This is a genomic window from Kitasatospora sp. NPDC048722 (assembly GCF_040650235.1).
Classification (GTDB): domain Bacteria; phylum Actinomycetota; class Actinomycetes; order Streptomycetales; family Streptomycetaceae; genus Kitasatospora.
The window spans coordinates 1-50,879 of sequence record NZ_JBEZGX010000063.1 but is presented as its reverse complement, the minus strand read 5'-3'; the positions used below and the strand labels follow the sequence as shown (position 1 = coordinate 50,879).

At 74.4% G+C, this 50,879-nt stretch carries 44 protein-coding genes and 3 pseudogenes; 29 read left to right on the top strand and 18 right to left on the bottom strand.

The annotated features are described in order from the left end of the window. Positions 1–101 precede the first annotated feature (101 nt). Together AB0C76_RS33910 and AB0C76_RS33905 are read right to left on the bottom strand one after the other, a co-directional pair. Positions 102–1,203: pseudogene (locus AB0C76_RS33910) on the bottom strand (serine hydrolase domain-containing protein). A gap of 506 nt (positions 1,204–1,709) precedes the next feature. Beyond that, positions 1,710–2,036, bottom strand: a complete 327-nt coding sequence (locus tag AB0C76_RS33905; RefSeq protein ID WP_359973023.1) for a hypothetical protein — start codon at positions 2,034–2,036, stop codon at positions 1,710–1,712. Between the two features lie 197 nt (positions 2,037–2,233). Between AB0C76_RS33905 and AB0C76_RS33900 the strand changes: the two genes are divergently transcribed. From AB0C76_RS33900 to AB0C76_RS33865, 8 genes are all read left to right on the top strand, one after another. Continuing rightward, entirely contained in the window at positions 2,234–3,448 is a 1,215-nt protein-coding gene (locus tag AB0C76_RS33900; RefSeq protein WP_359973021.1) for an RNA-binding protein, read from the top strand. A 160-nt stretch (positions 3,449–3,608) separates the two neighbouring features. Further along, complete coding sequence (locus AB0C76_RS33895) at positions 3,609–4,991, top strand: cytochrome P450 (protein ID WP_359973019.1); 1,383 nt, start codon at positions 3,609–3,611, stop codon at positions 4,989–4,991. A gap of 40 nt (positions 4,992–5,031) precedes the next feature. After that, positions 5,032–6,135, top strand: coding sequence for a hypothetical protein (locus tag AB0C76_RS33890; RefSeq protein WP_359973017.1), 1,104 nt, complete (start codon positions 5,032–5,034; stop codon positions 6,133–6,135). Between the two features lie 288 nt (positions 6,136–6,423). After that, entirely contained in the window at positions 6,424–7,269 is an 846-nt protein-coding gene (locus tag AB0C76_RS33885; RefSeq protein ID WP_359973015.1) for a 2,3,4,5-tetrahydropyridine-2,6-dicarboxylate N-succinyltransferase, read from the top strand. A gap of 65 nt (positions 7,270–7,334) precedes the next feature. Then, the gene (locus tag AB0C76_RS33880) at positions 7,335–8,552 is read left to right on the top strand and encodes an acyl-CoA dehydrogenase (protein WP_359973013.1); all 1,218 of its coding nucleotides are present in this window, start codon (positions 7,335–7,337) and stop codon (positions 8,550–8,552) included. A 17-nt stretch (positions 8,553–8,569) separates the two neighbouring features. Next, positions 8,570–10,111, top strand: coding sequence for an AMP-binding protein (locus tag AB0C76_RS33875; protein WP_359973011.1), 1,542 nt, complete (start codon positions 8,570–8,572; stop codon positions 10,109–10,111). A 187-nt stretch (positions 10,112–10,298) separates the two neighbouring features. Next, the gene (locus AB0C76_RS33870; protein ID WP_359973009.1) at positions 10,299–10,865 is read left to right on the top strand and encodes a hypothetical protein; all 567 of its coding nucleotides are present in this window, start codon (positions 10,299–10,301) and stop codon (positions 10,863–10,865) included. A 43-nt stretch (positions 10,866–10,908) separates the two neighbouring features. Further along, positions 10,909–11,808: an endonuclease/exonuclease/phosphatase family protein gene (locus AB0C76_RS33865; RefSeq protein WP_359973007.1), complete on the top strand. Its 900-nt coding sequence runs from the start codon at positions 10,909–10,911 to the stop codon at positions 11,806–11,808. A gap of 368 nt (positions 11,809–12,176) precedes the next feature. Here the strand turns inward: AB0C76_RS33865 and AB0C76_RS33860 are convergent, their stop codons facing one another. After that, complete coding sequence (locus AB0C76_RS33860; RefSeq protein ID WP_359973005.1) at positions 12,177–14,963, bottom strand: AAA family ATPase; 2,787 nt, start codon at positions 14,961–14,963, stop codon at positions 12,177–12,179. Between the two features lie 312 nt (positions 14,964–15,275). Here AB0C76_RS33860 and AB0C76_RS33855 point away from each other — a divergent pair. The 5 genes and pseudogenes from AB0C76_RS33855 to AB0C76_RS33835 form a co-directional block, all read left to right on the top strand. Beyond that, positions 15,276–16,445, top strand: a pseudogene (locus AB0C76_RS33855) (glycoside hydrolase family 27 protein); the annotation flags it as partial. A gap of 177 nt (positions 16,446–16,622) precedes the next feature. Next, on the top strand, positions 16,623–17,936 hold the full coding sequence (locus AB0C76_RS33850; RefSeq protein ID WP_359973003.1) for a diaminopimelate decarboxylase: 1,314 nt from the start codon (positions 16,623–16,625) through the stop codon (positions 17,934–17,936). 150 nt (positions 17,937–18,086) lie between these two features. Next, positions 18,087–18,224: a hypothetical protein gene (locus AB0C76_RS33845; protein ID WP_359973001.1), complete on the top strand. Its 138-nt coding sequence runs from the start codon at positions 18,087–18,089 to the stop codon at positions 18,222–18,224. A 167-nt stretch (positions 18,225–18,391) separates the two neighbouring features. Next, positions 18,392–19,048 (top strand): sigma-70 family RNA polymerase sigma factor, encoded by a 657-nt coding sequence (locus AB0C76_RS33840; protein ID WP_359972999.1) that lies wholly within the window; start codon positions 18,392–18,394, stop codon positions 19,046–19,048. Next, positions 19,045–20,088, top strand: a complete 1,044-nt coding sequence (locus AB0C76_RS33835; protein WP_359972996.1) for a CU044_5270 family protein — start codon at positions 19,045–19,047, stop codon at positions 20,086–20,088. The genes AB0C76_RS33840 and AB0C76_RS33835 overlap by 4 nt, the downstream gene beginning before the upstream one ends. A gap of 9 nt (positions 20,089–20,097) precedes the next feature. Here the strand turns inward: AB0C76_RS33835 and AB0C76_RS33830 are convergent, their stop codons facing one another. Continuing rightward, entirely contained in the window at positions 20,098–20,364 is a 267-nt protein-coding gene (locus tag AB0C76_RS33830; RefSeq protein ID WP_359972994.1) for a barstar family protein, read from the bottom strand. A gap of 156 nt (positions 20,365–20,520) precedes the next feature. Then, positions 20,521–21,390: a DUF1906 domain-containing protein gene (locus AB0C76_RS33825; protein ID WP_359972992.1), complete on the bottom strand. Its 870-nt coding sequence runs from the start codon at positions 21,388–21,390 to the stop codon at positions 20,521–20,523. A gap of 137 nt (positions 21,391–21,527) precedes the next feature. On the opposite strand from AB0C76_RS33825, the gene AB0C76_RS33820 reads away from it, so the two are divergent. Further along, entirely contained in the window at positions 21,528–22,358 is an 831-nt protein-coding gene (locus AB0C76_RS33820; RefSeq protein WP_359972990.1) for an SAM-dependent methyltransferase, read from the top strand. A 211-nt stretch (positions 22,359–22,569) separates the two neighbouring features. Beyond that, complete coding sequence (locus AB0C76_RS33815) at positions 22,570–23,055, top strand: hypothetical protein (RefSeq protein ID WP_359973029.1); 486 nt, start codon at positions 22,570–22,572, stop codon at positions 23,053–23,055. A gap of 7 nt (positions 23,056–23,062) precedes the next feature. Here AB0C76_RS33815 and AB0C76_RS33810 read toward each other — a convergent pair whose 3' ends face one another. From AB0C76_RS33810 to AB0C76_RS33760, 11 genes are all read right to left on the bottom strand, one after another. Continuing rightward, on the bottom strand, positions 23,063–23,725 hold the full coding sequence (locus AB0C76_RS33810) for a hypothetical protein (RefSeq protein WP_359972988.1): 663 nt from the start codon (positions 23,723–23,725) through the stop codon (positions 23,063–23,065). Positions 23,726–24,263: 538 nt separating this feature from the next. Further along, on the bottom strand, positions 24,264–24,947 hold the full coding sequence (locus AB0C76_RS33805; protein ID WP_359972986.1) for a formyltransferase family protein: 684 nt from the start codon (positions 24,945–24,947) through the stop codon (positions 24,264–24,266). After that, positions 24,944–28,015, bottom strand: coding sequence for a non-ribosomal peptide synthetase (locus tag AB0C76_RS33800; RefSeq protein ID WP_359972984.1), 3,072 nt, complete (start codon positions 28,013–28,015; stop codon positions 24,944–24,946). The genes AB0C76_RS33805 and AB0C76_RS33800 overlap by 4 nt, the downstream gene beginning before the upstream one ends. Beyond that, on the bottom strand, positions 28,012–29,049 hold the full coding sequence (locus AB0C76_RS33795) for an NAD-dependent epimerase/dehydratase family protein (RefSeq protein ID WP_359972982.1): 1,038 nt from the start codon (positions 29,047–29,049) through the stop codon (positions 28,012–28,014). The genes AB0C76_RS33800 and AB0C76_RS33795 overlap by 4 nt, the downstream gene beginning before the upstream one ends. After that, positions 29,046–31,028, bottom strand: coding sequence for a fatty acid CoA ligase family protein (locus AB0C76_RS33790; protein ID WP_359972980.1), 1,983 nt, complete (start codon positions 31,026–31,028; stop codon positions 29,046–29,048). The genes AB0C76_RS33795 and AB0C76_RS33790 overlap by 4 nt, the downstream gene beginning before the upstream one ends. Further along, a complete protein-coding gene (locus tag AB0C76_RS33785; RefSeq protein WP_359972978.1) occupies positions 31,025–32,023 on the bottom strand; it encodes a hypothetical protein in 999 nt (332 codons plus the stop codon). The genes AB0C76_RS33790 and AB0C76_RS33785 overlap by 4 nt, the downstream gene beginning before the upstream one ends. A gap of 3 nt (positions 32,024–32,026) precedes the next feature. Further along, positions 32,027–33,076: a 3-oxoacyl-[acyl-carrier-protein] synthase III C-terminal domain-containing protein gene (locus tag AB0C76_RS33780; protein WP_359972976.1), complete on the bottom strand. Its 1,050-nt coding sequence runs from the start codon at positions 33,074–33,076 to the stop codon at positions 32,027–32,029. Between the two features lie 388 nt (positions 33,077–33,464). Next, complete coding sequence (locus tag AB0C76_RS33775) at positions 33,465–33,821, bottom strand: hypothetical protein (protein ID WP_359972974.1); 357 nt, start codon at positions 33,819–33,821, stop codon at positions 33,465–33,467. Positions 33,822–33,834: 13 nt separating this feature from the next. Beyond that, on the bottom strand, positions 33,835–34,755 hold the full coding sequence (locus AB0C76_RS33770; protein ID WP_359972972.1) for a hypothetical protein: 921 nt from the start codon (positions 34,753–34,755) through the stop codon (positions 33,835–33,837). A gap of 216 nt (positions 34,756–34,971) precedes the next feature. Then, complete coding sequence (locus tag AB0C76_RS33765) at positions 34,972–35,430, bottom strand: SRPBCC family protein (RefSeq protein WP_359972970.1); 459 nt, start codon at positions 35,428–35,430, stop codon at positions 34,972–34,974. 34 nt (positions 35,431–35,464) lie between these two features. Further along, a complete protein-coding gene (locus tag AB0C76_RS33760) occupies positions 35,465–36,046 on the bottom strand; it encodes a TetR/AcrR family transcriptional regulator (protein ID WP_359972968.1) in 582 nt (193 codons plus the stop codon). 117 nt (positions 36,047–36,163) lie between these two features. Between AB0C76_RS33760 and AB0C76_RS33755 the strand changes: the two genes are divergently transcribed. The 6 genes from AB0C76_RS33755 to AB0C76_RS33730 all read left to right on the top strand — a co-directional run bounded on the left by AB0C76_RS33755 (position 36,164) and on the right by AB0C76_RS33730 (position 42,807). Beyond that, entirely contained in the window at positions 36,164–36,994 is an 831-nt protein-coding gene (locus AB0C76_RS33755; protein ID WP_359972965.1) for a carboxymuconolactone decarboxylase family protein, read from the top strand. A 22-nt stretch (positions 36,995–37,016) separates the two neighbouring features. Beyond that, positions 37,017–37,598 (top strand): hypothetical protein, encoded by a 582-nt coding sequence (locus AB0C76_RS33750; protein ID WP_359972963.1) that lies wholly within the window; start codon positions 37,017–37,019, stop codon positions 37,596–37,598. A gap of 122 nt (positions 37,599–37,720) precedes the next feature. Next, the gene (locus tag AB0C76_RS33745) at positions 37,721–38,239 is read left to right on the top strand and encodes a universal stress protein (RefSeq protein ID WP_359972961.1); all 519 of its coding nucleotides are present in this window, start codon (positions 37,721–37,723) and stop codon (positions 38,237–38,239) included. 150 nt (positions 38,240–38,389) lie between these two features. Next, entirely contained in the window at positions 38,390–39,064 is a 675-nt protein-coding gene (locus tag AB0C76_RS33740) for a cutinase family protein (RefSeq protein ID WP_359972959.1), read from the top strand. Between the two features lie 145 nt (positions 39,065–39,209). Continuing rightward, positions 39,210–41,672 (top strand): penicillin acylase family protein, encoded by a 2,463-nt coding sequence (locus tag AB0C76_RS33735; protein WP_359972957.1) that lies wholly within the window; start codon positions 39,210–39,212, stop codon positions 41,670–41,672. A 79-nt stretch (positions 41,673–41,751) separates the two neighbouring features. Beyond that, on the top strand, positions 41,752–42,807 hold the full coding sequence (locus tag AB0C76_RS33730; protein ID WP_359973027.1) for an alpha/beta hydrolase-fold protein: 1,056 nt from the start codon (positions 41,752–41,754) through the stop codon (positions 42,805–42,807). Positions 42,808–42,834: 27 nt separating this feature from the next. On the opposite strand, the gene AB0C76_RS33725 is transcribed toward AB0C76_RS33730, so the two are convergent. Beyond that, entirely contained in the window at positions 42,835–43,959 is a 1,125-nt protein-coding gene (locus AB0C76_RS33725; protein WP_359972955.1) for a BTAD domain-containing putative transcriptional regulator, read from the bottom strand. A 183-nt stretch (positions 43,960–44,142) separates the two neighbouring features. On the opposite strand from AB0C76_RS33725, the gene AB0C76_RS33720 reads away from it, so the two are divergent. Then, a complete protein-coding gene (locus AB0C76_RS33720) occupies positions 44,143–45,174 on the top strand; it encodes an NAD-dependent epimerase/dehydratase family protein (protein WP_359972953.1) in 1,032 nt (343 codons plus the stop codon). A gap of 83 nt (positions 45,175–45,257) precedes the next feature. After that, the gene (locus tag AB0C76_RS33715; protein ID WP_359972951.1) at positions 45,258–45,638 is read left to right on the top strand and encodes a hypothetical protein; all 381 of its coding nucleotides are present in this window, start codon (positions 45,258–45,260) and stop codon (positions 45,636–45,638) included. A gap of 26 nt (positions 45,639–45,664) precedes the next feature. On the opposite strand, the gene AB0C76_RS33710 is transcribed toward AB0C76_RS33715, so the two are convergent. Next, the gene (locus AB0C76_RS33710; protein ID WP_359972948.1) at positions 45,665–46,219 is read right to left on the bottom strand and encodes a MarR family transcriptional regulator; all 555 of its coding nucleotides are present in this window, start codon (positions 46,217–46,219) and stop codon (positions 45,665–45,667) included. 261 nt (positions 46,220–46,480) lie between these two features. Here AB0C76_RS33710 and AB0C76_RS33705 point away from each other — a divergent pair, with 261 nt between their 5' ends. The 6 genes and pseudogenes from AB0C76_RS33705 to AB0C76_RS33680 all read left to right on the top strand — a co-directional run. Continuing rightward, entirely contained in the window at positions 46,481–47,680 is a 1,200-nt protein-coding gene (locus AB0C76_RS33705; RefSeq protein ID WP_359972946.1) for a cytochrome P450, read from the top strand. A 46-nt stretch (positions 47,681–47,726) separates the two neighbouring features. Next, positions 47,727–47,924 (top strand): ferredoxin, encoded by a 198-nt coding sequence (locus AB0C76_RS33700; protein ID WP_359972943.1) that lies wholly within the window; start codon positions 47,727–47,729, stop codon positions 47,922–47,924. Next, positions 47,921–49,129, top strand: a complete 1,209-nt coding sequence (locus AB0C76_RS33695; protein WP_359972941.1) for an FAD-dependent oxidoreductase — start codon at positions 47,921–47,923, stop codon at positions 49,127–49,129. The genes AB0C76_RS33700 and AB0C76_RS33695 overlap by 4 nt, the downstream gene beginning before the upstream one ends. A 57-nt stretch (positions 49,130–49,186) precedes the next feature. Continuing rightward, positions 49,187–49,564, top strand: a complete 378-nt coding sequence (locus AB0C76_RS33690) for a peptidoglycan-binding domain-containing protein (protein WP_359972938.1) — start codon at positions 49,187–49,189, stop codon at positions 49,562–49,564. A 335-nt stretch (positions 49,565–49,899) separates the two neighbouring features. Further along, positions 49,900–50,670, top strand: a complete 771-nt coding sequence (locus AB0C76_RS33685; protein WP_359973025.1) for an ATP-grasp domain-containing protein — start codon at positions 49,900–49,902, stop codon at positions 50,668–50,670. Between the two features lie 62 nt (positions 50,671–50,732). Continuing rightward, positions 50,733–50,879, top strand: a pseudogene (locus AB0C76_RS33680) (IS30 family transposase); the annotation flags it as partial.

Genomic DNA, 50,879 nt, shown 5'->3' with positions numbered 1-50,879 from the left:
GGACACCACCAGGTCACCGCCCGTCGCAGCCACTACCGACGACGACTCGACAGTCCTTCAACCGGATAGATCACGAAGTCATACTGGAGTACTAGCCGGCCCTACCCCTCCAGCAGCGCACAGACGAAGTCCTCCTCGACGGCGCGCAGCCGCTCCAGCGGTTCCGGGCTGTTCCGCTGGTTGACCTGCTCGGTGACGGACACGGTGACGCTGCGCCGCCCGTCCGGGGTGCCCGCGCCGAACTGGGTGTAGCCGGCGGTGTTGCCCGTGTGCCCGTACACGACGCCGCACCGGGTGGTGTACTCGAAGATCGCCAGCCCGGCCCGGTTGGCCCCCGGGCCGGCCGGCTCGGAGGCCCCGGCGACGAAGGCGCGCTGCTCCAGGCGGGTGGCGTCGCTGATCAGCGGCCCGCCCGCGTAGGCGGCGGCGAACGTGTTGAAGTCCTGAGGGGTGGAGACCAGCCCGCCCGAGGCCCAGGCGCCCGAGGCGCCGAACCGGGTGCTGACGTCCTCCACCCGGTGGGGCGGCTGGACGGCGTAGCCGTGCAGGTAGGGCCCGGGCAGCTCGAAACCGGAGGGCAGGCTGGTCCCCTCGAGCCCGAGCGGAGCGTAGACCTGGGAGCCGAGCAGGTCCTCGTAGCGCTGCCCGGTGGCGGCCTCGGCCATCAGGGCGACGGCGATGTTGTCGGAGTTGGAGTACTGGTAACGCGTGCCGGGGGCGAACTCCAGGGGGTCACCGGCGACGAAGTCCAGCAGGTGCCGGGAGTCGAACACGTGGTGCGGATCGGCGAGGATGACGTCGACGAAGCCCGGCGCCATGCTGTAGTCCGGCAGACCGCTGGTGTGGTTGAGCAACTGGCGCAGCGTCACCGCGCCCCAGTCGGCGGGCAGCGTGGGCAGCCGCTCGGCGATGGTGTCGTCCAGGCCGAGCAGCCCGCAGTCGACGAGCCGCAGTGCGACCGCGCCGCTGAACGCCTTCGCGGCGCTGGCGAGCCGCATGTGGTCGGTGGGCTCCGGCGGGCGGCGGGTGCCGACCTTCGACACCCCGGCCCGCACCACCCGCACGCGGTCGCCGTCGCGCAGCACCGCGATCGCCCCGGGCGGCCCGTCCGGACGGTCGACCAGCTCCTGCAGCCGGGCCCCGCAGCGCCCGGCCGTCGTCCCCGTGACCGCCCCCGGCCGAGGCGGGAACGGCGGGCACCAGCACCACCGAGGCGGTGGCGAGCAGGACGGCGAGTGCGCCCCCGGGGCGGCGGCGAGAGCGAAGCGGCACGGCGGGTCCTCCGAACGACGATCCGGTGAGGGGACGGGAACGCCCCGGCGGCAAGGACTCACCCGCCGACGCCCCGGGGAAACGGCCCGCCCGCCACCTTGACCCGCCCAGCCGAGCCGCTTCCGGCCACCGAACACCCGGCACCACCGCGCTCGGCGAGTCGATCATGGGGCCCGGTCGCCTCCGCGATGCACTTCGCAGAGGCAGTGTTCCCCGGCCTTCAGGCCGGGGAGGGGAAGTCAATCGGCTTCCAGGACTACCTTCCCCGCGAGCACCTGGCCATCGCCGTCTCGACCACCAACGGCCCGAACGCCCCGGCCGACCACAGCGCCCACACCATCGCCCAGCGCATCGCGGCGGCCCTCGCCCCGGGCCACCCCGTCCCCGACTTCGGCTGGGCCGGTGTGCCTCGCGGCGGAGGGCGCCTCAGCGAGCGCTCAACGGACGGTCCGGCCGCCGGCGGTGGCTTTCGACCGGCGCGAGCGCACGGCCCGGTGCAGCAGGAGGACTTCGGCGAGCGCGACGACGATGACGAGGGCATCGAACACCGGGGCGCTCACCCTGGCGCCGATGCCGCTCGCAACGAGGGGGAGGACCGCTCCCGGGGCGGCCAGGGCGAAGGCGAGAGCCGGCAGCGCGGCCGAGCCGTCGAGCGGGTCGCTCCAGGGGTGGAACGAGTGCCACGCGGCCAGGGCCACGAGCACGACGGCGTAGAGCGCGAAGAGCGCACGAGCGGTGGAGGGGCGCGGACGGGGATTGATCACGGACCGGATGATGCCACGTGCGGACCCGGGTCCGGGGCCGTGGTCCCTGTCCGGGCCGTTCCCGACCGGGCGGGGCCGTGTTCGGCTTCAGCCCGAGAGGACACGGGCGCAGGGCATATCGCTGCGACGCACGCCGGTGCTGTCCCGTGACGGGCCCCGGCCGCCCTCGGCCGGTCCGGTTCCGGCAGGATGACCCGGTGAGCTCTCCCCGCCGGCACGTCCACCGGATCACCAAGTACGACCCCGCCGACCGCAACGAGTGGGGCCACTACACCGGGACGCTGGACTCGGCCAGTGACCACGGGCCGGTCGAGGCGGCCTACCTCGCCGCGGTCGCCGCCTTCGCGGAGGACGCCGGCGTGCGGCACCTGGACATCCGAGAGCCCCAACTCGCGCCCGGCTTCACGCACTTCGGTCTGGAACCGGCGATCGAGGGCCACGGCCTCGCCGGGCTGTTCCCGCCCGACCTCACCGGCTACCACGACGGCGCCATGGTGGTACTGCCCGTCGCCCTGGAACTGGTGCGGGCGATGCTGCGCGACAACGGCGCCTGGTGCTGCCTGGAGACCGACGACGGCTTCACCGTCCACGTCGGATACGACCAGTACCTGTACGTGGGTACGGCCGGGCCCTGCGAGCGGGCCGTGGCCCGCACCCGGGCGATGGGGCTGTTCCCGGAGCCCGTGGACGCCTCCCCGTACGACGACGACCCCGACGAGCCCGGTGAACAGCGACCGGCCGACGAGGTCTTCTGGGCCAGGGTGCGCTGGTGCGTGGCGAAGGGACGGGCGGGGCTCCTGGAGGAGATGCCCGTCGGCAACGTCTCCCGCTGGCACCGGCTCACCGACGACGACGCGATCGAGGCGGTGCGCGCGCGGCTTGCCCCGCGCGCACAACTGGCCGTGTGGCCCGGCCTTTCCCCCGACGTCGCCGCCGTCCTGGCCGGCCTCCCGGACGAGGGCCGGATCGAGTTCGTCTGGGAGGACGACGACGGCCGGATCACCAGCACGGTCGCCGACGAGGAGGAGTTCGCCGCCGTGGCCGCCCGCATCGCGGGCGCCCGCGCCGCCGCGGCCCTGTCGATGTACCTCGACGAACGCACCCCCGTGCTCACCGCCGTGCTCCCCGACCCCGACGGCGTCCTGCGCGCCCGCTGGCGCACCGACCCGGCCCCCGGCGACCGCGACTGGGCCCTGCTGAAAACCCTGACCCCCGGCCAGGAGGTGACCGGCACCGTCACCGGAGCCACCGCCTCGGGCGCCGCCCTCGTCGACATCGGCGGCTTCACCGCGGCCATCACCGACGCCACCATCCCGGTCGGCTGCAGGGTCACGGTGCAGGTCCTCGACGTCGACATGGTCAGGGAGCAGGTGTCTCTGACCCTTGCCCCGCAGCAGCCGGACGAATGGTGACAGGGTGTGACGCACCGGCTGGAAAGCGTCCTAGGACAGATATTCGGGGGTGTCCCGGGCTTCTCAACTCCCCTCGGGCGGTGCCAGATTGACTGCCTTCCGGCGGCCGGGGGTCCCGTCCCGGCCGGCCGGGGTGCTGGCCGTCGTCGAATGGGGAGACATGACTGCACCTGCCGTGACCGCCGCTCCCGTCCACCGTGCCGGGCGGGCGCCCGGGGCGGTTCCGTTGCTCGGGCACGTTCCGGCGCTGTTCCGTGATCCGCTGCCGTTCCTGCGCTCGCTGCCCGCGCACGGGGACCTCGTCGAGCTGCGGCTCGGGCCGCAGCGGGCGGTGATGGTGTGCACGCCGGAGCTGTTCCAGCACGTCCTCACCGACAACCGGCACTTCGACAAGGGCGGGCCGCTCTTCGACAAGCTGCGGCCCTTCCTCGGGGACGGGCTGGGCTCCACGCCGCACGACGTGCACCGGCGCCAGCGCCGTCAACTCCAGCCCGCCTTCCGGGCGGAGGCCTTCGGGCGGTACCTGGGGGTGATGCTGGAGGAGGCCCTCGCCACGGCGGGCGGCTGGTCGGACGGGGCCGTGATCGACGTCGAGCGGCACGCCTACCCGCTGATCGCCCGCATCATCACCCGCACGATGTTCTCCGCGGACGGCTCCTCCGCCGCGGTGGCCCGCATCGCCGCCGTCTACCCGGACTTCCACGCGGGCATCGGCCGGCAGATGCGCTACCCGTTCGCCCTGCTCGACCGGCTGCCGACGCCGGGCAACCGCCGCTTCCGTCACGCCTGCCGCACCGTGAGCCGGGAGGTCGACGGCGCGATCTCCGCCCGTCGGGGCACCAGCGGCGAAAGCAGCGACGCCACGCAGGACGACCTCCTCGCCCTCATGATCGGCGAGGGGCTGACCGACCGCGAGATGCGCGACCAGGTCGTCACCATGCTCACCGGCGGCATCGGCACCTCCGCCTCCGCGCTCGGCTGGGCCCTGCACTTCCTGTCCCGGGACGAGGAGTTGGCCGACGCTGTCGCCCGTGAGGCCCGCGCCGTCCTGCCCGCGCCCGCCGACACCCGCGCGCTCACCCCCGCCGACCTCGCCCGCCTCGACCTCGCCCACCGCGTGGTGGCCGAGACGCTGCGCTACTACCCGTCCGCCTGGTTCTACAGCCGCACCGTCACCGCACCCGTCGAACTCGCCGGCGAGCACCTCACCCCCGGCACCCCCGTCCTCCTCTCCCCGTACCTCCTCCACCACCGCCCCGACCTCTACCCCGACCCCGAACGCTTCGACCCCGGCCGCTGGTCGCCCGAGCGCCGCGCCGAACTCCCGCGCCAGGCCTACGTCCCCTTCGGCTACGGCGCCCGCAAGTGCATCGGCGACGTCTACGCCCTGACCGAGATCACCCTGGCCCTCGCCGTCATCGCCTCCCGCTGGCACCTGCGGCCCAGGCCCGGGCCCGTCCTGCCGCACCTGGTCGAACCCCGCCCCTGGACCGTGATCCACCCGGCCCCGCTGCGCCTGCGCCTGAGCGCCAGACGCCCCTGAACCACGCCGCAGCGGACCGCCAGAAGGAGCCGAACACGGCATGACACCCCTCCCGCCCCTCCCGCCCGTCCCGTGCGACCTGCGCCTCCTGCCCGACCCCGGCCACGTCCTGTACCGCCTGCCGCCCCGCATGTCCCCCCACCGCCAGGAGCTGGAGCGCCTCATCCTGGAGTGGGCCGACCGCTACGGCCTGGTCGACGGCCCGCGCGCCCGCCAGCGCCTCGCCGACACCCACCTCGGCGAACTCATCGCCCGCTGCTACCCGCACCTGCGCGCCGAGCGGCTCGCCCCCCTCGCCGGCTGGTTCACCTGGGCCTTCGTCATCGACGACCTCTACGACGGCCGCGAGTGCGCCAAGGCCGCACGGGCCGCCGGCCACACCCGCACCACCCTGCGGATGCTCGCCGCCCTCCCGATGATCTCCGATGGACCGTCAGCACGGGGAAACCGGCGGGCCGCCCGCGCCCACGGCATGCCGCCGCTCGCCGTCGAACTCGCCGAGGTGTGGCGCCGCATGGCCGGCCGCCAGAGCCTCCAGTGGCAGCTGCGGTTCATCGGCCACATGGGCCAGTTCCTCGACGCCTTCCGCTACGAGGCGGCCAACCGCGAGCGCCGGCACGTCCCCGCCCTCAGCGGCTACACCCAGCTGCGCCGCGCCTCCGGCGGCATCACCCCCTCGCTGGACCTGCTGGAGTACGCGGCCGGCCAGGAGGTCCCGGCGCTGCTCCACGAGTCCGAACAGCTGCGCACGATGGTCAACAAGGCGGCCGACGTGGTCGTCTGGGTGAACGACGTCCTGTCGCTGCGGAAGGAGCTCGCCGTCGGGGAGGTCACCAACGGCGTGCTGGCGGTGGGCCGGGAGCTGGGCTGCGGGATGCAGGACGCCATCGACCACGTGTACCGCAAGGTCGCCCGGGACGTCGGGGTCTTCCTGCGCGCCGAGGAGTCGCTCACCGCGCTGTGCGGCAGCTGGCACGGGCTGGGGGAGGCCGACCGGGCCGCCGTCGGCACGTTCACCGACGGCCTGAAGGCGTGGATGCGCGGCAACCTGGAGTGGGGGTGCAACTCCCGCCGGTACCTGGAGGCCGACACCCTGCGCCTGACGGGACGCCCGGCTCTGCCGGATCGGCAGACCCCGGCCTGAGCCCGGTCCGCCGAACTCCAAGCAGCCCTATGATCAGGGCAAAAATTTACTTTTCAACCTTAACATCTATGCCTACATGCGCGATTTGATCTACGAATCGCAGGTATGTCAGGGTGACTTCGGCGCGCCGTTACCAGCAGGTAACTCGGCGTGCCGTTGTCGCGTGCGGACGCCCCGGGGAAATGACGGGTGCCACGCGACGCAGCCGGAGGCCGCACCCGGGGGAATCTCGTGCGGGCCGGCTCCCGACCTGGAAAACCTGGAAAATCTGTTGAGCGGGGAATGGCAATGGGTGATCGCGGCATCGATGTGACGAGCCTGCAGAGCGAACTCGAAGAGCTGTGGCTGCGCCGCGACGAGGTGTCGCTGCAGTCCGCCGAGGCGGTGGCGGCCGTCGACGCCGCGATCGGCCTGCTCGACAGCGGCCGCGCGCGGGTGGCCGAGCCGGTGGGCGGCGAGTTCGTCGTGCACGAGTGGCTGAAGAACGCGATCCTGCTGCTCTACAAGCAGGCCTCGCCGCAGCCCTCGCAGTTCGGCCCGTTCCACTGCGCCGACAAGATCCCGCTGAAGAGCACGATCGACGGGGTCCAGGTGTCGCCGGGCGCGGTGATCCGGCGCGGCAGCTTCCAGGAGCCCGGCGTGGTGGTGATGCCCAGCCACATCGGCATCGGCTCCTACGTCGGCGAGGGCACCCTGGTCGACTCCTGGGTCGGCATCGGCTCCTGCGCCCAGATCGGCCGCAACGTCCACCTGTCCGGGGGCGTCGGGCTCGGCGGCATGATCGAACCCCCGATGGCCAAGCCCGTCGTGATCGAGGACGACGCCTTCATCGGCGCCCGCTCCATGGTCTACAGCGGCGCCCGGGTCGGCGAGGGCGCCCTGCTGGGCGCCGGTGCCCTGCTGACCGACACGATCCCCGTCATCGACGCCGCCACCGGCGAGGAACTGAGCCGCGGCGAGGTGCCGCCGTGGACGGTCGCCGTCCCGGGCAGCCGCCCGCGCGAGTTCGCCGGCGGCACCTTCGGACTGCCCTGCCTGCTGGTGATCAAGCACCTGAAGAAGGGCGAGCGCCACGACAAGGCCAAGCTCAACGACGCCGTGCGCACCCAGCCGCCCGCCGCACTCAGCCTCTGACAGCCCCCGGCCGCCCGCCGCGCTCGCCCCCCAGCCGACCCACTCCGCAAGGACGAAGCCCACCCATGCCCGCCACCGGCATCAGCCCGCTCCTGCTCCGTCGCCCCGAACTCCTCGAACTCGAAGCCAGGTTGACCGCCTTCCTGGACACCCACCTGCCCTCACCCGTCCGCGAGGGCGACCCCCGCCCCGACTGGCTCGCCCTGCGCGCCCGGGCCGCCGCCGCCGGACTCACCGGCATCGACATCGAAGCCCCGGACGGACCGGACGAACCGGGCACGACCGGACGCGTCGCCCAGGGCATGGCCATGTTCCTCGCCGGCCAGCGCGACTGCGACGCCCGCGAGATCTTCAGCACCGGCCACGCCGCGATGCCGCTGCGCCACGGCTCGCCCGCGCTCGTCCGCGACACCCGCGAACAGGTCGTCGGCGCGGGCAAGCTGGCCGGCATCGCCTCCAGCGAACCGCACTCGGGCTCGGACCTGCGGGGCTTTCGCACCGTCCTGGTCGACCACGGCGACCACTACACGCTCTCCGGCTCCAAGGGCCTGATCAGCCGGGTCGAGGAGGCGTACGGCTTCGTCGTCTTCGCCAAACTCGTCGACAGCGCGGACCTGGAGAGCACCGACCTGCGCGAGGTGCCGCTGTCCGCCGTCTGGGTCCCGACGGACGCCGCCGGCGTGCTCACCGACACCACCGACCCGATGGGCATGCGCGGCTGGAGCTTCGGCCACCTGCACTTCGTCGACGTCCGCCTGGACAAGGACCACCTGCTCGGCGCCCCCGGCGACGGCCGCCGGATGTTCGACGCGCACTTCTCCGCCTGGCGCCTGATGATGTCCCTGGTCTGCCTGGGCGCAGCCGCCGCCGCGATCCAGGAGTCCGCGGCCCGCACCCGCGCGCGCACCGTCGCCCGGATGCCGCTCGCCGCGATCCCCTCCGTCGCCGCCCGCCTGGGCACCGTCGCCGCCCAGGTCGAAGCCGCCACCGCGTGGTGCTTCGCCCTGCTGGAGCGCATCGACCGGGGCGAGACCGACGTCGCCGCCTGCTCCGCCGCCAAGGCCCTGGCCACCGACACCGCCTACCGCGCCGTCGACCTCGCCCTCCAGCTGCACGGCAGCGAGGGCTACACCAAGCAGACCCCCCAGGAGAAGCGCCTGCGCGACATCCGCGGGCTGCGCATCGCCGACGGACCCAACGACACGCTCTACAGCGTGCTCGCCCACTCCCTGCTCACCGAAGAGCACCCCACCGTCGACGCGCGCCCCCTCGCCCACCACTGACCCGAGGCGCAGAACACATGCCGACCATCCCGCCCTTCCGCACCGAAGTCGTCGACATCCTCGACGAGTTGGCCACCGACCCCGCCCGCCCGGTCCTGCTCCACCGCGGACGCGTCACCACCGCCGGGCAGCTGCGCGACCTCACCCACCGGCTCGCCCGCGCCCTGCGCGCCCGCGGCGTCGACCGCCACCACACCCTCACCCTGCTGACCGGCAACCGGCCCGAGGCGATCGCCGCGCGCTACGCCGCCAACCTCGTCGGCTGCCGCGCCAACCAGCTCTACACCCGGCTGCCGGCCGACACCCAGGCCGCCATGGTCCGCGACGTCGAGACCCACACGCTGATCGTCGACCCCGACCACGCCCAGCGCGCCGCCGCGATCACCGCGCAGACCCCCGTCGAGGACGTCCTCGTCCTCGGCCCCGGAGAGAGCACGGCCGGAACCGACCTGCTGGCCCTCGCCGCCGCCCAGAGCGGCGAACCCTTCACCAGCCGCGCCCGCCCCCAGGACGTCCGCACCATCCGCCACTCCGGCGGCACCACCGGCCACTCCAAGGGCATCTGCATCACCTACGGACAGGTCCGCCGCTTCGGCCCCGACCTGCCCGCCGACGACCCGGCCGGCCCGCCGCGCCTGCTGGTGTGCACCACCATCGCCCACGCCGCCGGCCAGCTGACCGACAAGGTGCTGCGCGCCGGCGGCAGCGCGGTGCTTCTCGACGGGTTCGAGCCGGCCGCCGTCCTCGCCGCCATCGAGCACGAGCGCATCACCGACGTCTTCCTGATGCCCCCGCTGCTCTACCAGCTGCTGGACCACCCGGACTCCGCGCACACCGACACCGCCAGCCTGCGCCGCCTCACCTACGGCGGCTGCCAGGCCTCACCGGCCCGCCTGACCGACGCGCTGCGCCGCTTCGGCCCGGTCCTCGTCCAGCTGTACGGGCAGCACGAGGCGGGCATCGTCAGCGTCCTGGACACCGGCGACCACGACCCGGCCCGCCCGCACCTGCTGCACTCGGTGGGCCGGATCGCCCCCGGCCACCGGGTCGCGATCCGCGACGAGCAGGGCCGCGACCTGCCCGCCGGCCGGCACGGCGAGGTGTGCATCGCCTCCGACAGCCTGATGCAGGGGTACTGGAAGCAGCCCGACCTGACCGCCGCCACCGTCAGGGACGGCTGGCTGCACAGCGGCGACGTCGGGTACCTGGACGACGAGGGCTACCTCTACATCGTCGACCGCCTGAAGGACCTCATCAACACCGGCGCCGGCCACGTCTACACCTCCGAGGTCGAGGACATCCTCAACTCCCACCCCCAGGTGCACCAGAGCGCGGTCTTCGGCGCCCCCGACGCCAACCGGATCGAACGTGTCCACGCCGTCGTCGTCCCCGTCCCCGGCAGCCGCCCCGACCCGCAGGAGCTGCGCGCCCTGGTGCGCACCCGGCGCGGCCCGCTGCACGAGCCGGCCCACGTCTCGTTCCTGTCCGAGCTGCCGCTCACCGACGCGGGCAAGCCCGACAAGAAGCTCCTGCGCGCGCGGGCCGCCGCCGCCCGGTGACGCGGCACCGCCCAGGATCCGATGATCCGCGGGCTGCCGTTCAATCGACGTTGAGCGCGCGTGAAGGCGCTGCTAGTGTCCGCCTGCGCGCGGCCGTTCGGCCCCGAAGCGCTCCATGGGGGGAACCATGAGCACCCGGCCGGCGAAGCGTGCGCACGACCCGCTGACACTCAGGAGGAATCGACCCATGGCCGTGGCCTGCCCCCAGTGTGCCGCACCGGACGAGTGCGTCCCCGTGCCGCAAGCCCTGGCGGACGTCCGCCTCGACGGGGGAGTGAGGGCGCTGCTGGCCCCGCCGCCCGAGCCGGGGCCGGTCCGCATCCGCATGCACACCGCCTCGATCGTGCTCCTCTCCATCGCCGGGGCCCTCCTCATGCTCGGCATCGTCTCCCTGCTGAACTCCACCGGGGACCTGGACGGTTACAGCGCCGCCTACCGGGCGGGCCGCATCTTCGGCGTGTTCCTCCTGCCCGGGATCCTGGCGGCCGTCGGCCTCGTCGTGCACGCCAAGAGCCGCGAGAAGCGCACCCGGGCCGCCGAACAGGGCCTGCCGGAGCGGCAGGCGCTCTGGCAGCGCCACATCCGGGTGTGGCAGGCCGGCTGGCTGTGCCGGCGTTGCTGGGTGGCGTTCTTCCCGGCCGGATCGGTGCGCCCGGACGCGCCCGCCTCGGCCGCGATCCCCCTCGCCCACTTCCCGTCCTGGGTCATGGCCGGCGTCGGGCCCCTCACCGTCCCCGGTCAGGCGCAGGGCTGACGCGGCGTCCGGTCCCGGCACGGGAGGCGGTAGCGTCCCGGGCATGACGACGACTGCGCGGGTGCGCCTCGCGACGTTCAACGTGTTGCACGGCAGGCCGGTCGGGGCGGACGGGCGGCCGGCGTCCATGCGGGACATGCCCGCTCCCGAGCGGCCGCTGTGCGAGGCCGTCGCCGCGCTGGACGCCGACGTCGTGGCGCTGCAGGAGGTCGACCGGCTCCAGGAGCGCTCGGGCGGCGTCGACCAGGCCGGCGCGGTCGCCCGCGCGGTGGCGGCCGGCCACTGGCGCTACGCCTCCGCGCTGCACGGCCACGCCGTCCTCGGGCGGGGCTGGCTCCTCGACCCGTCCCGTCCGGGGCTGCGGGTGTACGGGCCCGACGACGCGGACCCGGACGACGGCGGCCCCTCGCACGGCGTCGCGCTGCTCTCGCGCCTGCCGGTGCGCGCGTGGCGGGCCGCGCGCCTCGCGCCGGCCCCGATCGCGGTGCCGCTGCGGATACCCGGCAAGCAAGGCCTCGTCTGGTCCCGCGACCGGCCGCGCGCGGCGCTGGCCGCGGTCGTCGAGGGACGGCGGGGGCCGTTCACGGTGGGGGCCGCGCACCTGTCGACCGTCCCCGGGCAGAACGTGCGCCAGCTGCTGTTCCTGCGCCGCTGGATCGCCGACCTGCCGCGCCCGCACGTCCTGCTCGGCGACCTCAACCTGGTCGGCGCCATCCCGCGCACCGTCCTGAGCGCCGCCGAACTGCTCGCCGCGCCGCACGACTCCGGGGAGCGGAACGGTGCCTGGCGCGATGCGGTCCGCGCCCGGACGTATCCCTCGCACCGCCCGCTGGTGCAGTTCGACCACATCCTGGTGAGCGGCATGGCCCTCACCCCGTACGGCCGCGCCCGGCGCAGCGCGGTGTCCGACCACCGGCCCCTGACGGTCGAACTCCCCTTTTGATCCTTGGCCCGGAGCCGCGAAGCGGCGACGGTCGCCGGGTTGTCAGTGACGTGCACTCTGTTGAACGCGGCAAACCGGGCGGGGGTGTTCCCGTGCTGTCCGGCCGTCGGTACCGGCTTGAACTCGACGTGGCGCAGGACGAGTTGTGTGAGATGTTTGGTGACCTGCGCCGGTCGGTGCGGAACACTGCCCTTGAGCAGCGGCGGGAGTACCGGCGGCGTGGGACGTGGATGAACTACGTGCCGCAGACCGCCGGCACTGGCCGGTCCGTGAAACGCCAACCACCGGCCACGCGCACACGCACGGGGCCAAGCCCCCGCGGCACGCGCGGCCGGAATCCCCGTGCCTTGGCGCGGGGAGGAAGTCGATCAGCCCAACAGGGCCCGCGCCCGGTCGGCCAGGCCGTCGGCGTCGCACCGGGTGGCCAGCTCCAGCCCGCGCGCGAGCGCGTCGCGCGCGCCCGACCCGGTGCCCAGCGCCTCGCCCAGGTCGACCAGCGCCACCGCGTGCTCGTAGCGGGCGGGGGAGCGCTCCAGGTGCCGCACGGCCTGCTCCAGCAGCTCGGCGGCGTACGGCCGTTCGTGCACCGAGGCACTGAGCCGCAGCGCGCTGCCGATCGCCGAGTCCGTGCCCGACTCCCTGGCCCGGCGCACCGCCTCCCCGGCCAGCGCGCGGGCCCGCTCCGGCTGGTCGCCCGCCACCGCGCGGGCCAGGTGGCCGAGCCACGGCGCCCACACCGTGTTGCGCCACCCGCGCGCGTCCAGGGCCGCGCCGGCGGCGGCCAGCGCCTCGGCCGCCCCCGACGCGTCTCCCCGGGCCAGCAGCAGCCGGCCGTACAGCGTCGGCGCGTCCGGCAGGACCATCACGCTCGGGTACGGCGGGCCGAAGCCGTGCTTCTGCGCGAGCTCCAGGGCCTCGGCGAGCCGTCCGCGCGCGGCCAGCGTCTCGGCCAGCGCCCCGACCGCGTCCCAGTGCAGCGGGATCCCCGGGCCGATCCGCCCGGCGATGCGCAGCGCCCGGCGCAGATGGTCCTCCGCCTCGGCGAGGGCACCGCAGCGGAAGCGGAGCATGCCGGTCAGCAGGTGGGCGAAGCCGAGGTGACCGCCGCTCCACCCGGCGACCTCGTAGGCGCGCACCGCCTCGGTGAACAGCTCCTCGGCCCGGTCGACCCGGTCGGCGTACAGGTAGCTGATGCCGAGGATGCCGGGCAGTTCGAAGCCCCAGGTGGTGTTGGTCCAGCCCAGGCTGGACGGCAGGCGGCCGTGCGGCAGCGCGGACTCGGCCAGGGCCAGCGCCTGCTCCCGGTCGGCGCCGCGCAGCGTGAGGTCCCAGCAGCGCAGCACGGCCACCGCGTGGGCCAGGCCGTCCTGTTCGAACAGCTGCACCTCGTCCACGTCCACGTCCACGTCGGTGCCGCTGCCGCTGCCGGCGTCGGTGAGGGCGTCGGTGAAGGCCAGGCCGACCGTGTCGAGCATCCGCGCGAACTCCGCGAGCCGCTTGGAGCGCCCCGGCCCGTCCTCGTCCACGGACTGGAACACGGCGAACATGAAGTGCGCGACCTCCAGGCGCAGCCGCCCCGGCCCCGGCGAGGTCCGCGCGGCCTCCTCGGCGCACACCGCGGCCGCCTCGTCGAGCCGGTTGCTGTGGGCGAGGGCCTGGGCCAGCCGGAACGTCGCGTCCACCCGCACCCCGGGGCCCAGCCCCTCCGGCTCGGCGAGCGCCAGGCGCAGCTGGTTGACGGTGGTCGCCGGGTCGGTGAGCAGGGCCGAGCAGCCGAGTTCGTAGAGCACCGTGGCCCGGTCCTCGTCGGCGGGCGGTTCGCTGATGGCCCGGCGCAGACAGCGCTGGGCGGCCTCCGGCGCGCCGATGGCCAGGTGCTCGCGGGCGGCGCGGCGCAGCTTGGCGACGATGGCGCCGTCGCCCTCGGGCAGCAGCTCCAGCAGGTGCCGGGAGGCCGCCAGCAGGCCGAGGCCCGCGTTCTCCACCTCGACGGCGGCGACCCCGTGCATCCCGGTGCGGGTGGCCGGCGGCATGGACTGGTAGAGCGAGGTCGCCACCAGCGGGTGGACGAACTCCAGCCGCCCTCCCGGCGCGCTGGTCAGCACCCGGTGCCGGCGCAGCTCCCGCACCGATCCGGCGGCGGTGTCCGGGCTCTGGGCGCAGATCGCGGCGGCGAGCTCCGGGCGGATGTCGGTGCCGAGCATCGACGCCGCCCAGGCGAAGCGCAGCGTGGTGGGGCCGAGCTTGTCGAGCCAGTGCCGCAGGGTCATCCCCCGTGCGTTGGCGGCGAGTTCGCGCAGCTGCTCGGTGTTCTCGCCGACCGGGTCGAGCTGCTGGTCGAGGACCTCGCGCAGCAGGGCGGTGGTCTCGTACGGGTTGCCGGCGGTGACCGACCAGACGTCGCGGCAGAAGGCGTCCTCCGCTCCGGCGCCCAGGGCCTCGCGCACCAGGTGCGCGACCGAGGCGGGCCGCAGCGGCCGCAGCCGGTGGCACCGGTCGGCCGCGGCGGCCAGCGCGCGCTCCAGGGCGAGGACGCCGTCGGGGAACTCGTCGCGGCAGGCCAGGACCAGCAGGGCGGGCAGCTCGCGGGCGCGCACCGCCACGCCCGCCAGCCAGCCAAGCGACTCCGGGTCCGCCCAGTGCAGGTCGTCGACGATCACCGCCACCGGCGGGCGCAGCTGGACGAGTCGGGTGAGCACGAAGTCCAGCCCGTCGCGCACCCCCTGCGGGTCGAGCTGCCCGCCGGGCCGCAGCAGTCCCACCGCCGGGCCCACGATGTCCTCCCACGGCCCCAGCACCCGCGCCCGCTCCCCGTCGGACAGGCCCGCCAGCACCGGCTGCACCAGCTGGCGCACCACGTGGAACGGCTCGTGACGCCGCTGCTCCCCGCCCCGGGCGAACAGCACGGTGCAGCCCGCGCCCGCCGCCTCGCGCCGGACCTCGGTCAGCACCGTGGTCTTGCCCAGTCCGGCGGCCCCGGTGTACAGCAGCACCTCCCCCGACGCGCCGCCGCCGGGCCCGTCCCCGGTCCGGGTGAGCGCCCCGATCGCCTGCCCGGCAGACCGCAGCTCGGCCTCCCGCTCGTGCAGCCGGGCCCCCGGCCCGCGGTCCCCGCCACCGTCCCCCGCAGCGGGCAGTCCTTCGGCCACCGTCATCTCCAATTCTTGCTGATTAGGCCGTTGTTGACGAGCTGTTAGAGGCTACTGCCGAACGCGCCCCTCCGGTTGTGCCCTTGACAGTCCGGCGGCCCGGCGGCCGGTGTCCCGGCGCCGCACGTCGGAGTCGGGGTGCCCCTTCGCCGGCCCGGCCGCAGGCCCGCCCGGACCTGCGGACGACACGTTCGGGTGGTCATGGGGGGATCCGCGGTTGACGTCCCTCCGGCGTCAGCAGATTACGAAGCATCAGTTTCCGCCCTCGGAAACCCCCTTGCGGCTTCCTTGCCACTTCCCGGTCCCACTGGAGGAACGATGCGCAAACTCTGGGTCACGGCGCTCGCGGCCGTGCTGAGCGTGGCGCCCTGCGCCGTCGCCCCGGCGGCCGCGGCGCCGGCCGCGGCGCCGGCCGGTGCCGCCCTGGCCCCCACCCCGCCCATGGGCTGGAACGACTGGAACGCCTTCCGCTGCGAGGTCAGCGAGCAACTCGTCGAGCAGACCGTCGACGCGATCGTCGACACGGGCCTGAAGGCGGCCGGCTACGAGTACGTCAACATCGACGACTGCTGGATGACCCACGAGCGCAGCCCCGACGGGCACCTCGTGCCGGACCCGGTCAAATTCCCGCACGGCATCGCGGCCGTGGCCGACTACGTCCACGCCAGGGGCCTCAAGCTCGGCATCTACGAGAGCGCCGGCGTGGAGACCTGCGCGCACTACCCCGGCAGCCTCGGCCACGAGCAGCAGGACGCGGACTCCTTCGCCTCCTGGGGCATTGACTACCTGAAGTACGACAGCTGCCCGGGCAACCAGCCGACCCCGGCCCGCGAGCGCTACCGGACGATGGGCGACGCCCTGGCCCGCACCGGCCGCCCGATCGTCTACAGCCTCTGCAACTGGGGTGAACAGGACGTCGCCGACTGGGGCGCCGAGATCGGGCAGCTGTGGCGGACCACGGACGACATCCAACCCACGTACAGCCGGATGCTGGAGATCTTCCACGTCAACGTCCAGCTCGCGGACCGCGCCCGGCCGGGCGCGTGGAACGACCCCGACGCGCTGGAGGTCGGCAACGGCATGACGGCCGACGAGGACCGCGCCCACTTCTCGCTCTGGGCCGCCATGGCCGCCCCGCTGCTCGCCGGCACCGACCTGACCAGGGCCACCCCGGCGACCATGGCGATCCTCGGCAACACCGAGGTCATCGCCGTGGACCAGGACCCGCTCGGCAAGCAGGGCCGTCCGGTCGCCCTGGGCAACGGCCTGGACGTCCTGGCCAAGCCCCTCGCCGACGGCTCCGTGGCCGTCACGCTCTTCAACGAGAACGCCGAGCGCGCCGTCATCTCCACGACCGCGTCCGCCGTCGGCCTGCCGGCCGCCGACCACTACCTCCTGCGCGACCTCTGGGAACACACCACGGGCGAGACCGCCGGTGCCATCGGCGCCGAGGTGCCGGGCCACGGCGCCGTGATGTACCGGATCACCCCGGCGGGGGCCGGCCCGAACCACTGACGCCACGTCACCCCCTTCCCCACCCCGCGCCGGGGGCGCCCCGCCCGGGTCGCAGCCCAGGCCACGACGCGATCCCCCAGGGCCTGGCAGCCTGGTGCCAGGCCCCACGGAACCCTCCCGGGCCCCACCGACGACACCCAGCGGGGCATCATGACCACTCGCCGGCCGTCCGGCCACCCCGCGGCCGCCCGCCGCGAACACGTCCTGAAGGAAGCCGTCCAGCGCAGACTCCTCGACCCCGAACAGGCCCTGCTCGCCGCCTTCGTCGACCTCGACGGCGTCGAGGCGAGCGTCACCGCCCTGCACCGGGCCTTCCCGGACTCCGTCGACGCGCTGCACACCTTCGCGGCCAAGGCCAACTGCCTCGTCCCCGTCCTCGAACGGCTGCGCCACCTCGGCATGGGCTGCGAGGTCGCCGGCCCCGGCGAGTTCGCCCACGCGCTCGCGGCCGGCTTCGACCCCGCGCGGATCGTCTACGACGCCCCGGCCAAGACCCGCGGCGAACTCGCCCGGGCCCTGGAACTCGGCGTCGCGCTGAACATCGACAACTGGCAGGAACTCGACCGCGTCGACGCCCTCCTGCGCACCCGCCCGTCCCGCTCCCGCCTCGGCATCAGGATCAACCCGCAGATCGGCGCCGGCACGATCGGCGCGATGTCGACCGCCACCGCCACCTCCAAGTTCGGCATCCCGCTCGCCGACGACGGCAATGCCGAACGCCTCCTCGCCGCCTACCGCGCACACCCCTGGCTCACCTGGATCCACGTCCACGTCGGCTCCCAGGGCTGCCCCCTCGACCTCATGGCCGAAGGCGTCGCCAAGGCCGTCGCCTTCGCCGAGCAGGTCAACGACGCACTCGGACGACGCCAGATCACCGGCATCGACATCGGCGGAGGACTGCCCGTCAACTTCGCCGACGACACCACCGACCCCACCTACGCCACCTACGCGGACCGGCTGCGCGCCCACGCCCCGGCCCTGTTCGGCGGCGGATTCCGCGTGGTCACCGAGTTCGGCCGCTCCCTGCTCGCCAAGAACGGCTTCATCGCCGCCCACGTCGAGTACACCAAGACCGCCGGCGGCCGGCACATCGCCCTCACCCACGCCGGCGCCCAGGTCGCCACCCGCACCGTCTTCATGCCCGAGGCCTGGCCGCTGCGCATCACCGCCCACCACCCCTCGGGCGCCGCCAAGCACGGCGACCCCGTCCCCCAGGACATCGCCGGCCCCTGCTGCTTCGCCGGCGACCTCGTCGCCCGCGCCCGGCCGCTGCCCCTCCTGGAACCCGGCGACCTCGTCGCCCTCCTCGACACCGGCGCGTACTACGCGACCACCCACTTCCAGTACAACAGCCTGCCCGAGCCCGCCGTCCACGGCTTCACCGTCGACCCCGACGGCACCGTGCACTTCGAACTCCTGCGCCCCGCCCAGACCACCGACGACCTGCTGCCCGCCCCCCGCTGACCCGCCGGACGCGCAGGGGCGCCGCCACCTCGAACGGCGAGGTGGCGGCGCCCCTGTCAACGGCCGACCGGCCGGGCCAGCCCGGTAGCCTTCGGCCCCCGGACAGGCCCGGTAGGTGTTCGACGCCCACAGGGCGTTGCCGGAACCGTCGTGGATGACGAAACCGCCGAGGTGATCCCGGACGGCCCGCGCGACACGCTCCCGCACGGCGACGTTGCCCAGCACGTCCCGGACAGCGCCCTCGACGGCGTCCTGCACGACGACGACCACGAGCTCTACAGCTTCTGACCCGCTCCACCCGCCGTCCGCCCGGGGTGCCCGGCGACCGACCGCCGGCACCCCGGCACACCCGCACCCGTCCGCCCACCCGGAGAATCGACGCCGAGCACCCGTCAGCCACGCGTGCGTGACGCGGCTCACACGGAACCCCGTGCGGCCCGCGGACAGGAGGGGGCATGGAACTGTCACAACGAGCGCGCCTGCGCGCCGGCGACCAGGCCGCGCTCGGCGAGGTCTTCGACGCACACGCCCAAGCCGTGTACGGCTACGCGCTGCGCACCCTCGGGGACTGGGCCGCCGCCGAGGACGCGGTGTCACTGACCTTCCTGGAGGCCTGGCGCCTGCGCGCCAAACTGCACGACGGCGACGACGACCTGCGCCCCTGGATCTTCGGCATCGCCACCAACGTGCTGCGCAACACCGCCCGGGCCGCCCGGCGCCACCGCGCGGCGATGGCACGCCTCGCCGAACGCGAGACCGTACCGGACTTCGCCGACGAACTTGTCTCCCGCATCGACGACAGCGCCCAACTGGCCGCCGTACGAAGCGCGTTGCCAGAACTGCGCCGGTCCGAGCGCGAAGTCTTCCGGCTCTGCGTGTGGGTCGGGCTCGACTACGCGTCGGCGGCCGAGGCCCTCGGCATCCCGGTGGGCACCGTGCGCTCGCGCCTGTCCCGGGCACGCACCCGGCTGCGCACGCTCGCCGAGACCGAGCTGAACGAGTCGGCACACCGCCGGGAACCCGCTCCCGCCACCGGACAGGTACGGGTCGGCGGCTTCGAGGCCGCCCGGTCGCTGCAGGAGCTGCAGGAGCTGCAGGAGGAAATCCGATGAACAACTCGCCCGAGCTGCTCCCCGCCGACCGCCAACGGTTCCTGAAGGAGCACCTGATGAGTGAGATCGCTTCCGAAGCGAAGGCGCCGAAGCCGCGGCGCAGGCTGGTGTGGCTGGTCGCCTCCCCGCTGGCGGTCGGCGCGCTGGCGGCCGTCACCCTGGCCATCCCAGGCCGCCACCACGGCGACTCCGCCCCGGCGGCCCCGGCCCCGTCGGCCTCGTCCGCCCCCAGCCCCAGCCCCACCGCCACCGCCACCCCGCTCCCGGAGCCGACCGACCCCGCGGGCCTGCTCGCCCGCGCCGCGAAGGCCGCAGCCGGCAGCCCCGATCCCGGCGCCAAGGGCGCCCAGTTCGTCTACCGGCGCGAGATCCAGGACGGCGCCCGCGAGACCAAGCACGAGCGCAAGTCGTGGAGGTCGGTCGACGGCAGGTCCCAGGGCCTGATCCTGGACCCGACGATGGGCGGCGGACGGACCGACTGGCCCGCCACGCTCTCGACCGCCTCCGGGGCCCCGCGGACGGCGGGCTTCTCCGCCCCGACCTACGAGTTCGTCGCCTCCCTGCCCACCGACCCGCAGCAGCTCCTGCAGCAACTGCTCTCCGCCGACCGCTCCAAGATGGTGTCGGGCATCCCGATGACGCCGAAGCTGTACGACCAGTTCGCCTTCGGGGACGTCCAGATGATCTTCCAGAACATCGCGGCGCCGCCCGCCGTCGCCGCGGCGCTCATGGAGGCGGCCGCGAAGATCCCCGGCACGGCGGTCGTCGCCGACGAGACGGACGCGGCAGGCCGCCACGGCGTCGCGGTGGTCGGCACCAACGGCACCATGCGCGTGGCCCTGATCTTCGACAAGACCACCGGCGCCTTCCTCGGCGTGCGCGAGGTCCTCCTCGCCGACCTCCCGCCCGCCGGCCCCGACGGCCTCCCGCCCGCCGGCACCCCGTCCCCGGGCGCCGGCAACGGCAAGGGCTACGACTACGCCTCGGCCGTCCTCACCTCGGCCGTCGTCGACAAGCCGGAGGTCGAGCCCGCCGACTGACCCCCACGATCACAGGCGGTACGAGACGCGGAAGCCCGGCGACGTCGTCCCGTACCGCCTGAGCAGCCGGCGCGGCTCGGAGGCACCCACGGGGGTGGTGCCTCCGAGCTCCGCCCACCCCGTGAAGACCAACTCGCGGGGCATCACGACGAGCCCGGTGACCGCGTCCCGGAACGCGTCCCCGTTCAAGCCGTAGAACGACGGGAACCCGAGCTCCCGCTTCAGGACGGCGTGCAGGCCCCGCACGTCGCGCACCGCACCCACGTCGATGACCACCCGCCGGACCGGGCAGACCGCGAACGAGCCGGGCCAGCCGTCCTCGGCGTCGAAGACGAGGTGGCCGCGGCAGGGGCAGGGGCGGCGGGTGTCCGTCCGGCCAGTCCGGTCCGTGCACCGGCCCCGCTGCGACCGGGTTTTCGCCGACGGGACGGCTCAGCCGTCCGCGCCCCGGGCGCCGCCCGCCACCGGGCCGTCGAGCTGGTCGGGGTCGATGTTGAGGGTCACGCCGCCGTAGGTCTCGTCGGCGCTGCCGCGGTACTGGTGGATGCGCTGGTGGCCGGTCCACAGGTCGTCGGGCAGGCCGGGCTGGCCGGTGGTCGTCGGGTTCCGGTCCCAGCGGGCGTACCAGATGGCGTCGGGCAGGGGGGCGCGGCCGCTGCGGGCGGCGTCGACGATGTCGGCGATGCCGGAGTTCAGGCTGGAGTAGAAGCCGGCCCGGTAGCCGGCGGCGTGCAGGGCCTCGGTCCAGCCGACGGTGAAGTCCACGACCGCGCGGCTGCACTCGGCATCGTCGCCGGGGTAGGCCTCCATGTCCAGGTAGACGGGACTGCCCGCGCCCAGGCCCAGCGTCCGCAGGGCCGCCGCCGCCTCGTCGGCTTCCCGCCCGCCCTGTTCCTCGGCGCGGGCCGGGTCGATCCGCAGCGGCTTGTCCTCGCGTTCGGCGCAGGGCGCCTGGAGCCCGACGTGCGTGGGCACCAGCTTCCAGCCCATCGCGCGGGCCTCGGCGACCCACTGCGGCGTCAGCCGGGGCTGTGCACAGCCGCGTTGGCCGCCGCTGCTGTAGATGTTGACCGCGCCGTACGGCGAGGCGGTGCGCCACACGGACAGCGCCTCCAACGGCGGGGCCGTGCAGGCGTCGAACCCGGCGCCGGTGAACCGGTACTCCGGCAGCGGGGCGGTGAGGGGTGACGGGCGGGAGATCGACGGCGTCGCGGCGGCTACGGGGGCGAGCCCGTGGGCGGTGCCGGGGAGCATGAGGAGCACGGCCGCCGCGGGGAACGCGGCCAGGGACGGAAGGCGCATCTCCCCGTCCTAGCGCCCCGCCGGGCATCCGCTGCGTCACCGTGCCGACGCGCCGCGCCCGTTCACCCGCAATCGCGACGCCGTCGGCTCCGAACAGGCCCTGAACCGCCCCCGGGCAGGCGTATACATTGCACGATATGACCACCGACACCCCCGAAGAGCTGAGCCCGGTCTCCCGTACCGCGCTGTCCGTCGCCAAGGTGCGCGCCTACGAGAGCGCCCGCCCCGACGCGCTGTTCGTCGACCCGTACGCCGCCGCGTTCCTCACCGCCGCCGAGGTGGCGCCGGCCGCCTCCCGCCCCGAGCGCAGCGCGCTGGCCAAGGGCCTGGTCGCGCACGGCATCCAGCGCACCCGTTTCTACGACGACCGCCTGCTGGCCGCCGCCGCGGACGGGGTGGAGCAGGTCGTGCTGCTCGCGGCGGGCCTCGACACGCGCGCCTACCGGCTCGACTGGCCCGCGGGCACCCGGGTGTTCGAGCTCGACCTGGACCCGGTGCTGGCCTTCAAGCAGAAGGTCCTCGACGGCGTGGGCGCCGTGCCCGGCAGCCGTCGCACCGCCCTGCCGGCCGACCTGCTGGACCCGCGGTGGCCCGAGCGCCTGGTCGCGGCCGGCTTCGACCCGGCGCGGCGCTCGGCGTGGCTCGCGGAGGGGCTGCTGGTCTACTTCACGGCCGAGGAGGCGGCCGGCCTGTTCACGGCCGTCGCCGCCCTGGCGGCCCCGGGCAGCCGGCTGCTGCTGGAACGGGGCCGGGACGTGAGCCGCACCCCGCACGACCCGGCGCTCGCCCACGTCACCTCCCTGTGGCGCGGCGGCCTGGGCCCCGACACCCACCACTGGCTCGACCGGCACGGCTGGGCGGCCGGGCTCACCGCCCTGGACCAGGTCGCGGACGACTACGGCCGCCCCCTGTCCGCTCCCTCCACCGGGGGCTTCATCGAGGCGGTGCGGCAGCACACGGCCGGCTGACCCGGCTCCCCGGCCCGCGCGCCCGGCGCGCGCCGCGGGCCCCGCGCCGGGGGAGCGGTGGTTCGCCGGACCGGGGCCGGGCGGTGCGCCTACCCTACGAACTGTCCTGCCGCGCACCGGCCCTGGCCATTGCACAAGGAGTCCCGTGTCATCGTCGCCCTCGCCCTGTGACCCCCAGTTCGCGCCCGTCGGCGACGTGAGCACGGCGCTCATGGTGATCGACTCCCGGCTCAAGGCGATCTACGACGGCAGGACCGGGGCGGACCCCGAACGCCAGCGCATGCTCGACGAGTTCGCCGCGTCGCTGGGCCCCGCGGAGTTCGCCGAGCTGCTGGACGGCGCGTGCACGCTCGTTTACATGTACATGAGCTGGATGCGGACGGTCTGCGAGGAGCACGACAAGGACGTCGTCGAACACGTCGTGCCGACCCTCGTGACGACGATGCGGATGATGCCGAGGACGTTCAGTCCCGAGGTCGTCCCCACCATGGCCGGCCTGCTGATCGCCGCGGGCAGCGGCCTGAGCCCCAACCTGTGGCGCGCGCAGTACGGGCCCTGGACGGACGCCGAGATGAACCCGCTGGAGGCGATGGTCGCCCTGCTCGCCGAGCACGTCAACCGGATGTCCGGCGGCGACCACGACTTCGCGACCCGCCTGATCACCGACGCCCTGTCCAGGGCCGAGGAGGAGGAGTGAGGGCCGGTCAGCCCGCCAGCGCCCTGGCCGCGGTGGCGGCCAGCTGCTGTTCGACGGCGGCCTCCTGGGCGGCGTTGACGGCGCCGAGCTCGCGGCGGTCGGCCACGGCCTCGATGCTGTAGTGGTGGCCGGCGACGGTGAAGACGACCTTCGGCATCCGGCCGTCCTCCTTGTCCTTGAGCAGGACGGCGTCGTCCCCGGCCCCGGGCACCGGGGACGAGGCGGACCGGTCGTCGGTGGTCATGGCCGTGAACCGGGTCGCGTCCAGCTCCTTGATGCTCACGAAGGACTGGCGGGAGCCCCAGGTGCAGCCCCACGCCACCTCGGTCGACGCACCTTCCGCGCGGAGCGGGGCCGAGGCGGCCAGGGCCCGGGTGACCTGGTCGTCCGTCAGGACCGAGCACGGGTCGGCGGGACGGTTGCCGACGGGCCGCGCGCTCGCGGTGCTTGTGACGTCCGGAACGCCCGGGGCGCTCGTGACGGGGGCCGGTGCCGCCTGCGCCGGAGCACTTGCACTCGCCGAAGGACGCGCCGAAGTGGACGGAGCCGAGCCGGACGACCCGGACCCGCCACCCGAGGAACACCCCGCGAGCACGCCCGCCACCCCGAGGACGAGCACCGCCGCCGCAGCCGCCCGGTGGCCCTTCGCCGCACAAGTGTCCATCGTCATCAGCACGTTCCTCCCCTGGCCCCACTGGCCCCGGCAGCCTACTCAGCACCGGCCCGCCGCGCTGCCGAATCCGCCCACGCGCGCCGGTGGGGCCCGCGCGGCACACACCGACGTCCCGTCCGGGCCGGACCGGCCACCACCCGCAGGCCGAGTTGGCCACCACGGCCACCTTCCGATCCCTGCCGCGCCCCTCGCCGCCCCGGCGGCCACCGAGTGTGGTCGCGGTGCACCGGCTCGACGGCGAAGCGATCACGACTGGAGTACGAGAGCGTCAACTACGGCCGCGCCCTGCACAGGACCGGCCGTTTCGAGCCGACCGGCCAGGTGAGCTCCGCGTGCGGTGTCAAGGACGGCCCCAAGCCCCTGCGCGTCCGGGCCTGGCAGCGCCGGGCATGCCGCGTGGGCTGGACCGGGACATCAGCGCAGCCGTCGACATCGCCAAGGCCGCCGGACTGGCGGTGACAGCTTTCGGTCCTCGGGCCCGGGAGGATGCCGATGCACGAGCGTGTCCGCGTGGGGCCGGCACCCCGCCCGGCCGTCACTCCAGGGTCCCGGCGAGTTCGGGGAGGTAGCCGGCGAGGAAGCCCAGGTCGGTGGCGCGGGCGAACCCCGGGTGCCCGCGGTAGCGGGGGAGGCGGGCCAGCGCCGTGCGGCCGTAGTAGCCGCCGGCCCCCGCCCCGGTGGGGACACCCGGGTCGCCGGGCCAGTCGGGGTCGGCCGCCGCGAGCGGCAGGCACCGCTCGAAGAGCCGGTGACAGACCTGCAGGCCCCGGCGCATCACCACGTGGTACGGCTCCTCGGCGCCGATCGGGTAGGGCTCGCGGGCCAGGACGGGACCGGTGTCGATGCCCTCGTCGACGCGGTGGAGCGTGGCGGCGAACTCCGCCTCGCCGCCCAGCATGGCGTACACCAGGGCGACTTCGGGCATCCCGCGGTAGGCCGGGAGGGGGCCGTGGTGGACGTTGAGGATGCGCAGGCCGGTGGACAGCACCGGGGCACGGAAGATCATCCGGTTGTTGACCGACCAGACCAGTCCGTCCGTGCAGGCCGCCGCCAGCTCGCCCGCGACCGCGTTGACGTCCGCGGCGGCGAGGTGGCGCACGCCGAGCGGTGCCGCGCCGCCGTCCGCGGCCGGGCCGCAGACCAGGTCCACCGGCAGCCCGCTGTCCAGGGCGTGCCGTACGGCACGCCACAGCAGCGCGCCCTCGCCGACGAAGATCATGCCTCGCTCCGTACGGCGTCGACGGCGGTGACGACCCGGCCCAGGGTGAGCCCGCCACTGAGCGGTCCGAGCCGGTCCAGCAGCCGCCGTTCGGCCGAGCCGCCGGGCAGGTGCCCGCCGAGCAGTTCCTCGCCGAGGGCCGACAACATCTCCAGCACGGCGAGCGAATCCCCGCCCAGCGCGTGGAAGTCGGACGAGTCGTCGAGGGTCGCGGCCTCGCAGCGCAGGACGCGCGACCAGATCCGCGCGGTCGCGGCCGCCACGCGCCGGTCCTCGCCCGGCCCTTCCGGCCCTTCCGGTGCAGTGGCGGCGCCGAAGGGGTCCGGCAGCGCCTTGCGGTCGGTCTTGCCGCTGGCGGTCTCCGGAAGCGCGGGCAGGACGCGCACCACCGTGGGCACCAGGTGCGGCGGCAGCGTCCGGGCCAGCTCGGCCCGGACGGCGGCCTCGTCGAACGAGGCGGCGGTGACGCCCCGGGCGAGGACGACGAACGCGCACAGGGCCCGCACGTCCTCGGTCCGGCCACGGGCGACCACGGCGGCCTGGGCGATGCCCGCCAGTCCGGTCAGCGCCGTCTCGACCTCGGCCGGTTCCACCCGGTGGCCGCGGATCTTCACCTGGTCGTCGACACGGCCCGCGTACTCCAGCTGCCCGTCGGGCAGGCGCAGCACGAGGTCGCCGGTCCGGTAGGCGCGGCGGCCGTCCGGGAGGAGGACGAACCGTTCGGCGGTGAGGTCGGGGCGGCCGAGGTAGCCGCGCGCGAGCTGTGCGCCGGTGACGTACAGCTCGCCGGGCCGGCCGTCCGGGACTTCGCGCCGCCGGTCGTCCAGCACGCTCACGCCGGTGCGGTGCACGGGGACGCCGATCGGCGCCGATCCGCGGGTGATGCCGTCCTCGACGACGGCGACGGTGCAGGCGAGCGTGGCCTCGGTGGGGCCGTAGGCGTTGACGATGAGGCAGTCCGGGCCGAAGTCCTCGCGCGCCCGCCGGGCGGTGGCCGCGGTGAGGTTCTCCCCGCCGAGCTGCAGCGCGCGGATGCCCGCCGGGCGGATGCCCAGGCGGGCCGCGAGGCCCAGGTGGGTCGGGGTGAGCGACAGGGTGTTGGCGAGCCGGCCCGCGTACATGTCGCGGAGCTTGAGGTGGTCGAGCTCGCCGGGCACCGGCACGACCGCGCCGCCGTGCAGCAGCGGCGGGAAGATCTGCATCAGGGACAGGTCGAAGCCGGGCGAGAAGGAGTACGCGGCGCGGGTGCGTTCGTCGCAGCGCATGAGCGGGGCCAGCCAGCCGACGGCGTTGACCAGGCTCCGGTGCTCGACCTGCACACCCTTGGGCCGGCCGGTGGAGCCGGAGGTGTAGATGACGTAGGCGAGGTCGTCCGGGCCCGGCGCGGCGGCGGCGACCGCCTCGCGCTCCTGCTCGTCGGGCATGCCGTCCGCCGTCCTCTCCAAGGGAAGCGACGTTCCGTCGAAGTCCTCGGCCAGAGCCGTCCAGGCCGCCTCCGCGAGGCAGAACCGGGCCCGCGCGTCGTCCAGCAGCTCCGCGACGCGGCGTGCCGGATTGCGGACGTCGACGGGCAGGAACGCCGCGCCCGCCTTGAGGACGCCCCACACGCCCGCGAGCCCGTACGCCGTGCGGTCGGCGAGGACCCCGACGACCTCGCCGCGCCGCACGCCCCTCGCGAGCAGTGCGGCGCAGACGGCGTCCGAGCGCCGGTCGAGCTCGTCGTACGACCAGTGCGCGGCGTCGCCGGTCACCGCGGGGGCCTGCGGGGAGCGGGCGGCCTGCGCGCGGAACAGCTGGACGACCGTGGTGTCCAGCGGCGGTAGCCCCTCGGGGCCCGGGGCGAGGAGCCGTTCGGCGGCGCTCCGCTGCAACTCCCCCGGAAAGACCGCTGGTTCGTCGGTCGTGAGCGCCTCGGCGATGCGGTCGATCAGCGCGTCGCAGCGCTCGCCCACGTCCGCGGCTCCCCGGGCGGAGACCACCAGCTCGGTGTGGCCGGGCAGTTCGAGCAGCACGACGCTGAACGGCACCAGGGGTGCGTGGACGGGCAGCGCGTAGGCGGTCGTCGCGGTGAAGGCGTCGGTGCTGAACTCCGCGGGGTCCAGCCGGCCGGCGTGCGAGACGATCGCCGAGGCGAGGTGGCGGTGCCGGGCCAGTTCCGCGGCCCTGGAGGCGCGGACGAGGGCGGCGGCCGCCGGCAGCGGGAGCCGGGCGAGCGCCGCCTCGGTCCCGGTGGCCAGCTCCCGCCGCTCGGCGAGGGCGTCCAGCAGCCGCCGGTGGACGGTGTCCGGGTCCTGACCGGGCGGCACGTCGAGGAACACGGGCAGGGTGAGGTTCGCCGTGGCGGACGCGGCCCGCACGTGCCGGCGCAGGTCGACCGGCACCATGATCCGGGCCGGGGCGCCCACGGCCCCGGCGAGCGCCGCCGAGACCCGCGCCGCCGCCGCAGGGGCCCGGCCCGGCACGGTCCGCCGGCGCCACACGGCGACCGGGCCCGCCGGTCCGCCCAGCGGCGAGCGCTGGTCGAGCCCGAGGCGGGGACGCCGCCCGCTGCGGCCGAGCGCGGCCAGCAGCCGGTGGTCGGTCAGCGGGTCCGCGGCCTCCTGCGCGGGCTCGTCCCGCAGGGCGCGGAAGACCTCGGCGGCCCAGGTCCGCAGGCCCTTGAGGTCCATCACCGCGTGCGCGGCGCGGAAGACCACGGTGCACGGCTCCCCGGTGAGGAGCAGCACCTCGCAGGCCGGACGGTCCCCGTCCTGCGCCAGGTGGCCGGTCAGCTCGGGCAGTCCGGTCAGCGCGGCGCGGTCGAAGGCGGGCGCGTCCACGACCACGACCCCGGCCGGCACCCCGCCGTCGCTCCACGTCCGCCCGCGCCGCACGACCCGGGAGCCGGGGCAGGCCCGCGAGGCCCGGGCCACGGCTCCGGCCAGCGCCCGGGCGTCGAGGTCCCCGTCGCCCTCGACCACGAGCTGGATCACCATCAGCTCGCCGAGCCGGGCGGCGGCGAGGTAGGACCACTCGGTGGGCGAGACGGGCCGCCGGAAGCCGTTCCCGGTGGTGGTGTGCGCGATCAAGGCTGGACCTTCCGTGTGTACTCGTCGACGCCGCCGATCTCCTCGATCCAGGCGGCCAGCCGGGCCATCCCGGTCTCGTGGTCCACCACGGGCGCGCCCAGGTCGCGGCGCGCCGCCGAGGTGTCGTACGTGGCGGACCGGGTCAGCAGGGCCAGCGAGTAGCGGGACAGGGGCGGGGAGGTGTGCTCGGCGAGCGGCGGCAGCTTCCAGAGCAGGTCCGCGGCGAAGGCGGCGGCCCGCAGCGGCCCGAGGGGGACCCGCCGGGTCGGGGGCGTGCCGCCGAAGCGCTCGGCGAGGGCGGCCAGCGTGCTCCACACCTCCACCGGCTCCGGGTCCGCGACGAAGTAGGCCCGACCGCCCACCCCGGGGGCCCGGGCGGCGCGCACGCTCGCCTCGGCGGCGTTGTCGCAGTGGCACAGCGAGGCGAGGACGGGCCGGCCGCCGGAGAGGTCGGGCAGGCGCCCGGCCATCATCTTCGCCAGCAGGCGCGGCATGAACCCGGAGTGGTCGCGCGGGCCCCACACGGCGCGCGGGCGCAGTGCGACGGTGGTGAAGTCCGGCCGGTCGGCGGCCAGGACGAGGCGTTCGGCGGCGGCCTTGGTCTCCGAGTACAGGTTGAGGTAGCGCCGGGGGTAGGGCTCGCTCTCGTCGATGCCGAGCCGGTCACCGTCGCGCACACCCATCAGCGCGCTGGGGCTGCCGATGAAGACGAACCGCCGGGCCCCGGCGTCGCGGGCGGCCGCCATCAGCCGCCGGGTGCCGTCGACGTTCTCGGCGTAGAACCGGGCCCGGGTACCCCGGTCGGTGACCCTGGCGGCGCTGTGGTGCACCGCGTCGACGCCGTCCACCGCCGCCCTGAGCGAGGCCTGGTCCCGCAGGTCGCCGAAGGCGAACTCGACGCCCGCCACGGTGTGCAGGTGGCCGAGATCGCTGCCCTCGCGCACCAGCACGCGGACCTCGTCGCCGGCCCGCAGGCAGGCGTCGACGATGTGGCTGCCCAGGAATCCGGACGCGCCCGTCACCAGGACCTTCACGACGCGCCGCCCTTCGCGCCGCCGCGGCCCCGGCGCCACCACGTCGCCCCGAAGAGCATCGTGAGGGCGGCGGTGGCCGACGGCCTGCGGGCGGTGGCGCGTTCCTGCTCGGCCCGCAGCGCGGCCGGTATCTGCGCCGCGTGGACGACGACGCTCAGGAAGACGTCCACCCACCACAACGCGGTGAGCACCGGGTGCTCCCAGGGCAGCAGCGGCCACGCGGCCAGGTACGCCCAGCCGGCCAGCGGCACCGCGCGCAGCGCCAGGTCCGCGGCGGTGGGGCGCCGGCTGCCGGTGAGCCGGTCCTCGGCCCAGCCGGCCAGCAGCTCCCGGCGGATCTTGGCGTTGTGGCGCACGTCGACCGGGAACGCCGGGTGCACCAGGAAGTCCGCGACGGGCTTCGTCATCGGGTTGTCCGCCCCGAGGGCGCGCAACTCCTCCTCGATGCGCGGCCACTGCTCCCGGCCGGTGCCCGGCGCCAGCTCCACGCACAGCACCGGCCGCCGGCGCCCGCGCGGCCCGACGCCGACCAGGGCGGTGCGCCGCACCCGCGGGTGGGCGTTGAAGACGCCTTCGCAGCGCACCGTGTGCAGGTCGCCCTCGGGGGTTCGCACCCGCTGGCTCTTGCGCCCGCAGAACCAGATCCGGCCCTGCTCGTCGATCCAGCCGACGTCACCGGTGCGGTGCCAGCGGGTGTCACCGTCCTGGATCTTGTGGTCGGCGTCGGCCCGCTCCGCGCGGAAGTAGCGGGGGCTGACGGCCCGTCCGCTCACCACGATCTCGCCCATCTCGCCGGGCGGCACGGCCAGGTCCGGCGTCCAGCGGGGCAGCGGGCCGTCGCCGATCGCGACGGTGCGCACCGTCATGCCCGGTGCCGGGCGGCCCAGGCAGACGCCCAGTCCGGCGGCCGGCCCCGCGGCCGGCCCGTCGGTCCCTGCGGCCAGGGCCTCGCGGCTCTCCAGCAGCGCCATGGGCAGGGCCTCGGTCGCCCCGTAGGTGCTGAACACGCGTGCCTCGCCGGGCAGGACGGCGCGCAGCTCGCCCAGCAGCGCGGGGCTCACCGGGGCGCCGCCGGAGATGACCAGGCGCAGCGAGGGCACCGGGGTGCCGGTCTCGGCCAGGTGGGCGGCGAGCGGGGCCAGCAGTGCGGGGGAGGCGAACATCGCGTCCACGCCGAAGCGCCGGACGGCGTCGGCGAGCGGCGCCGGATCGGCGGCGCCGACCCGGGCCATGTCCATCCTCGGCACGACCACGGTGCGCCCGGCCACCAGGTCGAACACGCCCATGAGCGGCATGGTGACCAGGGTGGTCCGTTCGCCGTCCGTGAAGTGGGCCTCCTCGTTGCCCCGCGCCATCGCGAGCAGCATGCCGACGGTGACCTCCACCGGCTTGGCCGGGCCGGTACTGCCGGTGGTGTAGCCGATGAGCGCGAGGTCGTCCGGGCCGGTGGGCGCGGGGGCCACCGGGGGCCGGCCGGCGCCGGCGGCGATCAGCCGGCGCAGCGCGGTGCCGTCCGGGCCGCCCACCGTGACGGAGCTGCGCACGCCGGCGAAGGCGCGCGGGCGCAGCCGGCGCAGCACCTGGGCCCTGGGGACGCCGATGAAGGCCTCCACGCGGACGCGCCGCAGGCAGTCGAGCATGCGGTCCAGGCCCATGCCGGGGTCCACGACGACGGGTACGGCGCCCACGTGCAGCATGGCGAGGACCAGCGTCAGCAGGTCGCCGCCGGGCGGCACCAGCAGGGCCGTGCGGGTGCCGCGGCGGATGCCGTGCGCTTCCAGGCCGGCGGCGCAGGCCGCGACGGTGGTGGCGAGTTCGGCGTAGCCGACGGCGGTGTAGGCGGCGCGGCCGTCCGGTTCGGTGCGGTCCGCGTCGGGGTGGACGAGCGCGGTCGTGCCGGGGGTGCGGGCGGCGTGGTCGGCGAACAGCTGTGCGGGGGAGGCGTGTTGGTCGCGGGGGAGGGAGGGTGCGGGTGTCATCGGACGGTCCCCCCGTCGCCGTTGTCGGCACCGGGGGCGGTCAGGCGGTAGAGCGAGGCCGCCGAGGTGAGCCCGGCGCCGACCGCGAGGAAGAGCACCCGGTCGTGTCCGGCGAGCCGGCCGGTGTCCAGGGCCTGGAGGTAGCCGTGCACGAGCGCGGAGGTGTGCGGGTCGCCGTGGACGCCCTCGACGGTGACGGCGGCGTCGGCGGCGAGGCCCAGGCGTTTGGCCAGGCGTGCCGCGAACCCGGGCGAGGGCTGCGAGGTGACGAGCAGGGTGCGGTCGAGGGCGAGGCGGGCCCGGCCGGCGTCCGTGGCGTCCCCGGTGCCGTCCCCGGTGCCGTCCTCGGTGCCGTCCTCGGTGCGCAGGACGGTGCGCACGGAGTCGGCGGCGAGGTCCAGCATCCGGTCCAGGGCGTCGTCGTCGCGGTCCACGACGACGCTGGTGCGCCCGTCGGCGCCGACGTCGGGCAGTGGCAGGTAGCCGTTGACCCCGTGCCCGCCGGGCAGGGAGCGGTGGTGCACCCGGCCGAAGCCGCGTCCGTCGCCGGTGCGTTCGAGCAGCAGGGCCGCCCCGGTGCTCGCGTACGGGAAGGCGGGTGTGCCGGCGCGGGAGGTGTCCGTCGACGGGTGGGTGTCGGCGCAGACCACCATGACCCGGCGGGCGCCGCCGGTGGCGAGCAGGGCGTCGGCCGCCTGGACGGCGTTGAGCACGCCGCAGGCGCCGTTCATGAGGTCGAAGGAGAACGCGGCCCGCCGGTCGGGGGAGTGGAGGTAGTCGAGGTTGATGCCGAGGCGCTTCTGGATGAGCGCGGCGACGGACGGCTCGACGATGTTGGAGTCGCGGTAGACGCCGACGTTGACGAGGACGTCGACGTCGGCGGGGGCGAGCCCGGCCCGCTCCAGGCAGGCGCGGCCGGCCGCGGCCGCGTGGCCGATGGAACTGCCGGAGCCGTCGGCCGGGGCGAGCGCGGCCGAGGTTATGACGGTGGCCATGGGTCACACCTCCAGGGAGGAGACGGTCGCGGACAGGAAGCCGGTCACGACACCCGAGGCCGCGGGCACCATCAGCACCTTCGACCCCCCGGGTATGCGGCCCTCGGCGAGCGCCTGGTGCAGCACCAGGTAGTGCGAGGTGGTGGCGGTGTTCGCCAGCCGGTCGACGACCGACAGGGACGGCGGCATGGGCGCGCCGAAGCGGCTCGCGCCGGTGGCGTTCATGAAGTCGACGAACCGGGTGCCGACCTGGTGCTGGATGACGAAGTCGTAGCCCTCGTCGGCGAACCGCCGCCCCTGCTCGGCGAGTTTGTCCCCGTGGAAGGCCGGCCACAGCGAGAGCCGGTCCTCGGCGTGCATCTCCTTGTTGTTGGTGTACATGGCCATGCCGCCGGTGCCGTCGCTGGGCATGCCGAGGCACAGGTGCGAGTACTCCGAACACGTCATCAGCTCGATGTCGTGGATCACGTCGCGGTCGTCGGTCGCGCGGTCCATCACCAGCGCGACGGCGGAGTCCCCGACGGACATCGACGCGAACTGGGGGTCCCTGCTGTCCTCCATCTCGCGCGCGGCGGTGAAGGCGATGGGGGTGATCTGCTCCCCGCTCAGCACCAGGCCGTTGCGCACGGTGCCGGCGCGGATCATCCGGTCCAGCAGGAGGACGCCGGTCATCATGCCGGCGCAGGCGTTGGAGACGTCGAAGCGCAGGGCGTCGTGCGCGCCGATCTCCTCGGCGATGCGGTGCGCGAAGGAGGGCTCGAACTGCAGGCGCCCGCCGTCGGCCATGCGGCTGATGGAGCAGGAGATCACGGCGTCGATGCCGTCCGGCGCGTGGCGGGAGCGTTCCAGACAGTCCCGGGCCGCCGCCACGGCCATCGTCAGGCTGTCCTCGGGGTCGTGCGCGGTGTCGTCCGCCACCCGTCGCTCAGTCGTCCCGGTGATCTTCACGAGGTCGAACTCCGGCGCCTTCTCCAGGCGGCCGAGGAGTTCCCCGGTACTCATCACCGTCGTGGGGAGGTAGGCCCCGATGGCTTCTAACCGAGTCTTGTTCACGACACCCTCTATTCTTTCCAACGCGGGTCCGGGCGATTAAAGGCACGTAAAATCGCGCGAGGTGATTCGGCATCACCCGCGACGACCTTCATGCACGCCTGAACCCGATGTGCCCATGGCTACTTCGCGGACTTCTCCCAGGTCAGGGGAGTGCCGCTACATGACGCGAGCGCGCCAATCACCGTCGGAGACTATCGCATTACTCAAAGCGACTGCGCCTCGCGGGTGTGTGACGATCGCCACCCGCTATTTCCGGCCGCGTTCGCGCGGGGGTGCAACCATCCTCTCTGTACGGATGGTCGGGGCCGTCTGATGGCTGATCCGAAGGGCGGGGCGGGTGATCCGGAAGGGTCCTTGGCCCTCATTTTCCCGGATTCCCGCCCCGCCGCTATCGGGTGAGGTCCTGACGGGCCGTCGCGAGCGCCGCCGGGTCCAGCTTCCCGGCGCCCTCGTCGAGGAGCCAGCGCTCCAGTTCCCGCCCGTGGTCCTCCAGGCGGCGCGGCGGCCCGTCCGGGGTGCGCACGGTCACCAGGCCGCCGGACACGACGATCTCGGTGGTGGTGGCGCCGTCGTCCGGGCCGGTCCGCATCCGCAGTCCCCGGTAGCCGAGCCCGTCGCGCGGCCGCGCGTCGCCGCCCGCCGGCGCCAGCGCCTCGATCCGGCGCGCCAACTCGTAGGCCGCGGCGGGCTCCAGGGCGAACCGGGGGTTGGGGCGCCCGCTGTAGAGGTCCACCTCGACGATCACCCGTGACCGCCTTTCAGCGGATCCTCTGCCGCTGGCTGTTGCAGCCGTAGAAGTAGCCGCAGAAGATCGTGTAGGGCCCGCGGTCGGCGGTCTCCGGGTCGTAGATCACGTTCCCGCTGTTGTCGTAGTTGCGGGCCGCCGTCCCGCCCGGCTTGTGGCCCCAGAAGCCCTCCTTCTGCTTGCGGTACCAGTGGAAGTCGCCGCCGCCGGGGATGACGACCAGGGCGACGAGGAAGCGCGGCTTCTCGCCGTCGGGGAAGCAGTCGAACCGGTGGTGCATGCCGTCGCACAGCGCCGCGCGGGTCACCTCGGCGCAGTCGATCCGCGTGTACATGCTGCCGCAGCCGCGACCGGGCTGCGCGAAGGTGTTCGTGCGCCAGTTGCTGGCGTAGTTGTAGCAGTTGTTGCTGGACTGGACGGTCGGGTCGTTGTTCCAGAACCCGGGGTTGAACGCTCCGAGTTCGATCTGACAGGTGACCGCGGGGAGTTCCTCCTCCGCGCCGCCGGCGGGTTCGGTTCCGTCCTGCACGGAGGCCGTGCTGCTGCCCGACAGCTCTCCGAGCAGGAAGTCCCGGAAGGACTCGTCGACCGGCGGTGCGGTCCCGGCGAACGTGTCGGGGGCCCGGCCCCAGTCCGCGATGGTGATCAGCCGCTCGGCGACCTCCGCGACCCGCCCGGCCGGTGCCTGCGGCCCCACCGGGACGTAGAGGCGCGAGTCCACGTCGAAGTCGCGCGCGAGCCCGTCGTCGAAGGTCTCCAGCCAGAACCCGCGCAGGCCCAGACCGCCCGTCAGCGGTTCGGAGGGCCGGGAGGCGGTGAACAGCGTCCGGTCCCGCGTCAACTCCCGAAGAGCCGCGCGGGCCTGTGCCTCGTCGGTGATGTCCGCGACGGGGTCGGGCCGGCCGGAGTAGACGTCGGCGGTGATTCTCAGCATGCGTCCCGGTCTCCTTGAACGAGGAGTGGCTTGGGGGTCCGGGCGGCGGCGAATCGCCCGCCGCCCGGCCAGGTGCAGCCGTTTCTACACGTCCGGTCACGGGCCGGAACCCCGCCGCGCGGCGGCCCGGGCGGATGTCGTCCCAGCGGTTCAACGCCGCACGGGCACGCGCGCGGACCGCCACCGGAGCGGCCGCCGCTCATCGCGGACCGCCGGTCAGGGCGCCGGGAACCGCCCCGCGGTCGGGGCGAGCAGGTGGTCCAGCACCCGCCCGAACACGGCCCGCCCGGCGGCGGCCACCAGCGGGTCGAACAGGCGGGGCAGGCCGGCGATCCGCAGCTCCTCCGCCCACACGGCCTCGCTGCCCGCGCCCACCGCGCGCACCCGCAGCTCGGCGTGGCCGCGCACCACGCGTCCGCGCTTCTCCAGCCGGCACGCCCCGGGCCGCCCGTCCCCGGGGGCGTCCAGTGCGACGATCTCCATCGGGTCGTCAAAGAGCAGCGGTCCCAGGGAGGTACGCGCCAGGACGACGTCCCCGGTCTCCCGTCCGCTGCCCCGCACCGCCCTCACGCGGGTGAACGGCACCCGGTCCCCGTGCCGGGGCCAGGCGGTGAGCCGCGCCCAGCACTCGTCCGGCGGCAGCGGGCAGCGGCGGGTCAGGACGAATCGGGCCATTGCGCCACCCTAGCCCCCTGGTCGGGGGTGCGCGTCAGGCCGGGCGCAGGCCTTCGAGGACCGGTGTGACGAGGAGGGGGCTGCGCAGGGTCTCCTCGGGGCCGGCGCCCAGGAGGACGCGGTAGTAGGCCGGGGCGTAGAGGATGTCGACCATCGTGCGGGTGGGCAGGTCGGCGCGGAGCTGGCCGGCGGCGACGGCGGTGTCGAGGCGGCGCACGCACCGCTCGATGCGGGGTTCCAGGAAGGTGGCGCGCAGGGCGGCGGCCAGGGCGGGGTCGCTCTGGGCCTCGGCGATGATGCCGCGGTAGAGCGTGCCGGTGTCGCCGGTGAGCATGGCGGCCACGGCGGTGAGCTGGGCGGTGAGGTCGGCGGCGACGTCCCCGGTGTCGGGGAAGTCCATCGAGTCGCCGATCCGGTCGTTGACGGCGTCCAGGGCGATCGCGCCCTTGGAGGGCCACCAGCGGTAGATGGTCGGCTTGCCGACGCCCGCGGTCGCCGCGATGGCCTCGATGGTGGTCTTGCCGTACCCCTTGGCCGCGGCCACCTCGAAGACGGCGTCCAGGACGGCACGGCGGGCGCGTTCGCTACGGCGTTCGGGGTTCGGCTGGCGGCTCATGGCCCGGAGTCTAGCCCAGACGTGACGTTACGTTTCGTTTTGACAGCCGGTGCGGGACCGCCCTAGCCTCATGAGCGTTACGAAACGTTTCGTTACGCCTACCTCGAGGAGTCCGCCGTGACCGCTCCCGCCTCCCCGCCCACCGACCGCCACGCCCGCGGGCTGGCCCTCCTGCGCGAGGTCGCCGGCCCCGAGGGCGCCGGAGTCCTGGACGGCCTCGCCGACATCGCCCCGGACCTCGCCCGCCTGACCGTCGAGTTCGGCTACGGCGACGTGTACGCCCGCCCCGGCCTCACCCTCCCCCAGCGGCAGCTCGTCAACGTCGCCGCCCTCACCGCGCTCGGCACCGCGGCCCCGCAGCTGCGCTTCCACATCGACGGCGCCCTCAACGTCGGCGTCGAGCCGTCCGCGATCGTCGAGACGGTCCTCCACGTGGCCGTCTACGCCGGCTTCCCGGCGGCGCTCAACGGCATCGCCGTGGCGAAGGCCGCCTTCGCGGCCCGCCCGGGGCTCGACTTCACCCCCGTCCGCAGCGAGGCCGACGGCGCGCAGACGCTGCGCGAGCGGCACCAGCGCGGGCTCGCCACCCTGGAGCGGGTCGACGGGGAGGCCGGGGAGCGCGTCGTCGCCTCGCTCGCGGACATCGCCCCCGCCCTGGCCGACCACATCGTCGACTTCGCCTTCGCCGACGTCTACGCGCGCCCCGCCCTCGACCTGAAGAGTCGTGAACTGGCCACCGTGGCCGCCTGCACCGCGCTCGGCACCGCCGGCCCGCAGCTGCGGGTCCACCTGCACGGTCTGCTCAACGTCGGCGGCACCCGGCAGGAGGCGGTCGAGACGATCACCCAGATGGCCGTCTACGCGGGCTTCCCGGCCGCGCTCAACGGGATCGCGGCCGCCCGCGAGGTGTTCGCCGAGCGCGACGCGGCGGGCCGGACGGGGCAGTAGGCGCCCGACGTAGCCTGCGGACATGGCGATCAACGGCTTCGGCGCGACCGAGTTCCAGCTGGTGCTGCTGCGCAGGATGGCCGACTACCACCCCGACCTGGTCGAGGACGCGGTCCGGCGGCTCGGGGCCACCCGGGCCGGGATGCGCGAGGCGAACAAGCGCTGGCAGGCGATGGTCCGCGCGCCCGGATTCCCCCGCGGCGCCGCCCGCTACACCGCCGTCCTCGGACCGCCCGCGGAGAGCGTGGCGCGGCCGATCGGGGACCTCGCCTGCACCGCGCGGCAGTGGGAGCTGCCGCTCTGGCCCGGCCTGCGCTTCGAGATCCTGCTCGGCCCGGCAGACGCCGGCGCCCCGCTGCTCAACGAGTGGCTGGTGCGCGCCGCCGGCACCCCGGCGCCCGAGCTGCGCACCCTGGCCGACCTCGCGCCCTGGAGCTGCGTGGTCGGCGACGTCGCCACCGCCTTCCCGCCCGCCGTGCCGCGCGAAGGCAGCGCCCCCACCCGCTTCCAGCTGGACTTCGGCGCCCCGGACCAGGACGGGCGGGTGCGGGCGTACACCGCGGACTTCACCTGGGGGCTGCTCCAGGAGGTGCGGGAAGCGTGAAGGGCATGACCGGGAGATGAAAGGAAGGATTCAGTTTATACCTTGCATTTGCAGGCCGCGGTGGGACTGTGTCAATGTAATCGCAGACATCAAGCGGGATTGACACGGGAAAGCGAAGGATCATGTCGTACGGCGCACGCGTCATCGTCGGAGTGAACGGCTCGCTGCACAGCCTGACCGCCCTGCACCGCGCGGCGGCCGAGGCCCGGGCCCGGGGCGCCGTCCTCGTGCCGGTGCTCGCCTGGACCCCCGTCGGCGGCGAGCGCAACTACCGTGCGCAGCCCTGCCCGCCGCTGCTGCGCGAGTGGGAGGACGCCGCCCGCACCCGCCTGGACCGCGCGCTGGAGGAGGCCTTCGGCGGCCTGCCGATCGGCGTGCCGGTGGAGCCGATGGTGGTCCGCGGCCAGGCCGGGCCCGTCCTGACCGGGCTGGCCGAGCGCCCGGGCGATCTGCTGGTGGTCAGCACCGGCCGCCAGGGCGGCGCCCGCGGCAGGCTGCGCCGGCTGCTGCCCGGCTCCGTCACCCGCCACTGCCTCAACCGGGCGCGCTGCGGCGTGCTCGCCGTGCCGCCGTCCGGCCTGCTCGACGACCTGCGCGCCCTGCACCGCGGCATCGACCTGTGCGAGCTCGTCGCCGCCTGAGCCGGGGCCGGTCCGGGGCCGTGCGAACGACCAGGCGCTTCATTGCGATGTCATCGCCCGCTGTCACTGTCGTGCGGACACCTCGGCCGACCGCCCAGCGCACCGCACCGGAGAGCGGACGCGTCGGCCCACTGCGTGGGGAGAAATCGAATGCGAGCACGAAGGATCGCGGCCGCGGCGGCCGGACTCCTGATGACCACCGGGCTGACGGCGGCCCAGGGGACCGCGGCCCAGGCGGCCACGACGCGCGTGACCGCTCCGTGCGAGGGCACCTACACGATCGTCGTCGGCGGCACCGGCAGCACGTGGAACAACGACGGCTTCCGCGGCAACATCCAGCAGCACGTCGGGTATCCCACCCAGATCCCCAACGGCGCGAGCACGCGCGCGGGCGTCAACGAGCTGAACCGGCTGGTGCGCGACCAGCGCGCCGCGTGTCCCGGCCAGCACGTCAAGATGGCCGGGTACTCCCTGGGGGCCGGCGTGGTGCACGTCTGGGTCACCGAGAACTGGCAGACCTTCGACAACGTCAACGCCATCCTGATCGCGGACCCCAAGCGCCAGGGCCCGCCCGGGGCCAACGGCGGGGCCGTGCCGTTCGGCGGCCTCATCGGCCCGCCGCTCGCCGGCGCCGACCGGTTCTTCGGCAACGTGCCCGTCAAGACGATCTGCAACTGGGACTACGTCTGCGACGAGTCGGCCGGCATCTGGACCTACCCGGCCAACCACGTCAACAACTACCCCATGGACTTCGACATGGACCACCACAACGACAGCGCCAACGAGGAGTGGTACAACGGCGCCTGGCGCCCCGCCTCCTGGTAGGCGACGCGCAAGGCTTGCGACACCCCCCCCGGCCGCCCGGCACACTCCGCCGGGCGGCCGGGGGCGTCATCGGGATTTCATCGCCCCTCCCTAGCGTGACCGCGTTCAGACAAGCACTCGGATCGCAGGGGGAGAGGACGGCCCGATGGCACGGAGGAGATTCACGACGCGGCTGCCGGTGGCGGTCGCGGTCGCGGCGGCGCTGCTGAGCACCATGGCAGTCGCCGAGGCGCCCGCCGCCGCACCCGGCGCGGCACCGGACAAGCCGACGATCCGCTACACCGAGTACGGGATCCCGCACATCATCGCCTCCAACTGGGAGGGCCTGGGCGAGGGTTACGGGTACGCCGCGGCCAAGGACAACATCTGCACGCTGGCCGACACCTACCTGATGGTCAACGCCCAGCGCTCCCGCTACCTGGGGCCCGCCGGCAAGGCGAGCCCCGGCGAGCGGCAGAACAGCACCACCAACCTCAACAGCGACCTGTACTTCCAGCGGATCAACGACAACCGGGTCGTGGAACGGCTGCTCGACCAGCCCGCCCCCAACGGCCCGGAGTCGGAGGTCCGGGAGGGCATCCGCGGCTACGTCCAGGGCTACAACAGGTACCTGGCCGAGACCGGCGTGAACGACATCTCCGACCCGGCCTGCCGCGGCGCGGCCTGGGTGCGCCCGATCACCGAGCTCGACGTCTACCGGCACGCGCACGCCGAGATCATCATGGGCAGCGCCGACCCGCTGCTGGACGGCGAGGTGAACGCGGTGCCCCCGGGTGCCTCGGCCCCGGCGGCCTCGCAACCGGCGGCCTCGTCCGAGGAGACCGCGGCGAAGATCCGCGAAGCGATGGCCGCCGCCCGCCAAGAGGGCAGCATGGGCAGCAACGCCCTGGCCGTCGGCGCCCAGGGCGTGGCCGCGGGCACCGGCACCGGCATGCTGCTGGCCAACCCGCACTTCCCGTGGCAGGGCAAGAACCGGATCTGGCAGAGCCAGCTGACCATCCCGGGCCGGGTCAACGTCTCCGGTGGCAGCCTGCTCGGCCTGCCCGCCGTGAACATCGGGCACACCGACGACGTCGCCTGGAGCCACACCGTCGCCACCGTCGCCCCGTTCGGCCTGTTCGACGTGCAGGTGGACCCGCTGCACCCGACCAACTACCTGGTGGACGGCGCCTGGCAGCCCATGACCTCCCAGCAGGTCGGCGTCGACGTGCTGAACGCGGACGGCTCCGTCGGCCGGGTCACCCGCACGCTGTGGTCCACCCGCTACGGCCCCATCACCTCCTCGGTGATGGGCACTCCGCTGCCCTGGGTGGTGAGCGCCCACGCGGTGCGCGACGCGAACATGGACAACCTGCGGGCGCTGAACACCTGGTTCCACCTCGACCAGGCCAAGGACGTCAACGACGTCGTGAACACCCTGGAGACCACCGAGGGCGTCCCGTTCTTCAACACCGTCGCCGCCGACCGCAAGGGCATCGCCCTCTACGCGGACATCCAGGCCGCCCCGAACATCACCGACGCGCACGCCCAGTCCTGCCTCACCCTGACCGGACAGCTGCTGTTCAACCAGACGCTGCGGCTGCCCAACGTGCCGCCGGTCTCCATCTTCGACGGCAAGCGCAGCGCGTGCGACTGGCCCGACGACCCGAACGCGCCCGCGCCGGGCCTGCTGGACCCGCACAAGCAGCCGCGCCTGATCCGCTCCGACTTCGTGGGCAACGCCAACGACAGCGCCTGGCTGGCCAACCCCGAGCAGCCGCTGGCCTTCCCGAGGGTGATGGGCGACACCGCCGCGCCCCGCTCGCTGCGCACCCAGGAGCTGATCCTGACCGCGCAGAACCGGATCAACGGCAACGACGGCCTGCCGGGCCGCGGCTTCACCCCGGAGACCATGCGCCAGCTGCTGTTCGCGGACCGCAGCAGGGCGGCCGACCTGGCCCTCGACGCCACGGTGACCGCGTGCCGGAACACCCCCTTCGGGCTCGTCCTGGTGGACGGCAACCTGGTCAACATCAGCGAGGCCTGCCCGGTGCTGGCCGCCTGGAACCACACCTACACGGCGGACAGCCGGGGTTCGTGGCTGTTCGAGAACTTCTGGTTCCTCCTGACCGGCGGGCAGGCGATCGAGAAGCTGCCCTGGCGGGTGCCGTTCGATCCCAAGGACCCGGTGCACACGCCCAATTCGCTCGACCCCGGCAACGACGCCGTCCGCAACGCGCTCGCCCGGGCGGTCCTCGCGCTGCGCAACTCCGGTACCGCGCTGGACGCGCGGTTGGGGGACGTCCAGAAGGTCACCCGCAACGGCGAGCAGATCCCGATCCACGGATCGATCCACGAGCTGGGCGTGCTGAACGTCGTCACCCCCGGCACGGTCGACGGCAAGCTGGACATCACCTTCGGCTCCAGCTTCATCCAGGAGACGCGGTTCACCGCCGACGGGCCGCCGCAGTCCGCCTCGGTGCTGGCCTACTCCCAGTCCGCCAACCCCAACTCGCCGCACTACGCCGACCAGACCCGGCTGTTCTCGGCGGGCCAGTGGGTGACGGAACGCTACACCGAGGACCAGATCGCGGCCTCACCGGTCCTGGAGGTCAAGGTCCTCGACTGAGACCGCGCCGCACACGACACCACACCCGAGGGGGAACAGCGTGACGAAGACACTCACCCGCTGGCGAACGGTGGTGGCCCTGCTGGCCGCCGTCGTCGGGATCGTGGCGACCGCTACGACGGCCGTTCCGGCCCAGGCCGCGCAGACGGCCGGCACCGGGACTCCGCCGAGGATGACGGACGGCTTCGGCCTGACCCAGGTCGACGCGTCCGTGGGCGGGGCCACCGACTTCTACCTCACCGTCACCACGCCCGAGGTCACCGGCAAGCACCACATCAAGATCATCCTGCCGAGCGGCTACTACGACGACCCCACCAGGCGCTACCCCGTGCTGTACTTCCTGCACGGCTCGCCCGACGACCCGATCCAGCAGAACTACCCGGCGCTGACCACCTCCAACGCGATGATCACCGTCATCCCGGACGGCGGCGCCCGCGGCTGGTACGCCAACTGGCTCAACCAGAACACCCCGGCCGGAGCCCAGAACTGGGAGAACTTCCACCTCAAGCAGGTGATCCCGTTCATCGACGCGAACCTGCGCACCATCGCCACCAAGAAGGCCCGGGCGATCGCGGGCGTGTCCATGGGCGGGTTCGGGGCCTTCCACTACGCCCAGGACCGGCCCGACCTGTTCAGCCAGACCGCCTCGCTGTCGGGTGACATCGACCTGTCGGTCGACTCCATGGATCTGCGGCTGGCCGTCGTCGCCTCCCTCATCGACGCGCAGGGCGTGATCTGCGGCTCGTCGTCCGGGGCGTGCGACCCGAACAACGACCCCTACAAGCCCGGCGTGGACAGCGACGCCCTGTTCGGCACTCCCTACCCGGTGTTCAACGCGGACTGGCGGTGGAACGAGGCCGACCCGTCGCAGCACATGGACAAGCTCGCCGGCGTCGGCGTCTCCATCTACGTCGGCAACGGCCGCGGCGTGCCCACCGAGCCGGAGTTCTGGCTGGAGGGCGCGTCCAAGCACGTCAAGGACCGCATGGACGCCCTGGGCATGCCGTACTACTACGTCGACTACGGCGACGGCTCCGCCTGGGGCACCCAGTGCAACGGCGGCCACAACGGGTACTGCTGGGAACAGGACCTGCGGGACCTGATCCCCCGTCTGGAGCGGGCCTTCGCTTCCTGACCGTACCGAAGCGGCCCGGTCTCGGTCTCACCGCACGACGGTGGTGAGACCGAGACCGGTGTCGTCCCCGTGCAGGATCATCTGGTGGGTGCGCCGCAGCATCCGGCTCGGCGCGACGCCCAGGTCGTCGGCCAGGTGCCGGCAGGCGCGGCCGAACACGGCCAGCGCGTCGGCCTGCCGGCCGTCGCGGTACAGCGCGCGCATCAGCATCGCGGCCACCGGTTCGTTCAGCGGGTGCTCCGCGGACAGCGCGAACAGCTCGGCGACCGCCTCGGAGCACCGGCCCAGCCGCAGCTGCCACTCCGACTTGCGCTGGGCGACGGCGATCCGGCGCTCGGCGAGCCGCAGCCGCTCCAGCTCGGCGAGCGGGCCGGGCAGGCCGGCCAGGAGCTCGCCGCGGAAGAGGTCCAGCGCCCGGGTGCACAGGCGCACCGCCTCGGCCGTGTCACCCGCCCGGTGGGCGCTCCTCGCCTCGGCGACCAGGTCCTCCAAGCGCGCCAGGTCCACGTCGGCCGCGCCGGGGACGAGCCGGTAGCCGCACCGGTCGTGCTCGATCACCGGGTCCGGGCCTTCCCCGAGGCGCAGCGCCTTGCGCAGCCGGTAGACGTAGACCGGTACGACGTTGGTGACGGGCTGTTCCAACCCCCATACCCCGTCGAGGAGTTCCTGGCGGCTGACCGTCCGTCCGCCGCGTAGTGCCAGCGCCGCGAGCACGGCCTGCTGGCGCAGGTGCCCCAGGTTCAGGCAGCGCCCGTCCTGCCAGGCCCGCAGCGGCCCGAGCACGGAGATCCGCACCCGCGGCCCGCCCGCCCGCCCGGCGGTGGCGCCGCCACCGCGCGGCAGCGGGCCCGCCGCGCGCGTGCGGGGGCCGCTGCCGGGGGAGACCAGCCCGCAGTCGAAGGCGTGGACGATGGCGGCGGCCCGGTCCCGCAGCCCGAGCTTGGCCAGGATCCGCGCGAGGTGCCCGGCCACGACCTCCTCGGGGACGGCCAGCTGCGCGGCGATCTCGTCGTCGCGCAGCCCGCAGCCGACCGCGTGCAGCACCTCGCGCTCCCGCCGGTCGAGTTGCCGGCGGCCGAACTCCTGCTGCCGCGGTTCCGGCCGGCCGGGCGCGGCGGCGCTCGGCCGGCCGGCGGTGACGGTCATCGACATCGCTGCTCCCTGGGCTCCGGGCCGGCCGCTCGGGCGGACGGCGTCGACAAGGTAGTGGGGCGGTGGCCGCCCCGTAATCCGGAACGATCCGGGGTGCCGGGCGCGACTACTCCCGGCGGGCCGTCCTCTGCCCAGCGCGAAGAACGGTGTGCGCGGGGCCCGGACCGGGGCAGCCTTGCCGGTATGAAGATCCTGGTGCTCGGCGGTTCGTCGTTCCTGGGGCGGGCGTTCGCCTCCGAAGCCCTCGCCCGTGGTCACGAGGTGACCACGTTCAACCGCGGCCGCTCCGCCGCCGACCTGCCCGGGGTGGAGGCGGTGCGCGGCGACCGCGACTCGGACGCGGACCTCGCGCGCCTGGTGGAGGGGCGGCGCTGGGACGCCGTCGTCGACACCTCGGCCCAGCAGCCCGCCCAGGCGGCGGCCTCCGCCCGGCTGCTGCGCGAGCGCGCCGGCCACTACACGCTGATCTCCTCCGTCCACGCCTTCGAGGACTGGCCGGCCCGCGTGGTCGACGAGTCCTCGCCGCTGCACCCGTGCCCCGCCGACACCCCGCCCGGGCAGGAGTTCAGCGCCGCGCTCAAGGCCGGCTGCGAGCGGGCGGTGCAGGAGCACTTCGGTGCCGGGCGCTCCCTGGTCCTCAACAGCGGGCTGCTGATCGGCCCGTACGAGCGGGGCGGCCGCCTGCCGTGGTGGCTGGAACGGATGGCCCGCGGCGGGCGGGTGCTGGCACCCGGCGAGCCCGGCCGGCCCGTCCAGCTGATCGACGTCCGGGACTTCGCGGTGTTCGGACTGGACCTCCTGACGGCGGGCACGGCCGGCCGGTTCCTCACCACGGCGCCGCCCGGCCTGCTCACCTACGGGCAGTTCCTGGAGACCTGCGCGCAGGTGGCGGGGGAGGGGCGCGCCGAGCTCGTCTGGGTCCCGGACGCGCCGCTGGTCGCCGAGGGCCCGGACGCCGTCCAGCCGTGGAGCGAACTGCCGCTGTGGATGCCCGACGTCCCGGAGGCGGCCGGCACCTGGCAGGTCGACACCGCCCGCGCCCGGGCGGCCGGCCTGCGCTGCCGCCCCTTCGCCGAGACCGCCCGCGACACCTGGCAGTGGCTGCGCGGGCGCGGCCCGGCCGACGACACCGAACCCGACGGCCGCAAGCGCGGCCGCGTCCGGCAGGGCATCGAGCCTGCGAAGGAGCAGCGGCTGCTCGCCGCCCTGTCCTGACCCCTGCGGGCCTGCGGTTGCAGCTCGGTGACCATCCGTCGGACGCACTGCCGCACGGCCGCGCGAAGCGGCATCCTGACGGCATGCGGTGGATCCGGCGCGCGGCACGGGTCACGGACGGCGATCTCGTCCAGGCGTGGCTGTACGGCTGCCTCACGCCGGCGGTCGACCTGTGGCTCCTGTCCTTCGTCCCGGAGGGCCGCGGCCACGACCAGCGCGTCGTGGCGGCCTTCCTCGCGTTCCTGGCCTCGGCCGGCGCCCTGGCCGGTTTCGGCCTCGGCGTCCTGCGCGGACGTCGCCGGCCGGACGTGACGCCCGGCTCCCGACGACCCGTGCTCCGCCTGGTGCGGTGCGCGACGACGGGGGCCCTCTACGCCCACCTCGTGCTGCCGGCCGCCCTCGTCGTCGACCTCGCCCTGTCCCCGGACCGCGCCATCGCCTACCTCGTGCTCCTCGGCGCCTGAACCCGGCGGACCGCTCGCCCCGGGACTCAGCAGCCCCGCACGTCGCCCGCGTCCGGTCCCGCCTGCCCGGGGAGGGCGGGCGGGCCGTCCTCGGTGAGCATCGTGGCGCGCGCCCGCTGCACGTACCGGTCGATCAGGTGGCGCAGCACGCTGACGGTGGCGGCGACGTCCGGGTCCGGGACGCCGTCCAGCGCGCCGGCCAGTCCGGTGATGTTGGCCTGTTTCAGCCGGTCGAGCACGGCGCGTCCCTCGGCGGTGAGTTCGACCTGGCGGGCCCGGCGGTCCGTCGCGTCCTGGGTGCGGGCCACCAGCCGCTGGCCCTGGAGGCGGTCGATCTGCCGGGTGACGTGGGAGGACTTGACCATCAGGCGGTCGGCGAGGTCGGTGACCCGGCTGGCGCCCTCGGCCTCGCCGAGCGCGCGCAGCAGGTAGATGTCCGAGCGGGCGGCGGTGATGCCGGCCCGGGCCATCTGGCGTTCGTGCTGCTGTGAACGCGTCAGGAGGTAGGCCAGGCTGGCCAGTACGGCCTCCAGGTCCGAGGTGGTGGTCCGTTCGTCTACGGGGTCTTCGGCGTCCGACATGCAGGAACCTTAGCGATCCGGTGCGGGTCGCGGCGGTGGTGTGGCGGTCGTGCGGCGCCGGTGCAGGCCTCTGACCGGATTTCGGACAGATTCGTTCGCCACCCGGCGGGGCCTTTCGCCACCACGGACCGCGAGTTAGCGTGACGATGAGTTAGTTGCTTAAGGCACGTAATGACCCGGGGGTGACTGCACCACCCCGCCGCCCCCCCACGCAGCCGACCCCAGCCGCCGGCACACCAAGCTCCGGGAAGGGAGCCCCCCATGGCCACGGCCGCACCCACCCCCCGCTTCACCCACCCCGCCGCCCGCGGTGCCTGCCCCTTCGCCCCGCCCCCCGCCTACCAGCAGGCCCAGCAGGAGGAGCCGATCAGCCGCGTCTCCCTGTGGGACGGCACCCCCAGCTGGTTCCTCACCCGCTATGACGACATCAAGGCCGTCCTCGCGGACCCCCGCTTCAGCTCCGACGCCACCCGCCCCGGCTTCCCCTTCATCAGCGCCGGCGCCCGCCAGCTGAGCGCCGGGCAGACCACCTTCATCCGGATGGACGACCCCGAACACGCCCACCAGCGCCGGATGCTCACCGGCGAATTCATGATCAAGAAGGTCGAGGCGCTGCGTCCCGAGATCCAGCGCATCGCCGACCGCCTCCTCGACGACATGACCGCCGGCCGCACCGAGGCCGACCTCGTGCGCGACTTCGCCCTGCCCCTGCCCTCCCTCGTCATCTGCCTGCTCCTCGGCGTCCCCTACGAGGACCACGCCTTCTTCCAGGAGTGCAGCCGCGTCCTGCTGCGCCGCGACTCCGCGCCCGAGGACGTCGACGCCGCCCAGAAGCGCCTGGCCGACTACCTCGTCGCCCTCACCGAGACCAAGCGCACCGCACCCGACGACGGCATCCTCAGCCGCCTGGTGGAGCGCGGCGAGCTCACCACCGAGGAGATCGGCGCGATGGGCCGCCTCCTCCTGATCGCCGGGCACGAGACCACCGCGAACATGACCGCCCTGTCCGTCCTCGCCCTGCTGCGCAACCCCGCCCAGCTCGACCACCTGCGCGCCCACCCCGAGGCCGTCCCCGGCGCGGTCGAGGAACTGCTGCGCTACCTGACCATCGTCCACTCCGGCCTGACCCGCGTCGCCACCGAGGACGTCGAGGTCGGCGGCGTGCGGATCCGGGCCGGCGAAGGCGTCATCTGCATGGTCAGCACCGCCAACCGGGACGCCGAGCAGTTCCCCGGCGGCGACGAGCTCGACCTCACCCGCGACGCCCGCCGCCACCTCGCCTTCGGCTTCGGCACCCACCAGTGCCTCGGCCAGCCCCTCGCCCGCCTGGAACTCCGGATCGCCCTCGACACCGTCCTGCGCCGCCTGCCCGGACTGCGCCTGGCCGTCCCCTTCGAGGACGTCCCCTTCCGCGGCGAGATGCTCGTCTACGGCCTCCACGAACTGCCCGTCACCTGGTAACACCCCCAGCCTCCGTACCAGTTCGCCCACCCCGAAGGGAAAACCCGTGCTCGTCACCATCGACCAGGACAAGTGCTGCGGCGCCGGAAGCTGCGTCCTCGCCGCCCCCGACGTCTTCGACCAGCGCGACGAGGACGGCATCGTCGTCCTGCTCGACGCCCGCCCGCCCGCGGACCTCCACCAGGCCGTCAAGGACGCCGCCGACGTCTGCCCCGCCGCCGCGATCCGCCTGGAGACGGCGTGACCGCACTGCGGCAGGTCGCCGTCGTCGGAGCCGGCGCCGCCGGACTGCACGCCGCCGAAGCGCTGCGCCGGGCCGGCTACGACGGCCGCCTCACCCTCGTCGGCGCCGAGGACGCGCCACCGTACGACCGGCCGCCGCTGTCCAAGCACCTGCTCTCCGGCCAGTGGCAGCCCGAACGCCTCACCCTGCGCGAACCCCACGCGCTGGCCGAGCTCGCGCTCGACCTGCGCCTGGGGGTGGCCGCCGCCGGCCTGGACCGCCGCGCCCGCACCGTCCGCCTCGCCGACGGCCACGAGGTGCCCTGCGACGCCGTCGTCATCGCCACCGGGGTCCGCCCGCGCCGCCTGCCCGGCGCCGAGGCCCCGCTGGCCGGCGCCCACGTGCTGCGCACCCTCGCCGACGCCCTCGCCCTGCGCGAGGACCTGCGCACCGGCGGCCGGCTGCTGGTGGTGGGCGGCGGACTGCTCGGCGCCGAGGCGGCGGCCACCGCCGTCGCCCTCGGGGCCGAGGTCACCTGGCTGGTCTCCACCCCCGCCCCGCTGGCCGCGGTCCTCGGCACCGAGACCGCCGCCCTGCTGGCCGGACTGCACCGCGAACACGGCGTGCGGATCCACGTCGGCACCGCCACCGGGGTCCTCGAGCGCGGCGGCCGCGCCACCGGCGTCCGCCTCGCCGACGGCACCGACCTCGCGACCGACACCGTCCTGATGGCCGTCGGCTCCGAACCCGCCACCGGCTGGCTGGACGGCAGCGGCCTCGCCCTGGCCGACGGCGTGCTCTGCGACGCCTACTGCGCCGCCGGTGACGGCGTGTGGGCCGCCGGCGACGCCGCCGCCTGGCCCGACCCGCACACCGGCCGCCACCGGCGCCTGGAACAGCGCACCAACGCCACCGAACAGGCCCTGCACGCCGCCCGCAACCTCCTGGCCGGCCCGGACGGCACCCGCCAGGCCTACACCCCGGTCCCGTACCTGTGGACCGACCAGTACGGCCTGCGGATCCAGGCCTTCGGTCGCCCGGGCGCCGCCGACCAGTTCGAACTCGTCGACGGCACCTTGGCCGAACACCGCTTCGCCGCCGCCTGCGTCCGCGACGGACGGGTCGTGGGCGCGGTGGGCATCGCCGCCGCCAAGGCCCTGCGCGGCCTGCGTGCCCAGGTCGCCGCCCACGGCCCGTGGCCCCCCGACCAGGAAACCCGCCCGTAGGGGACGCGTATAGTCCGGAGTCTGACGATCATTCGTATTCCAATTCTTGGGGTTTCCTTGAGCAACACCTCCATCAGGCGGCGCGGCGCGTTCCTGTTCGCGACCACCGCCCTCGTCACCGCCGGCGTCATGGGCGGCACCGCCCAGGCCGTGCCCAACTCCGGCTCGCTGTGGGTCGGTTACGGCAAGAGCAACACGTACGCCAGCGTCAAGTGCGTCCAGCAGATCTCCAACTCCTTGCACTACCAGACCGGTTACCACGTGATCGACGTGGACGGCTCGTTCGGCCCCGACACCGACGGGGCGATCAGGGCCGTCCAGAAGTGGGCGAGCCTGCAGCAGGACGGCGTCGTCGGCCCGAGGACCGGTGACGTCATGGTCGAGGCCACCAAGGACCTCTACGGCTGCTACCCGTACCTGCCCACCCTCAAGTGACGCCCGCCGCCCGGTCCCGGTAGTCACCGGTGCCGGGGCCCCGCCCCGCCCGCCTCCGGGCAGGGCGGGGCCCGCACCGGCGGAACGGTCCTGCCGTGACGCGACCCCACCGGCCGAACGGTCGCGCGGCTACCGCTGGTCGGCGCGAGCCGCGGAATCCCACACCGGTGAACGTTCCGGCCCGACTTTCCCCGGTCGTCTCTCGTCCCGGTCCGCCGGCACCCGTCCTGCCCGAAACCCGGCTGCGGGCGCGGGCGCGGCGGCGCTAGCCTGGCCGTTTCGCGGAGCGGAGGAGGGGCGCGGTGCTGGTCATGCCGGGGCGGCGGACGTCGACGATGGAGCTGCTGGCCGTCGAGGCGGCCGGCCGGGGGATGCCGGTCCTGGCCGCGGAGGAGGCGGGCGGCCCGGAAGCGGGACCGGCGGCCGGTTCGGCGCACTGGTACGGCGGGCCGGTCGCGGGCGAGCGGCTCGCGGAACGGCTCGGGTTCGCGCTGCTCGAACCGACGGACGACTGGCTCGCCGAGCTGCCGGAGGAGTTCACCGGCCGGGACGTCAGGTCGGCGACCCTCGCGGACGCGTGGGCGCTCGACCGGCCCGCGTTCGTCAAGCCGCCGCGGGACAAGTCCTTCCCGGCCGCCGTCTACGCCGACGGCTCCCGCCTGCCCACCGGCCTGGACCCCGCGACACCGGTGCTGCTCTCCGAGGTGGTGACGTTCGCTGCCGAGTACCGGCTGTTCCTGCTGGACGGGCGGATCGCCACGGCCAGCCGCTACGCGGTGTTCGGCCGCCTCGACCCGCGCCCGCTCGACGGCGACCCCGCCGCCGCCGAGATCGCCGGCTTCGTCGACCGGCTGGCCGCCGCGGCCGGCCCCACCCTGCCGAGCGCCGTCGTCCTGGACGTCGGACAGCTGCTCGACCCCTACCGCCCGGGCCACCGCTGGGCCGTGGTGGAGGCCAACATGGCGTGGTTCTCCCACGCGTACGCCGCCGACCCCGTACGTGTCCTGGACGTGGTACTGCGCGCGGCGGGGCCGCGCGAGCACGTACGGCCGCAGGACCTGCGCTTCGTGCGGCACCCGGAGCGCCCGGAGCACCCAGGGCAGTGAGAAGGGCCGGGGCGGCGCCTGGGTTCTAGGAGTCGTTGCAACACCCCAGCTCAGGGGATGCATTGGACTTCGAGATCCGTGAGGACCGGACAGCTCAGGGGCCTGTGAAGCTGGGCCGGGAGCGGGCGGCATACTCCCGGCTCATGCAGCAGGGCTACAGCAACACCGAGGCGTGCCGGATCGTGGGCATCGATCAGCGGACCGGCCGC

What these genes read in the sequence shown, in the direction of transcription:
- AB0C76_RS33810 (WP_359972988.1), bottom strand. Translation starts at nt 23,725, where the DNA reads ATGACGATGGACACTTGTGCGGCGAAGGGCCACCGGGCGGCTGCGGCG.
- AB0C76_RS33720 (WP_359972953.1), top strand. Translation starts at nt 44,143, where the DNA reads ATGAAGATCCTGGTGCTCGGCGGTTCGTCGTTCCTGGGGCGGGCGTTC.
- AB0C76_RS33895 (WP_359973019.1), top strand. Translation starts at nt 3,609, where the DNA reads ATGACTGCACCTGCCGTGACCGCCGCTCCCGTCCACCGTGCCGGGCGG.
- AB0C76_RS33865 (WP_359973007.1), top strand. Translation starts at nt 10,909, where the DNA reads ATGACGACGACTGCGCGGGTGCGCCTCGCGACGTTCAACGTGTTGCAC.
- AB0C76_RS33710 (WP_359972948.1), bottom strand. Translation starts at nt 46,219, where the DNA reads ATGTCGGACGCCGAAGACCCCGTAGACGAACGGACCACCACCTCGGAC.
- AB0C76_RS33870 (WP_359973009.1), top strand. Translation starts at nt 10,299, where the DNA reads ATGGCCGTGGCCTGCCCCCAGTGTGCCGCACCGGACGAGTGCGTCCCC.
- AB0C76_RS33880 (WP_359973013.1), top strand. Translation starts at nt 7,335, where the DNA reads ATGCCCGCCACCGGCATCAGCCCGCTCCTGCTCCGTCGCCCCGAACTC.
- AB0C76_RS33715 (WP_359972951.1), top strand. Translation starts at nt 45,258, where the DNA reads ATGCGGTGGATCCGGCGCGCGGCACGGGTCACGGACGGCGATCTCGTC.
- AB0C76_RS33735 (WP_359972957.1), top strand. Translation starts at nt 39,210, where the DNA reads ATGGCACGGAGGAGATTCACGACGCGGCTGCCGGTGGCGGTCGCGGTC.
- AB0C76_RS33815 (WP_359973029.1), top strand. Translation starts at nt 22,570, where the DNA reads ATGGTGATCGACTCCCGGCTCAAGGCGATCTACGACGGCAGGACCGGG.
- AB0C76_RS33790 (WP_359972980.1), bottom strand. Translation starts at nt 31,028, where the DNA reads ATGACACCCGCACCCTCCCTCCCCCGCGACCAACACGCCTCCCCCGCA.
- AB0C76_RS33705 (WP_359972946.1), top strand. Translation starts at nt 46,481, where the DNA reads ATGGCCACGGCCGCACCCACCCCCCGCTTCACCCACCCCGCCGCCCGC.
- AB0C76_RS33745 (WP_359972961.1), top strand. Translation starts at nt 37,721, where the DNA reads ATGTCGTACGGCGCACGCGTCATCGTCGGAGTGAACGGCTCGCTGCAC.
- AB0C76_RS33860 (WP_359973005.1), bottom strand. Translation starts at nt 14,963, where the DNA reads ATGACGGTGGCCGAAGGACTGCCCGCTGCGGGGGACGGTGGCGGGGAC.
- AB0C76_RS33740 (WP_359972959.1), top strand. Translation starts at nt 38,390, where the DNA reads ATGCGAGCACGAAGGATCGCGGCCGCGGCGGCCGGACTCCTGATGACC.
- AB0C76_RS33825 (WP_359972992.1), bottom strand. Translation starts at nt 21,390, where the DNA reads ATGCGCCTTCCGTCCCTGGCCGCGTTCCCCGCGGCGGCCGTGCTCCTC.
- AB0C76_RS33785 (WP_359972978.1), bottom strand. Translation starts at nt 32,023, where the DNA reads ATGGCCACCGTCATAACCTCGGCCGCGCTCGCCCCGGCCGACGGCTCC.
- AB0C76_RS33685 (WP_359973025.1), top strand. Translation starts at nt 49,900, where the DNA reads ATGGAGCTGCTGGCCGTCGAGGCGGCCGGCCGGGGGATGCCGGTCCTG.
- AB0C76_RS33760 (WP_359972968.1), bottom strand. Translation starts at nt 36,046, where the DNA reads ATGAGCCGCCAGCCGAACCCCGAACGCCGTAGCGAACGCGCCCGCCGT.
- AB0C76_RS33850 (WP_359973003.1), top strand. Translation starts at nt 16,623, where the DNA reads ATGACCACTCGCCGGCCGTCCGGCCACCCCGCGGCCGCCCGCCGCGAA.
- AB0C76_RS33835 (WP_359972996.1), top strand. Translation starts at nt 19,045, where the DNA reads ATGAACAACTCGCCCGAGCTGCTCCCCGCCGACCGCCAACGGTTCCTG.
- AB0C76_RS33750 (WP_359972963.1), top strand. Translation starts at nt 37,017, where the DNA reads ATGGCGATCAACGGCTTCGGCGCGACCGAGTTCCAGCTGGTGCTGCTG.
- AB0C76_RS33885 (WP_359973015.1), top strand. Translation starts at nt 6,424, where the DNA reads ATGGGTGATCGCGGCATCGATGTGACGAGCCTGCAGAGCGAACTCGAA.
- AB0C76_RS33770 (WP_359972972.1), bottom strand. Translation starts at nt 34,755, where the DNA reads ATGCTGAGAATCACCGCCGACGTCTACTCCGGCCGGCCCGACCCCGTC.
- AB0C76_RS33820 (WP_359972990.1), top strand. Translation starts at nt 21,528, where the DNA reads ATGACCACCGACACCCCCGAAGAGCTGAGCCCGGTCTCCCGTACCGCG.
- AB0C76_RS33725 (WP_359972955.1), bottom strand. Translation starts at nt 43,959, where the DNA reads ATGTCGATGACCGTCACCGCCGGCCGGCCGAGCGCCGCCGCGCCCGGC.
- AB0C76_RS33840 (WP_359972999.1), top strand. Translation starts at nt 18,392, where the DNA reads ATGGAACTGTCACAACGAGCGCGCCTGCGCGCCGGCGACCAGGCCGCG.
- AB0C76_RS33890 (WP_359973017.1), top strand. Translation starts at nt 5,032, where the DNA reads ATGACACCCCTCCCGCCCCTCCCGCCCGTCCCGTGCGACCTGCGCCTC.
- AB0C76_RS33805 (WP_359972986.1), bottom strand. Translation starts at nt 24,947, where the DNA reads ATGATCTTCGTCGGCGAGGGCGCGCTGCTGTGGCGTGCCGTACGGCAC.
- AB0C76_RS33765 (WP_359972970.1), bottom strand. Translation starts at nt 35,430, where the DNA reads ATGGCCCGATTCGTCCTGACCCGCCGCTGCCCGCTGCCGCCGGACGAG.
- AB0C76_RS33875 (WP_359973011.1), top strand. Translation starts at nt 8,570, where the DNA reads ATGCCGACCATCCCGCCCTTCCGCACCGAAGTCGTCGACATCCTCGAC.